The 57,671-nt window shown below is 56.5% G+C and carries 42 protein-coding genes, 2 tRNA genes and 10 pseudogenes (1 of these 54 running past the window's edge); 22 read left to right on the forward strand and 32 right to left on the reverse strand.

Features of this window, described 5'->3' with window-relative positions; all coding sequences use genetic code 11:
* The 4 genes and pseudogenes from plsX to AC0L7U_RS17915 all read left to right on the forward strand — a co-directional run.
* A pseudogene (gene plsX / locus AC0L7U_RS17900) lies at positions 1 to 695 on the forward strand (phosphate acyltransferase PlsX); it begins 366 nt to the left of the window's first position.
* Positions 696 to 698: 3 nt separating this feature from the next.
* Positions 699 to 1,676 carry a beta-ketoacyl-ACP synthase III gene (locus AC0L7U_RS17905; protein ID WP_473692642.1) on the forward strand — a complete coding sequence of 326 codons (978 nt, stop codon included), beginning with the start codon at positions 699 to 701 and terminating at the stop codon, positions 1,674 to 1,676.
* A 137-nt stretch (positions 1,677 to 1,813) separates the two neighbouring features.
* Entirely contained in the window at positions 1,814 to 2,119 is a 306-nt protein-coding gene (locus AC0L7U_RS17910) for an integration host factor subunit alpha (RefSeq protein ID WP_473692644.1), read from the forward strand.
* A gap of 28 nt (positions 2,120 to 2,147) precedes the next feature.
* Positions 2,148 to 2,888, forward strand: coding sequence for a MerR family transcriptional regulator (locus AC0L7U_RS17915; protein WP_473692646.1), 741 nt, complete (start codon positions 2,148 to 2,150; stop codon positions 2,886 to 2,888).
* A gap of 234 nt (positions 2,889 to 3,122) precedes the next feature.
* Here AC0L7U_RS17915 and AC0L7U_RS17920 read toward each other — a convergent pair.
* The 5 genes from AC0L7U_RS17920 to AC0L7U_RS17940 all read right to left on the reverse strand — a co-directional run bounded on the left by AC0L7U_RS17920 (position 3,123) and on the right by AC0L7U_RS17940 (position 8,115).
* Positions 3,123 to 3,199 (reverse strand) — tRNA-Pro (locus AC0L7U_RS17920).
* 11 nt (positions 3,200 to 3,210) lie between these two features.
* Positions 3,211 to 4,524, reverse strand: a complete 1,314-nt coding sequence (locus AC0L7U_RS17925) for an O-antigen ligase family protein (RefSeq protein WP_473692648.1) — start codon at positions 4,522 to 4,524, stop codon at positions 3,211 to 3,213.
* Positions 4,521 to 5,648 carry an undecaprenyl-phosphate glucose phosphotransferase gene (locus tag AC0L7U_RS17930; RefSeq protein ID WP_473692650.1) on the reverse strand — a complete coding sequence of 376 codons (1,128 nt, stop codon included), beginning with the start codon at positions 5,646 to 5,648 and terminating at the stop codon, positions 4,521 to 4,523. Before AC0L7U_RS17930 ends, AC0L7U_RS17925 begins: the two co-directional genes overlap by 4 nt.
* A gap of 573 nt (positions 5,649 to 6,221) precedes the next feature.
* Positions 6,222 to 7,355: a glycosyltransferase family 4 protein gene (locus tag AC0L7U_RS17935; RefSeq protein WP_473692652.1), complete on the reverse strand. Its 1,134-nt coding sequence runs from the start codon at positions 7,353 to 7,355 to the stop codon at positions 6,222 to 6,224.
* 199 nt (positions 7,356 to 7,554) lie between these two features.
* Positions 7,555 to 8,115, reverse strand: coding sequence for a polysaccharide biosynthesis/export family protein (locus AC0L7U_RS17940; protein ID WP_473692653.1), 561 nt, complete (start codon positions 8,113 to 8,115; stop codon positions 7,555 to 7,557).
* A gap of 200 nt (positions 8,116 to 8,315) precedes the next feature.
* Between AC0L7U_RS17940 and AC0L7U_RS17945 the strand changes: the two genes are divergently transcribed.
* The 3 genes from AC0L7U_RS17945 to AC0L7U_RS17955 are packed head-to-tail and all read left to right on the forward strand — an operon-like array spanning position 8,316 to position 10,909.
* Positions 8,316 to 8,570: a Wzz/FepE/Etk N-terminal domain-containing protein gene (locus AC0L7U_RS17945; protein ID WP_473692655.1), complete on the forward strand. Its 255-nt coding sequence runs from the start codon at positions 8,316 to 8,318 to the stop codon at positions 8,568 to 8,570.
* Positions 8,551 to 9,807 carry a GumC family protein gene (locus tag AC0L7U_RS17950; protein ID WP_473692657.1) on the forward strand — a complete coding sequence of 419 codons (1,257 nt, stop codon included), beginning with the start codon at positions 8,551 to 8,553 and terminating at the stop codon, positions 9,805 to 9,807. The genes AC0L7U_RS17945 and AC0L7U_RS17950 overlap by 20 nt, the downstream gene beginning before the upstream one ends.
* Complete coding sequence (locus AC0L7U_RS17955) at positions 9,758 to 10,909, forward strand: hypothetical protein (protein ID WP_473692659.1); 1,152 nt, start codon at positions 9,758 to 9,760, stop codon at positions 10,907 to 10,909. Before AC0L7U_RS17950 ends, AC0L7U_RS17955 begins: the two co-directional genes overlap by 50 nt.
* Positions 10,910 to 10,993: 84 nt before the next feature.
* Here the strand turns inward: AC0L7U_RS17955 and AC0L7U_RS17960 are convergent, their stop codons facing one another.
* The 3 genes and pseudogenes from AC0L7U_RS17960 to AC0L7U_RS17970 all read right to left on the reverse strand — a co-directional run bounded on the left by AC0L7U_RS17960 (position 10,994) and on the right by AC0L7U_RS17970 (position 12,803).
* Positions 10,994 to 11,383: a GNAT family N-acetyltransferase gene (locus AC0L7U_RS17960; RefSeq protein WP_473692661.1), complete on the reverse strand. Its 390-nt coding sequence runs from the start codon at positions 11,381 to 11,383 to the stop codon at positions 10,994 to 10,996.
* A 112-nt stretch (positions 11,384 to 11,495) separates the two neighbouring features.
* A pseudogene (locus tag AC0L7U_RS17965) lies at positions 11,496 to 12,122 on the reverse strand (GNAT family N-acetyltransferase); the annotation flags it as partial.
* Between the two features lie 411 nt (positions 12,123 to 12,533).
* Positions 12,534 to 12,803 (reverse strand): DUF2842 domain-containing protein, encoded by a 270-nt coding sequence (locus AC0L7U_RS17970; protein WP_473692662.1) that lies wholly within the window; start codon positions 12,801 to 12,803, stop codon positions 12,534 to 12,536.
* Positions 12,804 to 13,115: 312 nt separating this feature from the next.
* Here AC0L7U_RS17970 and AC0L7U_RS17975 point away from each other — a divergent pair.
* Positions 13,116 to 14,133: pseudogene (locus AC0L7U_RS17975) on the forward strand (COX15/CtaA family protein).
* Between the two features lie 156 nt (positions 14,134 to 14,289).
* Here the strand turns inward: AC0L7U_RS17975 and AC0L7U_RS17980 are convergent.
* The 4 genes and pseudogenes from AC0L7U_RS17980 to AC0L7U_RS17995 form a co-directional block, all read right to left on the reverse strand.
* Positions 14,290 to 15,532: pseudogene (locus AC0L7U_RS17980) on the reverse strand (saccharopine dehydrogenase family protein).
* 124 nt (positions 15,533 to 15,656) lie between these two features.
* Positions 15,657 to 16,752: pseudogene (gene nspC, locus AC0L7U_RS17985) on the reverse strand (carboxynorspermidine decarboxylase).
* Between the two features lie 207 nt (positions 16,753 to 16,959).
* Positions 16,960 to 17,367, reverse strand: coding sequence for an L-alanine exporter AlaE (gene alaE / locus AC0L7U_RS17990; protein WP_473692663.1), 408 nt, complete (start codon positions 17,365 to 17,367; stop codon positions 16,960 to 16,962).
* A gap of 55 nt (positions 17,368 to 17,422) precedes the next feature.
* Entirely contained in the window at positions 17,423 to 18,265 is an 843-nt protein-coding gene (locus AC0L7U_RS17995; RefSeq protein WP_473692664.1) for an urea carboxylase-associated family protein, read from the reverse strand.
* Between the two features lie 363 nt (positions 18,266 to 18,628).
* Here AC0L7U_RS17995 and AC0L7U_RS18000 point away from each other — a divergent pair, with 363 nt between their 5' ends.
* Complete coding sequence (locus AC0L7U_RS18000) at positions 18,629 to 18,838, forward strand: cold-shock protein (protein ID WP_473692665.1); 210 nt, start codon at positions 18,629 to 18,631, stop codon at positions 18,836 to 18,838.
* A gap of 119 nt (positions 18,839 to 18,957) precedes the next feature.
* On the opposite strand, the pseudogene AC0L7U_RS18005 reads toward AC0L7U_RS18000, so the two are convergent.
* The 5 genes and pseudogenes from AC0L7U_RS18005 to AC0L7U_RS18025 all read right to left on the reverse strand — a co-directional run bounded on the left by AC0L7U_RS18005 (position 18,958) and on the right by AC0L7U_RS18025 (position 24,159).
* Positions 18,958 to 19,976 (reverse strand): annotated as a pseudogene (locus AC0L7U_RS18005) (LLM class flavin-dependent oxidoreductase).
* Between the two features lie 440 nt (positions 19,977 to 20,416).
* Positions 20,417 to 22,009: a fumarate hydratase gene (locus tag AC0L7U_RS18010; protein WP_473695894.1), complete on the reverse strand. Its 1,593-nt coding sequence runs from the start codon at positions 22,007 to 22,009 to the stop codon at positions 20,417 to 20,419.
* A 288-nt stretch (positions 22,010 to 22,297) separates the two neighbouring features.
* Positions 22,298 to 22,783, reverse strand: a complete 486-nt coding sequence (locus AC0L7U_RS18015; RefSeq protein ID WP_473692666.1) for a YceI family protein — start codon at positions 22,781 to 22,783, stop codon at positions 22,298 to 22,300.
* A 115-nt stretch (positions 22,784 to 22,898) separates the two neighbouring features.
* Positions 22,899 to 23,427: pseudogene (locus AC0L7U_RS18020) on the reverse strand (cytochrome b).
* A gap of 171 nt (positions 23,428 to 23,598) precedes the next feature.
* A complete protein-coding gene (locus tag AC0L7U_RS18025; protein WP_473692667.1) occupies positions 23,599 to 24,159 on the reverse strand; it encodes a YceI family protein in 561 nt (186 codons plus the stop codon).
* A gap of 531 nt (positions 24,160 to 24,690) precedes the next feature.
* Here AC0L7U_RS18025 and AC0L7U_RS18030 point away from each other — a divergent pair.
* Positions 24,691 to 25,682, forward strand: a pseudogene (locus tag AC0L7U_RS18030) (Ldh family oxidoreductase).
* A 70-nt stretch (positions 25,683 to 25,752) separates the two neighbouring features.
* On the opposite strand, the gene AC0L7U_RS18035 reads toward AC0L7U_RS18030, so the two are convergent.
* The 8 genes from AC0L7U_RS18035 to folD form a co-directional block, all read right to left on the reverse strand.
* Positions 25,753 to 27,846 (reverse strand): methyl-accepting chemotaxis protein, encoded by a 2,094-nt coding sequence (locus tag AC0L7U_RS18035; protein ID WP_473692668.1) that lies wholly within the window; start codon positions 27,844 to 27,846, stop codon positions 25,753 to 25,755.
* 261 nt (positions 27,847 to 28,107) lie between these two features.
* Positions 28,108 to 28,413 (reverse strand): translocation/assembly module TamB domain-containing protein, encoded by a 306-nt coding sequence (locus AC0L7U_RS18040; protein WP_473692669.1) that lies wholly within the window; start codon positions 28,411 to 28,413, stop codon positions 28,108 to 28,110.
* Between the two features lie 16 nt (positions 28,414 to 28,429).
* The gene (locus tag AC0L7U_RS18045; protein ID WP_473692670.1) at positions 28,430 to 30,853 is read right to left on the reverse strand and encodes a translocation/assembly module TamB domain-containing protein; all 2,424 of its coding nucleotides are present in this window, start codon (positions 30,851 to 30,853) and stop codon (positions 28,430 to 28,432) included.
* A complete protein-coding gene (locus tag AC0L7U_RS18050) occupies positions 30,850 to 32,475 on the reverse strand; it encodes a translocation/assembly module TamB domain-containing protein (RefSeq protein WP_473692671.1) in 1,626 nt (541 codons plus the stop codon). Before AC0L7U_RS18050 ends, AC0L7U_RS18045 begins: the two co-directional genes overlap by 4 nt.
* Positions 32,476 to 32,604: 129 nt before the next feature.
* Complete coding sequence (locus tag AC0L7U_RS18055) at positions 32,605 to 33,573, reverse strand: autotransporter assembly complex protein TamA (RefSeq protein WP_473692672.1); 969 nt, start codon at positions 33,571 to 33,573, stop codon at positions 32,605 to 32,607.
* Complete coding sequence (locus tag AC0L7U_RS18060; protein ID WP_473692673.1) at positions 33,521 to 34,129, reverse strand: POTRA domain-containing protein; 609 nt, start codon at positions 34,127 to 34,129, stop codon at positions 33,521 to 33,523. Before AC0L7U_RS18060 ends, AC0L7U_RS18055 begins: the two co-directional genes overlap by 53 nt.
* On the reverse strand, positions 34,122 to 34,604 hold the full coding sequence (locus AC0L7U_RS18065; protein ID WP_473692674.1) for a hypothetical protein: 483 nt from the start codon (positions 34,602 to 34,604) through the stop codon (positions 34,122 to 34,124). Before AC0L7U_RS18065 ends, AC0L7U_RS18060 begins: the two co-directional genes overlap by 8 nt.
* A gap of 237 nt (positions 34,605 to 34,841) precedes the next feature.
* Positions 34,842 to 35,753: a bifunctional methylenetetrahydrofolate dehydrogenase/methenyltetrahydrofolate cyclohydrolase FolD gene (folD, locus tag AC0L7U_RS18070; protein WP_473692675.1), complete on the reverse strand. Its 912-nt coding sequence runs from the start codon at positions 35,751 to 35,753 to the stop codon at positions 34,842 to 34,844.
* Positions 35,754 to 36,284: 531 nt separating this feature from the next.
* Here folD and AC0L7U_RS18075 point away from each other — a divergent pair.
* The 3 genes from AC0L7U_RS18075 to AC0L7U_RS18085 all read left to right on the forward strand — a co-directional run bounded on the left by AC0L7U_RS18075 (position 36,285) and on the right by AC0L7U_RS18085 (position 39,089).
* Positions 36,285 to 37,097: a ferredoxin--NADP reductase gene (locus tag AC0L7U_RS18075; protein ID WP_473692676.1), complete on the forward strand. Its 813-nt coding sequence runs from the start codon at positions 36,285 to 36,287 to the stop codon at positions 37,095 to 37,097.
* Between the two features lie 373 nt (positions 37,098 to 37,470).
* Positions 37,471 to 38,325 (forward strand): N-acetylneuraminate synthase family protein, encoded by an 855-nt coding sequence (locus tag AC0L7U_RS18080; protein ID WP_473692677.1) that lies wholly within the window; start codon positions 37,471 to 37,473, stop codon positions 38,323 to 38,325.
* Positions 38,322 to 39,089 carry a class I SAM-dependent methyltransferase gene (locus AC0L7U_RS18085; protein ID WP_473692678.1) on the forward strand — a complete coding sequence of 256 codons (768 nt, stop codon included), beginning with the start codon at positions 38,322 to 38,324 and terminating at the stop codon, positions 39,087 to 39,089. The genes AC0L7U_RS18080 and AC0L7U_RS18085 overlap by 4 nt, the downstream gene beginning before the upstream one ends.
* A 96-nt stretch (positions 39,090 to 39,185) precedes the next feature.
* On the opposite strand, the gene AC0L7U_RS18090 is transcribed toward AC0L7U_RS18085, so the two are convergent.
* Positions 39,186 to 39,905: an acylneuraminate cytidylyltransferase family protein gene (locus AC0L7U_RS18090; protein WP_473692679.1), complete on the reverse strand. Its 720-nt coding sequence runs from the start codon at positions 39,903 to 39,905 to the stop codon at positions 39,186 to 39,188.
* Between the two features lie 524 nt (positions 39,906 to 40,429).
* Here AC0L7U_RS18090 and AC0L7U_RS18095 point away from each other — a divergent pair.
* From AC0L7U_RS18095 to AC0L7U_RS18120, 6 genes and pseudogenes are all read left to right on the forward strand, one after another.
* Positions 40,430 to 40,855, forward strand: a pseudogene (locus AC0L7U_RS18095) (HAD-IIIA family hydrolase); the annotation flags it as partial.
* 260 nt (positions 40,856 to 41,115) lie between these two features.
* Positions 41,116 to 42,057, forward strand: a complete 942-nt coding sequence (locus AC0L7U_RS18100) for an NAD-dependent epimerase/dehydratase family protein (RefSeq protein WP_473692680.1) — start codon at positions 41,116 to 41,118, stop codon at positions 42,055 to 42,057.
* Positions 42,054 to 42,665: an SIS domain-containing protein gene (locus tag AC0L7U_RS18105; RefSeq protein ID WP_473692681.1), complete on the forward strand. Its 612-nt coding sequence runs from the start codon at positions 42,054 to 42,056 to the stop codon at positions 42,663 to 42,665. Before AC0L7U_RS18100 ends, AC0L7U_RS18105 begins: the two co-directional genes overlap by 4 nt.
* Before the next feature lie 136 nt (positions 42,666 to 42,801).
* Positions 42,802 to 43,773, forward strand: coding sequence for a hypothetical protein (locus tag AC0L7U_RS18110; protein WP_473692682.1), 972 nt, complete (start codon positions 42,802 to 42,804; stop codon positions 43,771 to 43,773).
* A gap of 29 nt (positions 43,774 to 43,802) precedes the next feature.
* Positions 43,803 to 45,584 (forward strand): PfkB family carbohydrate kinase, encoded by a 1,782-nt coding sequence (locus tag AC0L7U_RS18115; RefSeq protein WP_473692683.1) that lies wholly within the window; start codon positions 43,803 to 43,805, stop codon positions 45,582 to 45,584.
* Positions 45,585 to 45,600: 16 nt separating this feature from the next.
* On the forward strand, positions 45,601 to 46,353 hold the full coding sequence (locus AC0L7U_RS18120; RefSeq protein ID WP_473692684.1) for a nucleotidyltransferase family protein: 753 nt from the start codon (positions 45,601 to 45,603) through the stop codon (positions 46,351 to 46,353).
* Here the strand turns inward: AC0L7U_RS18120 and AC0L7U_RS18125 are convergent.
* The 6 genes from AC0L7U_RS18125 to AC0L7U_RS18150 form a co-directional block, all read right to left on the reverse strand.
* Positions 46,332 to 48,221: a tetratricopeptide repeat protein gene (locus AC0L7U_RS18125; protein ID WP_473692685.1), complete on the reverse strand. Its 1,890-nt coding sequence runs from the start codon at positions 48,219 to 48,221 to the stop codon at positions 46,332 to 46,334. The two genes, AC0L7U_RS18120 and AC0L7U_RS18125, sit on opposite strands and share 22 nt — an antisense overlap.
* A gap of 346 nt (positions 48,222 to 48,567) precedes the next feature.
* Complete coding sequence (locus tag AC0L7U_RS18130; protein ID WP_473692686.1) at positions 48,568 to 50,853, reverse strand: AAA family ATPase; 2,286 nt, start codon at positions 50,851 to 50,853, stop codon at positions 48,568 to 48,570.
* Between the two features lie 813 nt (positions 50,854 to 51,666).
* Positions 51,667 to 51,741, reverse strand: a tRNA-Val gene (locus AC0L7U_RS18135).
* A 153-nt stretch (positions 51,742 to 51,894) separates the two neighbouring features.
* Complete coding sequence (locus tag AC0L7U_RS18140; RefSeq protein WP_473692687.1) at positions 51,895 to 53,526, reverse strand: MDR family MFS transporter; 1,632 nt, start codon at positions 53,524 to 53,526, stop codon at positions 51,895 to 51,897.
* A 424-nt stretch (positions 53,527 to 53,950) separates the two neighbouring features.
* Positions 53,951 to 54,130, reverse strand: coding sequence for an HAD hydrolase-like protein (locus AC0L7U_RS18145; RefSeq protein ID WP_473692688.1), 180 nt, complete (start codon positions 54,128 to 54,130; stop codon positions 53,951 to 53,953).
* Positions 54,131 to 54,156: 26 nt separating this feature from the next.
* A complete protein-coding gene (locus tag AC0L7U_RS18150; RefSeq protein WP_473692689.1) occupies positions 54,157 to 54,633 on the reverse strand; it encodes an HAD hydrolase-like protein in 477 nt (158 codons plus the stop codon).
* Positions 54,634 to 54,842: 209 nt separating this feature from the next.
* Between AC0L7U_RS18150 and rpiA the strand changes: the two genes are divergently transcribed.
* The 3 genes and pseudogenes from rpiA to gor all read left to right on the forward strand — a co-directional run bounded on the left by rpiA (position 54,843) and on the right by gor (position 57,647).
* Entirely contained in the window at positions 54,843 to 55,535 is a 693-nt protein-coding gene (rpiA, locus tag AC0L7U_RS18155; RefSeq protein ID WP_473692690.1) for a ribose-5-phosphate isomerase RpiA, read from the forward strand.
* 54 nt (positions 55,536 to 55,589) lie between these two features.
* Positions 55,590 to 56,141 carry a DUF2059 domain-containing protein gene (locus AC0L7U_RS18160; protein WP_473692691.1) on the forward strand — a complete coding sequence of 184 codons (552 nt, stop codon included), beginning with the start codon at positions 55,590 to 55,592 and terminating at the stop codon, positions 56,139 to 56,141.
* Between the two features lie 128 nt (positions 56,142 to 56,269).
* A pseudogene (gene gor / locus AC0L7U_RS18165) lies at positions 56,270 to 57,647 on the forward strand (glutathione-disulfide reductase).
* Positions 57,648 to 57,671 lie beyond the last annotated feature (24 nt).

Raw genomic sequence — 57,671 nt, forward strand, 5'->3', positions numbered from 1 at the left:
CGATTGCCAATATCGAGCGCCCCGCAATTGCGGCCATCTGGCCAACAGTGCGCGGTGAATCCGTTGTGCTTGATGTCGGCGCGACTATTGGCGCAGATGCGCAGCAGCTCATTGATTTTGCCATTCTGGGCGGGGCAATGGCGCGTGCGCTGTTTGGCACGGAACGCCCCAAGGTCGGGCTTCTTAATATCGGCGAAGAAGAAATCAAGGGGCAGGACGAGGTTCGCACGGCGGGACGTCTGCTGCGTGAATCCGACCTGCCGACGATTGAATATTGTGGCTTTGTCGAGGGCGATTCCATTGGCTAGGGCGAAGTCGACGTTGTGGTGACAGAAGGTTACGCCGGCAACATTGCCCTGAAGACGGCAGAAGGCACTGCCAAGCAGATTGGCGGCTATCTGCGCGCTGCCCTGAAGCGGACCTTCATGTCGCGTCTGGGTTATATTCTGGCGCGTGGTGCCTTTGAACGGTTGCGGGAGAAGCTGGATCCGAGCAAGGTCAATGGCGGCGTTTTCCTCGGCCTCAACGGGATCGTGATCAAGAGCCACGGCGGCACCGATGCAGAAGGCTTCGCCGCCGCCATCGATCTGGCCTATGACATGGCCAAGAACGAACTGAAGAAAAAGATCGCACATGATCTTGTCAATTATCATAGTGGTCAGCACGCCCCGGGTGTGACGACCTCGGAAGGGTGATTTGTGAGCGTGATTCGTTCGACTATTATCGGCTGCGGCGGCTATTTGCCGGCGAAATGCCTGACCAATGATGATCTTGCAAAGATCGTGGACACCTCCGACGAGTGGATTGTGCAGCGCACCGGCATTGAGCAGCGTCATATCGCCGCCGATGGCGAATTGACATCTGATCTGGCTTATGAAGCGGCCAAGGCCGCTCTCGAAAACGCCGGGATTGATGCTCAGGATATTGATCTGATCATCCTTGCGACCGCTACTCCGGACAATACGTTTCCAGCCACCGCTGTCACCGTTCAGGCCAAGCTTGGCATTCACCATGGTGCGGCATTCGACATGCAAGCCGTGTGTTCGGGGTTTGTCTATGCATTGACAACGGCCGATGCTTATCTGCGCGGTGGCCTGGCAAAACGCGCTCTGGTGATTGGCGCCGAGACGTTTTCCCGCATTCTTGACTGGGAAGATCGTACAACCTGCGTGCTGTTCGGTGATGGCGCCGGAGCGGTTGTTCTTGAAGCGCAGGAAGGCGAGGGGACCACGGCGGATCGCGGTGTCCTGACCTGTCATTTGCGCTCGGATGGCCAGCACCGCGACAAGCTTTATGTCGATGGTGGTCCGTCCTCAACGCAGACAGCCGGTCACGTGCGCATGGAAGGCCGAGAAGTCTTCAAGCATGCCGTTGGCATGATCACGGATGTGATCGTTGATGCTTTTGCGGCAACAGGCCTAAATGCGGACGATCTGGACTGGTTCGTTCCACATCAGGCCAACAAGCGAATTATCGATGCAAGCGCACGCAAGCTCAACATTCCCATGGAAAAAGTTGTGATGACGGTGCCCAAGCATGGCAACACCTCTGCGGCGTCCATCCCGCTTGCGTTGAACGAAGCTGTGCGGGATGGCCGCGTTAACAAGGGACAACTGGTCCTTCTGGAAGCCATGGGCGGAGGCTTCACTTGGGGGTCCGTGTTGGTACGAATGTAATGCCAGCAGGGAAACTGGAAAAGATTACGTGACGTAAGAGTAGGTGTTGACCCCTTTTCAAAGAGGCAATACCGTGCTTGTATATTTAAAGTTCTCTTGCATTTTCAGTCAGATCGCAGTGTCGGCGAGGAGAGATTATGGGAAACAAGACCGTTACGCGTGCAGATCTTTGTGAAGCCGTTTACCAAAAGGTTGGGCTGTCACGCACGGAATCGTCTGAATTGGTCGAACGGGTTCTCTCCGAGATCTCCGAATGTTTGCTGACAGGCGAGTCGGTCAAACTATCGTCCTTCGGTTCGTTTGTGGTCCGCTCCAAGGGCGAGCGCATTGGCCGTAACCCGAAAACGGGTGAGGAAGTGCCGATTTCCCCACGTCGTGTCATGGTTTTCAAGCCGAGCAACGTCCTCAAGCAGCACATCAATGACGCTCTCAGCGTCTCCTGATTGAAGCAAACGGATCAGGAGTGGTGCGATGAGTGGCCCGGACAAGAGCCCGGACGCTTTCAGAACGATCAGCGAGGTTGCGGAGGATCTGGATCTTCCGCAACACGTTCTTCGTTTCTGGGAAACGCGCTTTTCTCAGATCAAGCCGCTAAAACGCGGCGGCGGTCGTCGGTATTATCGCCCAGACGATGTTGAGTTGCTGCGCGGCATTCGTCATCTTCTCTACAGTGAAGGCTACACCATCAAAGGTGTGCAACGGATCCTGAAAGAGCAGGGGCCGCGCTTCGTCATGCAAATCTGGCGGGCAACGGATGGCGTGCCTGTGGCGTTGCTACAGCCTGACGGCGAGCTCCGCCGTGTGGGTGGTGCCTCGGATTCACGATCGCGCAGCAGTGAGGGACATCTCTCGGCGTCTCCGACACGACGCGAATCGCAGTCCCAATCGGCTGCGCATCCACAGCAATTGTCACCGGCACTTGTTACCTCGCCAGAGATGGCGCAAACAGCGGCGCGCCCCTCGGCCTTGGCCGATCAGGGGGCACCACTGGTTGAAGAAGCAGAACTTGCTGTCATCCCGCGCGACGTTTTGCCGGATGATGAGGCTGATGAGCGGCACACATCTGGTCCCTCTCGGTTTATCGAGCGCTTCTGGGCGGACAAAGACGGTGGTAAACCTGCGCCGAAACTGTCTCAGGAAGACCACGATCGGTTGCAGAACACGCTCTTCGAGCTGCTGGAATGCAAGCGCATTTTAGATCAGGTGAGCTAACGCGCAGGCGCGGCTTTTTGACGACGCTCTCAACAGATCAAGCTGACCTGGGACATGCCTTGTGGCAGAACAGTCAGGGCATGGCCTCTCATGCCAATGCGCCAGTATCGCATGGAATTGTTGTCTCGTTGGATACTGTCGCTTAAGCTGTTTCAAGATCAATGGCGCGTTGCAGGCGCCGGATCGTTTCTGAGCAACGCTGTCGGCTCAACCGATATAAATCTTTGAAATGATTGGTCGGGCAGGCCGGATTCGAACCGACGACCCCTTCACCCCCAGTGAAGTGCGCTACCAGACTGCGCTACTGCCCGTTGCCGCCTTCCTAGCGGTTTCCGGTTGAAAGTGCAAGCCGATCTGCGGGTCCTGTCGGCAAGTTCTTGTGGGTGATCCGGCGCTTTTGTTCAAGCCTGTTGGCAGCAATGAAGCCCTGGACGAGGCCAAAGATCATATAGTAATGTCGCCAGTGATCTGTGTCGATGATGCAGCTCAACAGGACGTGGGCAATCAGCACTGCGAACACCCCTTGTACGAAGGGCGTCCATGGTCGCTTTTGAAAGGTGAGAGGGAACAGACGGGCGACGGTCCAGCCCACCAGCAGCAGGTAGGTCAGTCCGCCCAGCCAGCCGTAGGTGGTGAAACCTTTCAGGTAGGTATTGTGCTCGTCTTCGCCGAAGATATGCGAGAACTCCCGCGGGCCAAGGCCCAGTGGCTTGTCCATCACCATTTCAAAGCCGATGGAATAGCGGGCGAACCGCCCAAGACGTGATCCATCGTAGGATTGCACCAGCTTGGCGCGTTGCTGGAACATCTGATCGACGCTACCGATGGACAGAATGCCGCCGATCAGCAGACAGATACTGAGGAAGCCGGCAAGTCCCAATCCCACCAGTCGCATGCGCTTCAGGCTGTGGCGTTCGTTCCAAAGTGTCAGCACGTAGACGACCAGCGCCGAGACGGTCAGCACCATCCATGCGCCGCGCGAGAAGCTCAGGAACAGCCCCAGAACGATGATGAAAAGCGGCAACCACAGCCGGAGGGTCTTGGCGATTGGGTTGGTCAGAATGCGCTTGATGATCAGAACGGCGGGAAGTGCCAGAAATGGTCCATAGACGTTGGGATCTTGAAACGTGCCCATCGCGCGGCCGTAGCGCGTCAGGGCGCCTGCGCCGGGGAAGAGATGGAAGTAGCCAGCAATTCCGGACAGCGCCACGATGACGGCTGTGACGATATAGGCTTTTTCGATAATGCGGCTGCGCTCGGGCTTGTCGGCGATGATGGCGGCAAAAAACACCGCCGTGATCGCAAGAAAGGCCGAGATGATTATGTATTGGATCGCCTCGCTCAAACCGCCTGCGCTGACTTGCGGGATGGAGGCGATGCCCCCGGCGATATAAAGCATCAGGCAAACGAGAAGCGGGCCGAACTCTGGTCTGATCTTGAGTCCGGCCATCAGCCAGACGGTCAGCAGTCCAGTCATAAAGAATTCATAAGGGGCGGGCTGATAGCGCACAAAGCCGGAGAGAAAGATGGCAAACCACAGGGCCGCATTCGCAAGGCTGGACACGCGGATCAGCTTGCGGGGCGGCTGCGCCTTGGCGCGGCTGTGCGATATGCTCTCCTCCAGACCAGCGTTCAATAGGCGTTCTCCGTGTTCAGCAGACAGAACGGCGTCATCAGCAGGATCTTGAGGTCGAACAGCACTGACCAGTTTTCGATATAATAGACGTCGAATTCCACCCGTTTCTGGATTTTCTCCGGCTTGTCGACCTCGCCGCGCCAGCCATTGACCTGTGCCCAGCCGGTGACGCCGGGGCGCACCTTGTGGCGGGCAAAGTAGCCATCTACCACCAGATCCCAGGTGTTGTTGTCCGTGTGGGCGTTGACGGCATGTGGGCGCGGTCCCACCAACGACAGAGACCCTTTCAGCACGTTGACGAGCTGGGGCAATTCGTCAATGGAGCTCTTACGGATGAATCGGCCAACACGGGTGACCCGGGGATCGCCTTTTGTCACCACCTTGGCAGCCGCGGCATCGGCCATGTCATGATACATCGAGCGGAATTTCAGAACATCGATGATTTCATTGTTGAAGCCATACCGCTTTTGGCGAAACAGCACAGGCCCCTTGCTGTCCATGCGGATGGCAAGGGCTGCTCCCAGCATGACTGGTGACAGCAGGACGAGGAACAGCGATGCGAAGATGATGTCGAAGCCGCGTTTCAGGACGGAGTCCCAGTCGGCAATCGGGCGCTCCTGAACATCGACGAAAGGCACTGTGCCATCGAAGGACGCGCCACGGTCACGAAACTGCGCGTTGCCGCTGTGGGCGGCCAGACGAATATCGACGGGCAGCACCCACAGGCGTTTCATCAACTGGGTCACACGGGTTTCGGCGCGCAAGGGAATGCAGACGAGCAGCATGTCGAGTCGCGCCTTGCGGCCAAACAACACAAGATCGGCGACAGTGCCAAGCTTGGGGTAGCCGGAGACAATTGCCGGAGACCGGTCATTGTTGCGGTCATCGAAAATGCCACAGATGCGGATGTCATTGTCGGGCTGACTGGTGATCTCTTCAATGAGATCGGCTGCGGCCTGACCTCCGCCAACGATGATTGCTCGCCGTTCCAGGCGGCCAATGCGCGTCCAGCGCCGTACCAGTAAATAGGTCAGGAACCGCGCGCCAATCAGGCAGACAAGCGTTGTCAGGAACCAATTGTCGGTCCATGCGCGTGGCAGGCCAGAGGCTATGTTCAGTGTCAAGTGCAATGTGATCACTGCGGCAAAGGCAATGGACCAAGGCAATGGCGATGCGCAGGAATTGGCCGATATTGCGTCGCATGACAGAGACATTATAGACATCGGCAGCCTGAAACAGGATGACGGCAAACACACTTGCCAGGACGAAGCTGACGAGTTGTGAGCTGTCGAAGGCGGTGCGGGCGACCAGATCCGAAGCAAAGCAGCCGAGTGCGATACAAAGAAGATCGACCAGCCGCAATGTCCCGGTGAGCACTGGTATGGAGACGCCGTTGTCGGACAGTGTTTCGGCTGCCTTCAACGCGGCATCAGACAGACGTGCCGACCCGGTTTCATGAGCAGGCGTCGTAGATGAAAAACGGGCGCCTTCTGTTGCGCCAGATGTGGGCCGTGCCTTGTCATTCAGCTTGCCAGAGGTCGGCGCATCCGATGACGCAGAACGGAGCGCCTCCTTTGCTTCTGAAGCAAGGAAAGTGCTGCGCTCGTTCAAATCTCCACGATCATCTAGAATTTCGGTCATCGCTCTTTTCAATAATTTGCGGCAAGCCTCAGACATCTCGTTTGAGGGATTACCATTTAGATACGGTTAGCTGCCCCGGATTTGCGACTGGAAAGCTGGTAGAGAGACAGAATGTTGTTTGACATGGTTACCGCCGAGAAGGCTTCCCGGAGGTGGGCTTGCAGTTCAAGCGTACGGGCTTGCGTTTGGGCTGGCTGGCTTACCGTTTCCCTCAGGGCGGTTGCCAGTGCTTCAACGTTGTCGGGGGGCACCAGCGCGGGGTGATGGTGCCCGAAGATTTCCGGTATCCCGCCAACCCGTGTGGCGATGACAGGCATCCCGGCGGCCAATCCTTCCAGCACGATATAGGGCAGGGACTCAGATCTGGAGGGCACGACGAGACATCTCCCAAGCGGAAAAGCTGTAAGCGCAGACAGAACCCCTTCGAAGGATATGATGTCATTCAGACCCAGTGTCTCGACCTGATCACGAAAGATCTGTTCGTCCGGGCCTTCTCCGACAATTCGCAGACGGGGCACGTCGGTGCGTGGCATTTGCCGGGTCAACAGATGAATGGCGTTGATCAGCACATCGACCCCTTTGAGCTTGCGCAATGTGCCAATGAACAAGAACTCCGTCGCTGTTGCATCTGGTGCCACGGGGGCAAACTCTGCTTCCTGCAAGCCGTTGTAAACGATCCTGTAGGGGGCTTTTGGTGTGCATACTTTGGCTTTGAATGTATCGGCCTCGTATTTGCAAACGAAGGCGAAACCGTCGGTCATGCGGGCCAGAAGCCGCTCAAGGGTGAAGTAGATTCTACCGGGCAGGCTGGCCGTGTCGTAATGCAGGCTGCCACCGTGCGGGCAATAGATGCGTGTCACCGCCGAGCCGCGCAGGCGCAGGAACGAGCCGATCGCGCGTGAAAAAGCACCACCCTTTGCCCCGTGGCCATGCAGTACGTCGGGTTTGAGGTCCCGAACATGGCGATACAGCGCCAGTCCGGCCTGAATATCGCGGGGGGTCAATCGACGTTGCATGGGAAAACGGGCGAGGCCCAACGCCAGATGAGGGCGCAGTTCATTCAGAATAGCTTCATCGAAGGAGGATCCGCTGGTGTTGTCACACACAAGCCCGACCAGATGGCCTGCGCAGGCCTGCTCAATAGCAAGATCCTTGATGTGCCGCATGGCGCCGCCAACGGGTGCACGCACACAATGAATTATCCTATAGGAACCTTGGGACACCTGCATTCTCCTGAGACGCAACGGAGCAAAACCGCCCTTCTGCGTAACTGACAGATGCCACTCTACCTCTGTTAAATGAGTCACCGGTTAATTCGACAATACTGCCTACGAACAAATACGTGTCACATGGCATTTTTGTCGATGTCGATTTGTCCCTTGGGCGGGATCAGAAATACCGTTCCTTGACGTAGATCGTGTCACCGGGCTGCACCGTTACGGACGTTGGCACCTGAGCGCTGACATCCTTGCCATGGATCTGGCGGGTGATCTGCACGCTGGTCTGACGAGCCCTGGTGCCAAAACCACCGGCGGTTGCAATGGCACTTTGTACGGTCATGCCTGCAACATAGGTATATTGACCGGCGCTTTGCACTTCGCCCATGACGAAGATGGGGCGATACTGAACCACCTCAACGGAAACATTGGGGTTTTTCAGGAAACCACGACGCAGCTTCGAGGCAATGACACGTGCCAGTTGTGGCGGGGTCTTGCCGCGAGCAGGAACGGTTCCGATCAGCGGGAAGGCAATGGAGCCAGCCTGATCAACAATATAGGTGTTCGACAAATCCTGTTGGCCGTAGACAATGATCCTCAGCTGATCATTTGAGTCCAGCGTGTAAGATTGGGTTGGTGTCTGATGAAAGCCCGCAGGAGGGCGAACCGAACTGCTGACGCAGGCGGACAGAATGAGGCAACTCAATGCGATTGTAAAAACACGACCAAACATGAACTTTCTCCGGCAACACAATGCAGAGATTGCCAAGTTATGGTTAAGCACTGATGAAGAGGTGCGGAATTGCTAAAGATTATCCTTGTCAAACCATGCATCCGAAAAAATGCCGCATTGGAGCACCTGATCGCGCGCTGCTTAACCCAACACTTACCATAGGTGGAGATAATAACGGCAAGCACAGTGGAGAGTACCGTATGAACGCCCGTCACACCGCAAACTATGATGAGGACATGGCTTTGGATCTGGCCGGTCTGATCAGGATATTGCTGCGCGCGATGGTCTGGCTCATTCCACTTACGGTTGTTGTCGGAATTGGCGTCTTCATTGCCCTGCAATTTGTGGCACCACAGTACAAGGGGTCTGCTCGGGTTCTGATTGAGACAAGTCAGGCGGATCTGCCAGGAGAGTTGCGGGGCGCGGAAGAAGAACGTGCCATTCTCGATTCCTGAAGGCGTTGGCTCGCAGGTGCAATTGCTCAAGTCGGCGGATCTCGGTTTGCGGGTCATTCACAAGCTGGGGCTTCAGGACGAGCCGGAATTCAACACGCCAGACACATCGCTGATGCGCAAGGTGCGTGGCTGGCTTGGCATCACCACTGATCTGGATGATGCGACGCCGGAAGATCGGGCACTGAAGCATTATTTCAAGAAGTTGCAGGTGTACCGGGTCGAGGGGTCGCGCGTTATCGCGGTCGATTACTCATCGTCAAACCCGAAGAAAGCGGCGTTGGTCGCCAACACGATCCTGAGCGAATATCTGGCCCTGCAATCGGGGGCCAAGCGCAATACGAATGAATTTGCCGCTACGGCCCTAGCTCCGCAGATCAAGCGGATGAAAAAGGAAGTCGCAGACGCCCGCAAGGCGGAAGAAGACTTCCGTGCCAAGGCTGATCTGCTTCTGGGATCCAACAACAGGCCATTGAACCAGCAGCAGCTATCCGAAATCAGCACCGAGTATTCCAGCGCTCAGGCTTCGGCAGCTGAGGCAGAGGCAAAGGCTGGATTGGTGCGCAAGCTTCTGGGCTCCGATGATGGGCTTGAAAGCGCCACCGACGTTCTGAATTCGCCTCTCATCCAGCGGCTGCGCGAGCGGGAGGCCGATGTGCAGACGCGAATCGCCGAGCTCTCGACTACGTTGCTGCCGTCTCATCCTCAGGTCAGGGCGCTGAAGTCCCAGTTGGCTGACTACCGACGCTTGATCCGCAATGAAGCACGTAAGGTTCTGGTCGGGCTGGAAAACGATGCGCAGCTTGCCCGGCAGCAGATGCAGGACGTCAAGGGTCGGCTTGATGCGACCAAGCAGGACGTCAGCAAGACCAATTCGGACCAGATTCGGCTTGAAGCGCTGCAGCGCGAGGCAACTGTCAAGGAACGTCAACTCGACGCGCTGATCAACAGCTACCGCGATGCAGAGACCCGACTGCGGGCCCGCACGCTGCCAGCCGATGCGCGGATCATCTCCAGCGCCAATGTGCCTGACGAACCCTATTCGCCGCGGATCCTGCCCATCACCATTATCGCGGCACTGGCCACGTTGATGCTTGGCAGTGCGATGGTCATCATGCGGGCTTTTCTGCGCGCTGATGTGCTGCATCCAGTCGCGCGTGCAGATACCCGGTCGGATTTTTCTGACGCTCATGAGCCTGAGTGCAGATTACGCCGCATTGGCGCCAGGGGGATGGCGTGAGCCGTCTCTTCCCGGTGGTCCGGATCCCTTTTCGGATCGCCGGATTGAACAGCGTCCGGATTTGTCGGATTCTCCGACTTTGACAGATCCACAGTCGGGCAATCTGCCTGAGCCAGAGACCGACCGTGCGCCTTTCGCATCTTGGAAAGAAGAGAATGCCGTCTATGAAAAGGCGGATACGCCAGTGCCTCTTGGACACGACGACGGAGATGTTGCGGCGCGTCAGTCGGTAGATGAAATGCCATCAGACCGCGATGTTGTCGAACCTGCGCAGGTCAAGGAGGTTGCTGGTGAGCAAGCACACGATCAGATACACGCCGAGGAAAACGGCACGCCCGCAGTGAACCTTTTCAATCTGGATGGGGATCGGCTGGAGGCTGGGGCGCTTGCTGCGGCACAGGCCGGGTCTGAGCATAAGGTCCGCACGTCCACCGGGGCGGGGCGCGCGCGCAAGGTCTCTATGCCACCGCTGTCTTTCAGCGATGAGGATGAGGCGGACGAGGCGAGGGAAACCGTCATCGTGCTCGGGGTGGATGAATCTGACCATCCGCACCGCAAGGCGCTGGAATTGGTGCGTCAGGCGGCGGATCAGGGCGCTAAAGCTCTGTTGCTGGAAGTCTATCCTGAGCGCAGCCAACCGGATGCGCCAGTCGGCTTTTCGGATCTTGTGGCGGGGCATACAACCTTTTCAAAGATCATCTCGCCAGACAGCAGCTCTGCCGCCCATCTCATACAAGCCGGTTCGGTGGCTTTGGGTGACAGTCTTGCCAGCAGTGAGCGCTTTACCATGGCGTTGGAAACGATCTCCGGCATCTATGATTTTCTGGTGGTGGATCTGGGCAATATTGATGGCACACAGGCCAGTGCCAATATGCTCAAAATCGCCGATACCATTTATCTGATGGCCGAGAACATGGATGATGATGTTGATCTGAAAAGCACAGCCGAGTTGCTTCAGGACAGCACGGGCGCCAAGGTGCAGATCGTTGGAGCCTTTGTCGCCGCACGCGCAATGCCGGCGGAAGAGCAGGTCGCACCGGACAAGGCGCGCGATAAAACCCGAACCACCGGGTCGCTGCTGCGCAAGATCCTCGGATCCTGAACTGCCTGCGTCGAACTCCGTTTCAATGCAAGATGGATGGTTGGAGGATCGCACGCGTCTTTCAGTGTGCGGCGCTCTCCACACTCAAAGCGAGCGCTGGCGGGCAACCCGTCGAGCACGGATTTTGCGGACCAACGGCCACAGTCGTTTCGAATTTCGAATGTTTTTCTTGAGACGCTGCTTGAGCTCCAGAAGAGCGAGATAGAAGTGCCCACGTAGCGACACGGCCACCATGCTGTCCCAAAGCGTCAAAGGACGGGACCAATGGTGCTTATAGCGCTCGTCGCCAATGCCGAGATCAACCTGGGTCAGGCGCGGATCGTCGCACGCCTGCTGGACCAGCGCCTTCAACAGGACAACGCCGGGGCTTTGGGCTGTCAAGTCGTCGTGAGAGATGCTGTTGGCATAGAGCGCCAGCGCGCCGGGCTGGCGGATCTTCAGGTAGGTCGCGCGGATCTGGCCGCCAATTTCCAAGGCATGAGATCGTCAGCAAGGGTTGGCTTTGTTGCGGATGAGCGTCATTTAGCCCCAGAAGAGTCTCCAGAAAGAGCCGACAGGACGGACCGGAGAAACCTGAGGGAATACCGGTCTGTTGTTGGCGCAGTTGGCGCTGTGCCAGCATGGCCTCAAAGGCGCGCCGTACATCGTCAGGTGTGCTGGCGTCCACGATCCGGAAGCCCTCAAGGGCTTGCAGCGCGTGTTCCTTGCGGTTGAGTTTCTTGCGTGAGTCCTTCTTGACCGACTGGCGGTAGTGCGCCTCGAAATCTGACGACAACGTACCAACCAGCAAGGGGTTGGGGCTAGGTACTCCGGATTTGTAAATGAGCGGGTTGGCCATGCCATCCAGCGCGGCAGGCAGGTTGGCCAAATGCATGACATCGGCGCCAAGGTCTGAGGCAACCTCTTTCAGCAAAGCCCGAAACAGACGACCATCAATCAGCGGTAGGCTGTTCTTACGCCAGATGCCGCCATTCATGTTGGTCATCGGCTGACCGCAAAATTGCAGAACAGTTGCGCCATGCGTCTTGTGCAAGGTCAGGGGCAGCAGCCCGGCCAGCTCTCCGCGCCAGTAAATGGCAAGCGGAAGAAAGCTGTCGCGCGTATTATCGCCCAGCACCTGAGTGCCATGTCTGACACCACTCGGGTTCCTGATAGGGCGAGACGAACAGGTCCTGAAATGCCAATGCATTGCGACAGTCTGCAAAGGCGTCATGAGTATCGCAGCGCTGGAGCGTCAATTCGCCACTGCGTGACGTCCATCGGGAATCCAGAGCGGAAGGCCGTATAGTATCGAGCAAAAGACCCTTAGAAGTTTCCTCAAGGGAATCTGCCACATTCGCCCCCAAAAACTTTGTAATCGTGCTCATTTAAAAAAGAACTCAGTAAACGACGTACCGATGACTGCGTCGATGAAAAACAAGGACCGTGAAATATACTAGGGTCAAAAAATGAAGGAAAAGTTCGAGACGGATTAATTCCGGACGACCTCAGACGCAATTGTAACAGCATCATGGGATGGGCAGAGAGCCATCGCAAGCCTTGATGTGTGGAGTTCCCCATGCTGCGAAACGAACTTCGGTCTTGTGGCGGGCAGGTTTTCAACTGTCGGAGAGGGGGATGGTCGTCAGCGGGGCAGGTCTTGCGCGTTTGCGCCACTCTCGGTCTCGAGGCGATTGCTCTTGCGTTTCAGCGACAGCCCGTGCTCGGTCCACCAGATGATCGCCCCAGCCGGTATCACCCAGACCAGCCCGGCCACGAGAAAGAAGCCGAAGCGGGTCGCACCAGAGGCCGATTGCAGGGTAATATCGCCAATCACCATGGCCACCAATGCATAGACAACGACAAAGCTGACCAGTGCGATCATCCCGATGAATTTGCGCATTGATCTCGACATGCTGAAACCTCTCTCAAGGTGCGACACTTTCGCACATCTGCTATTCTTCCAGATCGTTCACCCCACCCTATCTCAATATGAGTTGCGCTGGCGAGAGGGTCGGTCAAGCTTTCGGGGGCAGAGCATTTTCATGCAATGCTGCGGGGCGCTCGCCTGCCACGCACTTGTGCCTTGCACGGCAGCCCGTTAAATGCGTGGCAAGACGAAAACAAGAGAGACGCCATGTCCGACACATCACAGGTTCAGCCAACGACCACCGCCGCGCCGCCGTCCGCAGTGTCAGCCGAAGCGCGCATCTTGCGCAATCGGACGATGATCCGCTGGTGGCTGTATGTGATCTGCGCGATGATCATGGCCATGGTCGTCGTTGGCGGGGCTACCAGTACTGACGGAATCGGGCCTCTCGATCACAGAATGGAAGCCGATCCACGGTGTTATTCCACCTTTGAACCCTGCCGAGTGGCAGGAGGAGTTCGCCAAATACAAGCAGATCCCGCAGTATGAGGCGGTTCATGCCGGGATGACATTGCAGGGGTTCAAATACATCTTCTTCTGGGAGTGGAGCCACAGACTGCTGGGACGCCTTATCGGCGTGGTGTTCTTCGTGCCGTTGCTGGTGTTCTGGCTGCGCGGGCAGGTGGAACCCTGGTTGAAGCCGCGCCTTGCCGTCGGCCTTGTGCTTGGCGGCATTCAAGGTGGTATCGGGTGGTGGATGGTGGCCTCCGGTCTCGTCAACCGGACGGAAGTCAGCCAATACCGTCTGGCCATTCATCTGACATTCGCCTGTCTGATCTTCACTTATCTGTTCTGGCTGGCCCGTCGCCTGTCGCCGCGCGCTGCGCCGGACCTTCAAGAGGCTGCAAGACTGCGCCCACTTGCCTGGGGCTTCGTGATCCTGGTGCCATGCCAGATCTTTCTTGGCGGCTTGGTCGCCGGTTTGCGGGCAGGGTATACGTTTAATACCTTACCGTTGATGGACGGGCAGATCGTCCCGGATGGCTTGCTGGTGATGTCGCCACTGTGGCGAAACTTCTTTGAAAATCCGATGGAAGTGCAGTTTCAGCACCGGATGGTTGCCTATCTCATCTGCCTTGTGGCGCTTGTCGTCTTCTGGGCCTGCAATCAGGTCAGCCGGTCTCGCATCATTCTGATGCCGGCCTATCGCTTGCTGCTTTTGGTGATGGTGCAGGTGGTGCTGGGCATCAGCACGCTTTTAACGCACGTCCGGCTTGATCTGGCGCTGCTGCATCAGTTCGTCGCGGTTCTTGTGCTGGCTCAGGCGGTAGACTTCATCACCGCGCTTAAAGGTCCGTATTCGATCAGAACATGAAGAGTTTGAATCAGCCTTTCAGAGATTGGCCTCAAGCGATTCATTTGATTCAGAAAATTGTGGCAGTGCGCCCCCCCATGGCGGCGCTGCCCGGACAAGAAAAAAGCCTCGAAGCAGATGCTCCGAGGCTTTTGACTGAGATCGAGACGAGGGCTCTTACGAGAAGTGCAACTCTCGCTCGCCCTGTTCATCCTTGATGTAGGTCTGCAGACCGATGTTGTTGAGGATATGCAGGAAAGGCTTCGGGTTCAGCTCTTCGACATTGACCATTGTCTTTGCGTCCCATTCGCCTGAGGCCACCAGAATGGCAGCGGCAACCGGCGGAACGCCTGCGGTATAGGAAATGCCTTGCGAGCCGACTTCCTCAAACGCTTCCTTGTGGTCGGCAACGTTGTAAATGAAGACCTCTGCTGGTTCGTCGTTTTTGGTGCCCTTGACGAAATCACCAATGCAGGTCTTGCCAGTGTAGTTCGGGGCCAGAGACGAAGGATCCGGCAAGACAGCCTTGACCACCTTCAGCGGCACAACTTCTCCACCGTCAGCCAACTTGACGGGCTGCTCGGACAAGAGGCCGAGGTTCTTCAGCACGGTGAAGACGTTGATGTAATGCTCGCCGAAGCCCATCCAGAAGCGCACGTTGGGCGATCCCATGGTCTTTGACAGGGAGTGCACTTCATCATGGCCACTCATGTAGGCCATCTGCTTGCCGACGACCGGCAGATCGAACTCATGCCCGACCTCAAACATCTTGTTCTCTGTCCAGGCTGTTGTTCTGCCAGGCGTACACAGTGCCGGTGAACTCGCGGAAGTTGATTTCCGGGTCGAAGTTGGTGGCAAAATACTTGCCATGTGATCCGGCATTGATGTCGACGATGTCGATATCGGAGATGGTGTCGACGTAATCGTCCTTGGCAAGGCGCGCATAGGCATTGACGACGCCCGGATCAAAGCCTGCTCCCAGAATGGCGGTGACACCTTTTTCTGCGCATTCGGCGCGACGCTTCCATTCGTAGTTGGCATACCAGGGCGGCGTCTCGCAGATCTTCTCCGGCTCTTCATGGATGGCTGTGTCGATATAGGCCACGCCGGTTTGCAGGCAGGCCTCCAGCACCGACATGTTGAGAAAGGCCGTACCAACATTGATGACGATCTGGACGCCGGTTGTCTTGATCAGAGCCACGGTGTCTGCCACCTGCATGGCATCGAGCTGGTGCGCTTCCAGAACGCCGTCCTGCTTCAGGTTGCCCTTGTCGCGGATGGTTTCGATGATGTGGTCGCATTTCGACCGGGTGCGTGATGCAATGTGGATGTCGCCGAGCACATCATTGTTTTGAGCGCATTTGTGGGCGACCACCTGTGCGACGCCGCCAGCGCCGATGATCAGCACGTTCTTCTTCATGAGATGAAACCCTCCGGTTGGTGCAGCCTTGCGCAGTCATCTCGAGCGAGGCTTGCGCTATCTACAAGAAACAAAGGTAAAGGCATGGCCCACCGGGCCGCCGCCTTGGTGTATAAACAGAGGTTTACGACAGGCTGTTTACATAGTCGTTGTAATCGAAGTCGCGCACCTGCCGGATGCTGCCGTCTTCTTCACGAATGGCAATGGCCGGCATCTTGACGCCGTTGAACCAGTTCTTCTTGACCATCGTATAGCCTGCTGCGTCCTTGATGGACAAACGGTCGCCGACCTTGACGGGGGCCTCGAAGTGGAATTCCCCGAAAATATCGCCCGCCAGACAGCTCTTGCCACAGATCATCACCGGGTAGGCACCGGTGTTGGGTTCGATCTTGGCGCTCTCGCGGTAAATCAACAGATCCAGCATATGCGCTTCGATGGAGGAATCGACGATGGCCAGGTCCTTGCCGTTGTTCAGCGTGTCCAGCACGCTGACTTCCAGCGAGGCCGCGCCCGTGATCGCCGCTTCGCCCGGCTCCAGATAGACCTGAATGTCGTAGTCTTCGGCAAAGCTTTTCAGGCGTGCTGCAAGTTTTTCCAGCGGATAGCCTTCTCCGGTAAAATGGATGCCGCCGCCGAGGCTGACCCAACTCATCTGCCTGATGAGGGCGCCAAACCGGTCTTCGATCAGGGTCAGCATTTCATTGAAGCGGTCGAAATCGGCATTTTCACAATTGTTGTGAAACATGAAGCCGGAGACCTTGTCGAGCACTGTTTCGATGCGGCTGGGATCATGCTCGCCCAGACGCGAGAAAGGCCGTGCCGGGTCTGCCAGATCAAAGCCCGAGGTGGACACTTGCGGATTGACACGCAAGCCGCGTGTCTTGCCGTTGGACTGGGCTTCGAAACGGTCAAGCTGACTGATGGAATTGAAAATGACCTTGTCGCAATTGGCGAGCACATCGGCGATCTCGTCGTCGCCATAGGCCACCGAGTAGGCATGGGTTTCCTTGCCGAATTTCTCGTAGCCAAGCTTGACCTCATAGAGTGACGAGGATGTTGTGCCATCCATATACTCGCGCATCAGGTCAAAGACCGACCATGTGGCAAAGCATTTAAGCGCCAGAAGCGATTTGGCCCCGGAGTGCTCACGCAGCCAGGCTGATCTTTTCCATGTTGGCCTTGAGGCGAGACTTGTCGAGAAGATAGTAGGGCGTTTTCATGAAGCTCAAGCCTTTCAGCAAATCAACCAAGGCGAACCGGCAGGCAACAAGACATGCGCGCCGCGAACGGGTCTTCTAGCGTTTCCGCGATCCACGTCAAGAGTGCAATGGGTGCTCACAAGGAAGGTATGGTGGCAATGTGTCAGATCAAGGAACATTCAGGAATTGGCTGTGCGTGACATCTGAACCAACAGATGCGGCACCTCGTCACGCCGCGGGCAGGCGCGCAACGCGGCGCATTGCCTCCAGGCAGATGCCAAAGGGACGACTGATAACAACCATCAGCACGGCCGCAGACCCGACAGCCTTTATCATTTCTGCAAGAGAGGCGCCCGCAATCAGCAATGTCACGGCATAGACCGGCACCTGAAACGTGAGAAAGGCGGCAATGTCTGCCAGCGTGGCCTGTAACGCAGTGATTGGCTGCAGGCGGTGAAACAGCCACATGCGCCAGATCCCATAAGGCCGACCGGTGAGCACCATGATAGGGATCATCAGCCCGCGCGCCACCAGCACCTGTTGAACGCTCATGCCAGCAATTACAAGCTCGCTGACCCCGGCCAGCACTGTGAAAAAGACAATCGTCGTGAGCGTATCAACAAGAAAGGATTTCATTCTCTCAGGCTTATGAGACAATCCCGCTGATGTCGAGATCTTCGGGCGTCGTCTTTCAAAGACCGTGGCTGCGGTCGTAGGCGTTGCGGGCAGGCGTGGTCCAGCCGGTTAACGCGTCTGCGGTTGGCTTGAATACCTCCATCAGCATCGGGTGGCAGGCGGCCGTGTCGCTGGAATGTGCTGTGCTGCAATCGCCGCCGGGGCAAGCGCTCATTACCGCCAGAAGATCGATCTCTGCAAAGAGTTCGAGATAATCGCCCGGACGCACGGGGCTGGCTTTCATGAAGTACTGACCGGTCTCGCGGGTAAAGCCGGTGCACATGAAGACGTTCAGCACATCGTGGACAAGGGCTTCGGCCTCGGTGAGGGACAGATTTCTTGCCGAAGCGAGCGCGCGGGTCAGATTTGAATGACAACAGTGATGATAGTCGACGCCATTGAGCACACGACCGGTGTAGGGATCGCAGCGGGTGCCGATCACGTCATGCACAGAGCCGCCGAACTCATCGATGCCGTACCAGTTCAGCGTATCTTCAACCACGGTCGCGATCGGCCGCAGGCTTGGGAAATTTGACCAGAGCTGATCGCCGGTGGTGACATGCGTGCCATGCAGAGCGCGGGTCTTGCCGGAAAAGAAGCGTTCGCTGAGGTCTGCGCTGTTGAAGAGATTGAGATCGCCGACCTGGGGGCCGTCAATGCTGGTGATGCGCAGAAAATGACCGGCAGGCACGTCAATGGCGGCCGCTTCGCGCGGCGCGACAATGCATTCGTCCGTTTTTTCTGTCGTTTCGCGTGCCGCTGTGTATCGGGGCATGTCCGGCTTTGGCAACGTCTCGGTCGGATAACAGATCACCGGGACAACAGCGCGCCGGGCAGCGGCATCTTGGGGAGTGGACATGGCGGATCTCACGAATGGCAGGGTGGAAAAAGGAGCGGGAACACACTGGATGTAGCTAGAGCAGAGTGCCTTTGTTTCCCGTCCGGAGCAAGGGATCCGGCGGTGGCTTGGCGGCAGGATGCGAGAAACATATCCACCGATGAAAGGGCCGATGACGTGTTGGTGAACGGTTTCTGTCCGAGAAAGGTCTTGCTCTAACGCAGGGCAAGGTGTATCAGAACGACATCGATCTTGCTTGACGAACTTTGTTGCCGCGCGTCACAAACGCGCTCATATACGATCTTCCCTATCAATGTCGACCAAATCGCTTGTCGTGGCGTTCATGGCAAGCACTCTATAATGACCGATTGAAAGGGCATCGTTATGACCGTCGGAACAGTTAAGTTTTTCAACACCACCAAGGGCTTCGGCTTCATTCAGCCTGACAACGGCGACGACGACGTTTTCGTCCACATCTCCGCTGTTGAGCGCGCTGGCATGCACTCTCTGACCGAAGGTCAGAAGGTAAGCTTTGAAGTTGTTAAGGACCGCCGTTCGGGCAAGTCCGCTGCGGACAACCTTCAGGAAGCTTAAGGCTCTCCTTTTCGCTGAAGCGACAGGCTTTGCCTGACACCGCATCGCGAAACACGAATTTTAAAAGGCCGGGCATTGCCCGGCCTTTTTTGTGTTCGACCTGTGGGGGAAGCCTGTCCTCAGCGCCAGCCGAGAGCAGGGGCCACGTATTTCAAAATGCTTTCCAGCACATGCACGTTATAGTCAACGCCGAGCTGGTTTGGCACGGTCAACAGAAGTGTGTCGGCTTCTGCAATCGCTTCATCCTGTTGCAATTGTTCGATCAGACGATCGGGTTCATCTGCATAGGAGCGCCCGAAGATGGCTCGGGTATCTTCGATATAGCCGATGTTGTCATTGTCTTGCCCATGGCCGAAATACATGTGGTCCTTGTCGTTCACGAGTGCGAAAATCGACCGGCTGACGGACACGCGCGGTGTGCGGGCATGGCCTGCCTCTTTCCAGGCGGCACGATAGGCGTGGATCTGTCGGGCCTGCTGCACATGAAACGGCTCGCCGGTTTCATCATCTTTCAAGGTTGAACTTTGCAGGTTCATGCCGAGTTTGGCAGCCCATTCGGCCGTCTTGTTGGAGCCAGATCCCCACCAGATACGGTCTTTCAGCGTTGCCGAGTGCGGTTCCAGACGCAAAAGTCCAGGCATGGGTTCGGAAACATTGGATTGGGGTTGGGCTGCGCAAACCCGTCCCCGTCAAGCAGTTGGAAAAACACCTCACCGTGATGGCGTCCCATGTCCGCGTCGCTTTGGCCGTCCTGCGGCTGGTAGCCGAAATAGCGCCATCCTTCGACCACCTGTTCCGGCGAACCGCGCGACAGTCCCAGTTGCAGGCGCCCCTGCGAGATCAGATCCGCAGCACTGGCGTCTTCCACCATGTAGAATGGATTTTCATAACGCATGTCGATGACGCCGGTGCCAATCTCGATGCGATTGGTTCGCGCCCCGACGGCTGCCAGCAACGGAAAGGGCGAGGCGAGCTGGCGGGCAAAGTGATGCACCCGGAAATAGGCACCATCCACGCCCAACTCTTCGGCTGCCACGGCCAGATCAATGGATTGTAACAATGTATCCTGCGCAGAGCGAGTTCCTGACTGGCGCGACGACGACCAGTGCCCGAAGGACAAGAAGCCGATTTTCTTCATTTCAAGACCTGCTTTCAAAGGCGGTATAACCATTTGGCTCTCTTATAATGTGGGAACTCGTGATGGCGCAAACGAGGTCGGTGAACGGTGCGTTCAAGACCACGGACTTGCGGTTCTTCGATCCCGGGTCAGGCCCGGGATGGCGCAGGGGCGTGTGGAAGATCTCCCGGTTGCCTTCGCTTCCCTCATTGCAGGTGACAAACGTGGCGAATATCGGAGGCACAAGCCCGTGAAGAGACACTGCTCATGGGCGAGTTTGTTGTTTCACACGAGGTTTTTGTGAGAGGTGTAATTCCCCTCCAGAACACCACGCGGAGACCTGTTGCCTTGAAGGCTCGGGTCAAGTCTGGACCGGTGCGGTGGGGAGGCGGGTGTCGGACACAACAAAACCCGCCAGCGTTGCCACTGGCGGGTTTTGTTGTGTCCGACCTTGAGCGCATTTAGCTCAGGTTGAGTTCCTTGAAGAAGTCATTGCCTTTGTCGTCGACGACAATGAAGGCGGGGAAGTCTTCGACTTCGATCTTCCAGACGGCTTCCATGCCGAGTTCCTCGAACTCGACCACTTCGACCTTTTTGATGCAGTCCTGCGCCAGACGGGCGGCCGGGCCGCCGATGGAGCCAAGGTAGAAGCCGCCATGTGCCTGACAGGCACGGCGCACCTGGGCAGAACGGTTGCCTTTGGCCAGCATCACCATGGACCCGCCCGCTGCCTGCAACTGGTCCACATAGGCATCCATCCGCCCTGCGGTCGTGGGGCCGAAGGAGCCGGACGGCATGCCTTCCGGGGTCTTGGCCGGACCGGCGTAGTAAACCGGGTGGTTCTTGATGTAGTCGGGCAGGGGCTCGCCAGCTTCCAGACGGTCGCGCAGCTTGGAGTGTGCCAGATCACGCGCCACGATCAAAGGGCCAGTCAGCGACAGCCGGGTTTTGGTCGGATGACGCGACAGTTCGGCCAGAATGTCAGACATCGGCTGCGTCAGGTCAATCTTGACGACATTGTCCGAGAGGTGGTCGTCCGTGACTTCCGGCAGATATTTCTCCGGATGCATTTCCAGCTGTTCCAGAAAGACACCATCCTTGGTGATCTTGCCAAGAGCCTGACGGTCGGCGGAGCAGGATACAGCCAGACCGATGGGCAGAGACGCGCCATGGCGCGGCAGGCGGATGACGCGCACATCGTGGCAGAAATACTTGCCGCCGAACTGTGCCCCCACACCAGACGCCTGGGTCAGCTTGTGGATCTCGGCTTCCATATCCTTGTCGCGGAAGGCATGGCCCAACTCGGACCCTTCGCTCGGCAGTCCGTCGAGATAGCGCGCAGATGCAAGCTTCGCCGTCTTCAGGTTCATTTCGGCGGAGGTTCCGCCAATGACGATCGCCAGATGATACGGCGGGCAGGCGGCCGTGCCGAGCGTCAGGATCTTTTCCTTCAGAAACTCGATCATGCGGTCGTGCGTCAGCAGAGAAGGCGTTCCCTGAAACAGAAACGTCTTGTTGGCAGACCCGCCACCCTTGGCCATGAACAGGAACTTGTAGGCGTCTTCGCCTTCGGCATAGAGTTCAATCTGCGCCGGCATGTTGTTCTTGGTGTTCTTTTCCTCGAACATCGAGATCGGCGTCAGCTGCGAATAGCGCAGATTCTTCTTGAAATAGGCGTCGCGGGCCCCCTCGCCCAGTGCGGCCTCATCGCCGCCAGCAGTAAAGACGCGACGGCCCTTCTTGCCCATGATGATTGCCGTGCCGGTGTCCTGGCACATCGGCAGAATGCCATGCGAGGCAATATTGGCGTTTTTCAGCAGGTCGAAGGCTACAAACTTGTCGTTTGCGGTCGCTTCCGGATCTTCCAGGATCTTGGCCAATTGCGCCAGATGCCCCGGCCGCAGAAAATGGTTGATGTCCTTGAAGGCCTCTTCGGCCAGAAGGCGCAAGGCTTCAGGATCTACGACCAGCATCTCTTCGCCATTGAAGGTCTGGGTGGACACATGATCGGAGGTCAGTTTGCGATATTCGGTGGTGTCTTCTCCTGTCGGCAGGAGGGGGAATGGCGGTAGGCCGGAGGCGTTTGCAGAGCGTCCATTGGCTTTTGTCTCTTGTGTCTGGCTGAAGGTCGGCGCTTCAAAGCGGCCGAGACTCGCTGGATGATGGGCTTTTCATACGCGATAACCATTAAGAAGGCCAATGCCCCCAGGCTGAATTTTGCGCAAAAGAAGGCAGCAGGCTGTGTGCCTCACGTTCCGCAAACAAAGACCTGCCCGGCAAAAGAAGCGGGCAGGTCTTTGAGTCATGAGCCGGTCTGTCCAGAAACAGAACCGCCAACCGGGTTACTTGGTGCGGGTCGCCGTCAGGTCGAAGGTCACGGTGACATCTTCGCCGACTTGCGCAGAGCTCGTGTTCTCGCCCAGCCCATAAGAGGTTCGGTCGACGGTAGCGGTGCCGACGGCATGGGCTGTGTCACCACTGACGTCGAGAGTAAAATCCATCACAACCGGTTCTGAAATGCCGCGAATGTCCAGATCTCCCTTGGCCCGGTATTGATCCCCGGTCATATGCTCAACTTCGCGCGAGGTGAAGGTGGCCTGCGGATGGTCCTTGGCGGCAAACCAGTCGCCGCCGGGCAGCATTTCATCATATTGCGCGTTGCCGGTACGGGCGCTGGTCACATCAATCGTGGTCTTGATCTGGGCATTTTCAGGTGTCGACGGGTCAAAGTCGATGGAGGCCTGCCAGTTCTCGAAGATTCCCTTGATCTGGTCGCCGCCCTGGGAACCGTGAAGCCCAGAACAGATTTCTCGGGAATGACTCTCCACTGCGCTGCAAAGGCAGGGCTGGAGAGCATCAGGCTGGTGGCAAGCAGACAGGCAGCAGTGCCCGTGCGCGGAAGAGAGAAGAAAGACATAGGCTAAAATCCTTCGTTCAGATCGCTCAATGAGGGGACGTGTCACGCGACACGATGATCATGCGTTTCAAGGTTGTATCGCGTGCGATGAAGTGATGCTTGAGGGCGGCCGCAACATGAACCACCAGCAGGGCTATCAGGAACCACGCCGCACTTTCGTGAACTTCTTTCAGAATGCCTTCTGCCGCCGCCTTGTCACCAAGGACGGCGGGAACCGGCAAATGGGGAACCGGGATCACATTAAAAACAAGAGTTGGGATATTCCAAGGCGAGGCCGAGACCATTAACCAGCCCGACAGGGGCATGAGAAACAACAACAGGTAGAGCCCTGCGTGCCCAAGACCTGCCGCCAGTCGCTCCAGTCGTCCCATATGGTCGGGCAGGCGCGGCGATGGATTGACCAGTCGCCAGTACCAGCCGGGCGATCGCCAGGGTCAGCACGACAAAGCCGACGGACTTGTGAAGTTGATACAATGGAAAGGTCGCCGGAGCCGACAACGGCAGGCTGGCCATGTAAAGCCCCAGACCCAGCATGAAGAGGATCAGGGCCGCCATGGTCCAGTGAAACAGGATGGCGATCAGGCCGTAACCGGCAGAGCTGTTCTTGAACACGGGCTAAATCCGAAAAACGAGAAAATGAATATCTAGTCGGCAGGGATGGGCGGGACACGTCAGGCAGCGCGCGCGTCCATCGCCGTCCGCCCCTGAAAACGGGGCCAGTCAATCTCAGTCGGCGACCTTGGTTTCACCGTTAAAGTGGATCATCACCTCGTCGCCCACAGTTGGGGCATATTTGGCAATGCCGAATTCGGACCGTTTGATGGTCGTCGTGGCATTAAAACCAGCCTTGTCGCCGTCCATCTTGGAAACGGTGACCTGCAACACGGTTGGCTTGGTGACATCGCGGATGGTCAGATCGCCTGTAACATCAAGCGTGTTCTTGCCGGTCTTCTCGACCTTTGTGCTCTTGAAGGTGGCTTTCGGGAATTTTTCAGCGTCGAAGAAATCGGCGCCTTTCAAATGTTTGTCACGTGGTCCGAAATAGGTGTCCATGCTGTCGATGGTGATGCTCAGCGACAGGGAGGAATTTTCAGGCGCTTCCTCGTCAATCATCAAAGAGCCATCCCATTTGCGGAATTGCCCCTCAGTGCGCGAGAAGCCCATGTGATTATAGGAGAAAGCCAGAATGGAGTGGGATTTGTCGAAGCTATACGCCACAGGTTCGGCAAGTGCTGCGGTGGTCATGGCTGCAACAGCCAGGGCGGTGGTGGTCAAAAGGCGAAACATGGCAAACCTCATTCAATGGACGGGAGGAGACCGGTTATCCGGTTCGTACAAGAATAAGGAGGGGAGAATCGAGGCTGTTTCAAGGTGAACAGTGCGTCTCGCCGAATGATTTCAGTATCACAATTTTATCACGCAGTTTTGTTCTTGTTGTTATCGTTTCAAGGTTGTGGAATATATCGAATTTACAAGAATGACATGTGAAATACATCTCCTTGTGCAAGAAAAAAGCATTTTCGATTGGCGGTTGACCGGGGCGTTTCCGTGCGCTTGCGCTTCGGCATTGCTTTTCGATCTACGGGGGACCGTGCCGTAGACAGCACGAGCAATCGCGTTGCTCGCAATCAATTGGCTACCGTGTTAGGAGCTTGGCAAAAGACCCTCCATTGAGATTGCCGGGCTGGCGTAGTCTGCAGGGGTGTGCCGCTTCAGGTCTGAGACCCCAAACGTGCGGTGCAGTCGGCAGCGCAAGGCTTGGCAAGACGCCGTTCCAGATCCGAGTGACCAATCGCGATGACCAATATTTCTCTTTCCATGGATGATGCCCTGGGCTTGACCATTGCTGCCTTGACGGCCAGTAAGACCAGCGATGACAACGCCCTGTGCGTGGCCAAGGCGCTGGTGCAGGCTGAGGCTTCAGGGCAGGCTGGCCATGGTCTGTCGCGCGTTCCCTATTATGCGGCGCAGGCGCGCTCAGGACGGGTCAATGGTCATGCCATTCCGACGCTGGACAAGAAAACCCCGGCCTTGATCCATGTTGACGCGGCGGATGGCTTTGCGTTTCCCGCCATCGCAGTGGCCCAAAGCGCTTTGCCGGAAATGGCGGCCAAGAACGGTATTGCCATGGCGGCAATCCGCCGGTCGCATCATTTCGGACAAGGGGGATGCACTGCGAGGCGCTGGCAGAGCGCGGTCTCGTGGCGCTGGTCTTTGGCAATGCCGCCAAGGCTATCGCGCCCTGGGGAGCTGCAAAGCCTCTGTTCGGCACCAATCCGATTTGTATGGCAGCCCCGGTCGAGGGGCGTGAGCCGCTGGTAATTGATCTGTCGTTGTCCAAAGTCCCGCGCGGCAAGGTGATGCGCGCCAGAGATACTGGTCAGTCGATTCCGGAAGGCTGGGCGTTGGATGTCGAGGGCAATCCCACCACGGATCCGCAGGCCGCCATGGATGGGACGATGGTGCCCATCGGCGAGGCCAAAGGGTCCGCTCTTGCCATGATGGTTGAGGTGATGTCAGCGGCTCTTGTGGGCGCCAGCTTCGGGTTCGAACTGCAAAGTGCTTTCGCCGAAGAGGGCGATCCCTTCAATCTGGGTCAGGTCATTCTGGTGATTGACCCGAAACTCAGCGGTATCGGCTCCTTTGGCGAGCGCATGGTGACACTGGTCAAGACAATTGAGGAAACAGACGGCGCGCGTCTTCCCGGTACCCGTCGCATCGCGGCACGTGAAGCCGCACGGAAAGACGGTTTGCACATTCCCAAATCCCTCTTTGAGCAGATGACGGTCTTGTCGAACGCAAATGCCTGAGGACGCTGGCGCTCAAGCATCTTGAGTCATGTAACGGTGAGGGCGCGCAGCGCGTGACTGAAGCGCATCTTCAGACGTTTTGCTCCTTGTCCATGCTTTGCTTGTGGTCTTCAACGTAGTCGGTCATTTCATTGAGGAAATCCGTCAGGCTTTCGGAGAGAGATCGTGTGGCAATCTGGACATCCTTGGCCACCTGATCGACGGTACTGGCTTCATTTGCAGTTTGGCGAATGCTCTCATTGACCGATGAAGTGTTTTCAAGCGCCAGCTGAGTGCTTTGGGACGCCATGGAAACGCTTTGCGAAATTTCCTGTGTCGAGGCGGTTTGCCGGGACACTGAGGCGGTGATCGAATTGGTGACTTTTTCAATGCTGGCGATAGAGGTCGTGATCCGCCGAATTGCCTCGACAGCGTTTTCTGTCAGGCCTTGAACCGAGTTGATCTGCGTGGCGATCTCTTCGGTTGCTTTGGCCGTTTGCGTGGAGAGTTCCTTCACTTCGGCGGCGACTACTGCGAAGCCTCTTCCTGCTTCTCCTGCACGCGCCGCTTCAATGGTGGCGTTCAGGGCAAGAAGGTTGGTTTGTTCGGCGATATCACGGATAATCTCGACGACGGTCCCGATTTTATGGGCGGCTTCGGCCAGACTGGAGACATTTTCGTCCGTGCCGCGAGCCACCGCAGTTGCCTGCGAGATGATCTGTGACGCGCCTTCCGAATGTTCCATGATTTGCGAGATGGCATGGGACAACTCTTCCATTGCCTGCGTAACCTCCTCGACATTTTGCGAGGATGAGCCGGAGGCGTCGCTGGCGCTGGCCGCGGAGATGGTTGCGCGTTCGGCAATATTGGTAACGCGCTCTGCAACCCCTGCCATGCTACTGGTTTTGCTGTTCACGTCTGCCAGGAGCTGCGCAGCCATATCGCGGAAGGTGAGGATCATTGTTTCGATCTTGCTCTGGCGTTGGCGTTCTGTCTCACGCGAGCTCTGCCGGTCGTGTTCCAGAGACTGCCGTATCTTGGCATTGTCCTGAAAGATTGTTCCGGCGCGCGCCAGATCGCCAATCACATCCTTGCGCTCGGTGAAGGGCATCTTGAAATCCAGATCGCGCTTGGTAATGCGATAGAGTGCTTGCATGATAGCGCTCAAGGAGCGATCAATTGTGCGGACCTGAAGGCCGGTGCACATCAGGGTCAGGACAATGACCACGAGCGTTGCGGCTGACAGCGTATAGACCCTTGACCATGCTTGCGTGGCCAGTTGCTGTGCCCGCATCTGGCCCTGCTCAGCAAAGGTCAGGGAGACCTGTCGAATAAGATTCAGTCGATCTGTCGCGGCTGCAAACCATGTTGCTCCGTCGATACCCTGACCGTCGTTGGTGGCAGGCAGCGTACGCAAGACCTTTCGCCATTGCATAACCAGGTCGACCTTGGGTCCGGTGAGGCTGCGTTCGAAGAGTTTCGCCTGCTCGTCGTTTGCTTCGCCGAAGAAAGTGTTCAAAAAAGCCGTCTCCACGGACAGTCTATCAAAATAGCCCAGATAAAGGGGTTGCGGCACGGGTTCTCCACGTGCGGCGATCGCAAACAACCGTCCGCCGAGCGCGCGTTCCAGGCCACCAGCCTCCACGGCTGCGACCAATGTCGCAAACGGAGCCATCTGGCTGACATACTCGCGATCCGAACTCGCCGAAATAGCCATATTGATAATGCGGATAAGGGCTTGAACGCGGCCGGTGTAGAACGCGATTGTGTCGCTGCCTGAGAGTTGGCGCGCATCGACGGCATCGCGGGTTGCGGGAATTTCAGCCAGTCCGGAGATTGCCTGTCGGACCCGGTTGGCGACGAGCTGATTGGCAACGGCCAACGACTGGGCGGTCTGGCGGAACGATGCAATCACTGTGTCTGTCTGGCTGCGTTGCGTCGTCAGTAGTGCAAGCGACTTGGGTGCATAGTCTGAGGCAATGAGAACCGCGCTCATGCCACGTTCCTTTTGCAACTCATGAACGACAGCCTCTGTCGCCTCGGAAATGACCGCGATTGGCACCATATCGGACTTTGTCCGGGCATCGCCAATATCTTCCATCAGAAAGAAGGTACTGATGATGAGAAGCGCCAGCAGGGGGACAAGCCCCACCAACGTGATTTGAACTTTGATTGATTTCAGCATCACAAACCCCAGCACAAAGACAGACGCATGATTTGCTGATTTTGTTTAAAAACTACTTCAATGAAATTGTATTCAAAATTAAGAAAATAATATTGTAATTTATTTTAGTGTCCTAATTTCCAATTTGCCGAATAATTAATCAGTATAAATTAAGTATTGTAATTTATATCATTGGAGATAATACTAAGCGATGCGTTATAGGGCGCTCAGTTCGAGTGGTGAAGCGATGCCTTTTTGTCATTCGCAAGACGATTTGCCGAATCAATATTCCTTTTCGAAATAAAGACCGGCCTTGGAATCTCCTTCCGCGCTAACACTGCCGCGTACTTTCAGGCCTTTGTTCAGGTCGATGTCAACTTTCACGCGGCTGCTTTTGGATCCGGTTCCCTGCTCAACGCCCAGATAGATATTGTTATTGATGTATTTTCCAACGCCGACGGTTGGCCCATCTGTGCCGTTGGTGTTGACGTCGAGATTGTCTAGGCCCAGCGATTTGCGCAACTGCGACAGGGGGCCATTGTCAGTGCCGCCAGTCAGCGTTGCCAGGGAAGAGGCAAGCTGGGCCACCTGTGTGGGCGAAAGGTTACCGACGCTTTTTCCGAAAAGAAGCAGCGCCAGCGATTTCATCCTGTGCATTGGCAGGTGAGGAGGAAAGGTTGATCTGCGGATTGTCAGCCTGCCCGGTGATGGCAATGGTGATTGCCGTGCTCTCCACGGTGGTCGTGGCTTCAAATCCAAGCGTCGGCGTGAAGGACCCCGAGAACGTCACGTCGCCTTTCGAGAAGGTGAGGCGACGGGTCAGGAGATCCATCGTGCCGCGACGCAGATGAAAGGCGCCGCGTGCCTGCGGGTCATTCGTCGTGCCGATGATCTTCAGGTCGCCCTGCATTTCCGCATTCAGGCCGCGACCACGTACGAACATCTGTCCACGTGAGATCACGTCCACATCAAGGCGCGGCGGCAGGCTGGCGCTCTGGTCAGAAGTCTGCGCCTTGCCTTGTCCGAGACTGAGATCTGCCACCTGTTTGCGCACGGGCGCGGGCGCATTGAGATGCTTTACGGCAACAGCGGGCACGACGCCGGCCGAGCCTTCCGGAATGGAAATGTCTGCCTTGTCGATCACCACCTTGCCGGAGACGATTGCGGCTTGTGAGGAACTGCTCAGGGGACCTTTGACAGTGATGTCCGTCGTTACATGAGCTGTTACCAGGCCGGGATCGACGTACCGCAGCTTTTGACCGGTGATGGTGAGGTCAGCCTGATTGCCGCCGTCCATACCAACCGTGCCGTTGATCTTCAACGTTCCGCCGGTGGCAAGGGCTGCCGTCAGGTTCTGCACCTGAATGGACTGTTGCGTCACGGTGATCTGGCCTTTGAAATCCTTCAGCCGGGTGGCGCTGGAAAGCTCGGTGGCACTCAGTTTCTTGGGCACAGCGGTCAGATTATAGACCGGACTGGATGTGGTGCCGGTGACCTTGCCATTGATTGCCAGCGTGCCTTGTGCCCGTACGCTGGCCTGCAACAGACGGCGGCGCAGCGCTGACATAGGCAGATTGCCATCGACCGCAATATTCAGACCTGGTGTGCCTTTGAGGTCGACCGTGCCATCCAGATTGAGGGCGAGGGCGTCCGGTCCGAAGATCTTGGTTTGCTGCCTGACCTGTTGATTGGCAAACGTGCCCTCGCTCTTGACGCCCAGCACAGGCAAGCTGTTCTCGCGCAATTGGTTGGCGCTCAGGTTGGCAATACCGAGGGACCAGTCAACCTTGGGCGCGCTCGGAGTGCCCGTGGCCGTCACTGTGCCGGAGGCAACGCCGCCCAGACCAATGGTCGGGGCAAAGGCATTGGCCAGCGTCAACGGCAGATCCTTGATCCTGGCATTGACGTTGAGCTTCTGGTCAACCGTTCCGTCAATGGTCACAGACCCCTTGCCAAGCATCAGCGCAAAATCGTTCAGCGTGGTTTTGCCGTTTTCATAGGTGACATGCGCATCCTGGCTCAACTTGGTGGTGATGCCTTTATAAAGGCCGTTGAGCGCGGCCAGCGTCAGTTCATAGCCCTTGTCCGTTTGAACAAGCTTGCCCTTGGCCTCGGCATTGTCTGGTGTTTTGCCTGAACTGAGCAGAAGCCTGGTTTCGAATTCGGTCGTGTCGCCGGCATTTTGCGCCGTCAAATCGAAGGAGGGAAAGGCCGCGGCCCCGGCATCAATCTTCTGTGCCTTGATGTCAGCGTTGATCTTCGGCCCGTCAAAGGCGGACTGAACCTTCACCTGACCGTCCAGATCGGCAATCGTCAGTGTTGACGCCTTGACGTTAGTGCCTTTGAGCGACAGCGCCAGATTGGTTGTCTGCGTCTCCGATCCTGTTGCAGTCAGGTCAGCCTTCAATGTGCCGTCCAGATCTGTCATGGCAAGCGGCGACAATGTTTTCAGTTTCGGAGCATCTATAGACAGTTTGCCCGACAGGGTTTCCGGGAACCTGGCCAGATCAGCGACGGTGAATTTTCCGCTGATGTGGTTGCCGGCAAGGTTGGCCTTGAGATCGTCAAGAACGGCACGGCCGTCGCTTGAGGTCAGATTGGCAGACAGGGTCAGGGGCGCGTTTTTGAGGTTTGCGGATAGGTCGACATTGGCCTGCGGCGCACTTGCGTCTGCGGTGGCGGACATTTTCGCGTTCAAAGTGGTCAGTGGGCTGCCTGAGACAATCAGTTTGTCGGAGGTCACTTGTGCGTTGACCTTGGGGGCAGACAGATCGCCGGAAGCGGTTACCTTGAATGCCAGAGCACCGACAACCTTGGGGTTGATCCGCGCCATTTCGGGCAGCTTGCCGGACAGACTGGCGCTGATGGCCTTGTCTTTCAGATCGCCGGATCCGTTCAGAGATAGTCCCGCGCTGGCAACAGAGGCATTGAGCACCTTGAGGTCGGACAGGCCATTTGCCTGAAGCTTTGCCGTGACGGTCGTTGTTCCTGCAATCAGGGCATCAGCCTGCGCAATGCCACTTTTCACGCCGGTGCCGGTGAGGGCAAGCTGTACGCCGCCTTTAAGGGTCTGTGGGTTGAGATCAAAGGTGACATCCGTGTCGACCCCCCTGCCAGCGTGCGCCCGGCAAGCTTGGAAAACATCGACAAGTCAGCGGCCTTGATGTGGGCCTGGCCTTTTGCCGATGAGGGCGAAACCGTGGTGTTTGCCAGCGTCAGACTGGCCGCAGGTGTGACCAGATGCAGCACCTTGAGCTGTGCGAGCTGTTGGGCTGGCTTGGCAGTGCCGGTGCCATCCAGCTGGATCTGGCCATTCAGCGCGGCAAGGCTTGGATCCTTGGCATCAATGCCGGTCAATTGCGATTGCAGCGAAAAGGGCACAGTCTGATCGGTGACCGAAAGATCGGCGTTCTGCCCGGCCAACGTCAGTTTGGCCGATTGCACGGATCCTTCTGTGGTGCTCAGGTCTGTAGCATCAAGGCGTGTGGACCAGGCAAGATCTGTCAGCTTGCCCTTGGCAGTGAGGTGCAATTCAAGCGGCCCGAACGCCACCTGCCGGGTGCCGAGATCAAGCGAAATCGGCGTTGTGTCTTCTGGCGTAACGTCAAGATCAGCCGTACCGGTCAGGCTTTGATCTTCGGGCGAGAAGGCGCCCTTTGCCGTTAGCGCCACCGTCTTTGTCGACAGGGTCATGTCGCCGGACAGGGGTTTGAAGTCGGTGCCAAGGCGCGCCTGTCCCTTGAGGTTGGTTGTGCCGCTCAGGAAGGGCTTGGCAATGGTCGGGGTCAATTGTGCCAGTTGGCCGTCAAGATCCACATTGACCTGGCGTTGTTGGCCTTGTGTCGTTGTCAGTGTGGCGGTGCCTTTGGCGATCTTGCGGCCATCAAGGGCAAGATCCAGCTTGGCGCTCCAGTCTTGCGCCAGCGATCCGTCGCCCTGAAGCTTGAAGTCGATGGCCGGAAGATCTTCAAGTTGCGCCAGTCGCGCAATAAGGCCAGCCTTGGGTTCCTGAACACTCAGGTTGACGCCCAGCGTCTGCTGGTCCGGTGCAAAGGAAACCTTGGCCAGGACACGTCCGCCCGGGCCATCCAGACGGTCGGCCTGAATGTTGGCCCCGACTTGCAGTGGTGACGACTTGAGGTTCGCCGCTCCTTGCAGGTCGTAGGTAATCTGCTCGCCAAGCAAAGGCTTGCCCAGCACGATGGATTTGAGGGCGATCTTTTGCACCCGTGCGCTGAAACCATAAAGGTTGAGCGGGCCGCTGCTGGTGCTGGTCTCAGTCTGGGTGTCCGTGGAGGACGTTGGCAGAACGGGCTGGCGTTCAAGGTCGAGACGCGCGGCAGCAAGTTGCTGAATGTCAAGTTGACGCTGGAAGAGTTGAAGTGGCGACCAGTCCAGCGTCAGATCACTGGCCTTGAAGAAGACACCCTGGCGATCGGCAAGCGTGACATCTTGCACGTGGGCATCAAGCCCCCAGCCCAGATGCAGGTCGGTTAATGTGACCTTCATGTCATCGGAGGAGGCAAGAGAGCTGACCAGATTGGAAACGGCGGTGCGTCCGGCCTGAAATTGCAGCGCGGCAATGAAAACGACCGGCAGGGCGATCAAGATAACAAGAAGGGCCAGAAGGATTTTGCCAAGGCGTTTCAAGATCTGCCGATCCTCATATTGGTGCAATCGATAAAATGACGGGTTGGATTTTGAAACCTGCCTAACGACCGAGTCCTTTTTGAGACCCTGCGTCAAGCGGCTCACTCTTTTTGGAAGGTCATGCCAGCGTTAGAACGCTTGGCTCAAACCCACATAGAGTGCGTAACTGGGATCACCATCATCCGGGTTGAGCGGAATGGCGGCATCGATTCTCAGCGGACCGATAGCCGTATAGTAGCGTAGCCCGGCGCCAACACCAATCTTGAACGGCTCGCTGAAGTCCGGAATGGTGTTCTCATAGGCATTGCCCGCATCTGCGAAGCCGACAAGGCCCCACGTGTCCGTCAACTTGACGCGCAACTCGCCCGACAATTCCACCAGGCTGCGACCGCCGACGGTTTCGCCGTTCAATTCTGGTCCGACATCGCGGTAATCATAGCCGCGAATGGAGCCCCCACCGGCAAACAGGCGGCGGCTGGCGGGAACAGAGCGCAGCGACGGTGCAACAATGCTGGCAATGGTTGCACGCCCCGCCAGCACATAGCGCCCCTTGTCGTCGAGGGAATAATAGGTCGAGCCAGTGGCCTTCATGAACAACAGCGGATTGCCGGACAGGGCATCAAAGGCTGGTTCGACGCTGGCATTGGCATAAAAGCCCTTGGTCGGGTCCAGCTTGTTGTCGCGGTTGTCGAAAGTGGCCTCGACCGGAACACCCAGCAGCAAATAGTCATTGTCGCCGAAAGCATCTTCTTCGTTGGAGAAGGAGATTTCGCCACCGACCTTGCCACTCAGCGCCTTGGTGAATTGCTTCTCAACGAAACCGTTCAGCGTGATTGAGCGGCTGGTATACGCATCCGGTGTTTCCTGCTTGACACCCAGACTGGTCGTGAACTTGGTGCTTGGCCCAAAGAGGCCTGGCTGGGTCAGTGCCACACTTGCCGCGTAGTCGAGATCATTGACATCGGATTGCAGCAACCCGCCGACGGAGCCTTGCACAGACAGCAATTCGCCACGCCCAAACAGGTTGCGCCGTTTCCAGTAGCCTTCAATCCCTGCGCCTTCGGTCGTGGACCAAGGTGAGGCCGGTTCCAATGACATGCAGTTTGCTCTCACTCACCTCAATGGTGATGGGCATGGTGCCATCTTCTGGCGAGATCATGCCTTCTTCAATACGCACAGACGAGAAGATGCCCAGTTTGTCCAGCCGCTCACGAATCGCGTCGATCTCGGTGGCGGAGTAGGTCTGGCCGACAGGTACCTGTGCCTGTTTGCGCAAGAAATCCGCGTCGGTGATCTTGGTGCCTTTGATGGTGACAGCGCCGAATTTCGCTGCGCGACCGGCGTCAACGATCAGCTTCACATCAAGCTTCTTGGTCTTGTGATCAGCGACAATCGACTTGTCGATGATCTGAGCTTTCGGATAGCCCTTGTTCTTCAACGAGGTGACGATCCTGTTGGCCGCGATCAGGATCTTTCCTGACTGGGCGGGCGATCCTGCGTCCAGACCCCAGTGCGCCGGATCGCGCGTCAGGCTGCCATCTGGAACATTCTGCGCGTCGATAATCAACTGGCCAAACGTGAAAAGCGGGCCGGGCGTCAGGTGGACGACAACCTGCACAGGTCGTTTACCGGGAATGGTGCCGTTTTCAAACACCTTGTCCAGCGGCTGGTTGTTGAGTGTGATCTCCAGCGTACCGCCATACCGGGCCTGATTGTAGAGTTCGAGCCAGGATCTGCTTGCGGTCTGACAGCGCGCGCGCGATCAGTCCGGCTTCACCGGACGGCGCATCTTTCTGCTTTGAGATCAGGACGCTCTTGGCCTTGATGGCTTTCTCAAGATCGTCTTTTTCGTCTCCCGTAAGGCCGTCGATTTTCACCTCAGCCTTGTAGGCGAGTGGATCATAGACAGCATCCTCGTTGCTTTCCTTGGCACCGAACAGGTGGAAACCGAAAACATCGAGCGCATAGGCCGGAGCAGGGCATGTTGCCGTCATGCCGGCAAGCGTTGCCAGAACCACAGGCTTGCGCAAGGCGCGCGCAACCGTGGAGGGAAGTGAAGGGGTGGGCTTTTCAGGCGCTGGGCACACGCCTTTTGCGCCGGAGACTGTCTGGTCCTGCGTTTCATTCATGGATCGTTTGCGCGGTAGACACACCACTAACTGCCGCCTGCCATGTTGTCGGTCGGAATACAAAGCCCGAAGGTTGAACGGGCGGCGCTTTTAAAGCGTTCCGTCCGCCTGATATAAGTGCTGCACAAGACATCCCGGTCTTATCCCTGAGGGACGACCCTAGTTGATCTTGGTAACTGAAGCCTTGATTTTTTGAAGCACGAAAGGAAAACGAAGACAACCGCCTTTCCCCGGTATTCAGAACAGCGCCTCTTCCTCGGGCAGGTTTAACAGGCGTCTGGCTGCCGTCAGCGTGTTGGCCATCAGCATGGCAATTGTCATCGGGCCAACACCGTCAGGAACCGGTGTAATTGCTTTGACGCGCGGCAGCGCGCTGTCAAAATCCACGTCGCCCACAAGGTGTGTCTTACCTTCACCACGCTCTGGAGCGGGCAGGCGGTTGATGCCCACGTCAATGACAGTAGCGCCTTCCTTGAGCCACTCACCCTTGATCATTTCAGGGCGTCCGACCGCCGCGATCACAATGTCGGCACGACCGATCACATCGGGCAGGTTCTGTGTGCGACTGTGGGCAATCGTCACGGTGCAGCTTTCCTGAAGCAGCAGACTGGCAATCGGCTTGCCAACAATGTTGGAGCGCCCGACAACGACAGCATTGAGACCGGACAGTGCGCCGTCCAGCGTCTGTTTGAGCAGCACCATGCTGCCGGCAGGTGTGCAGGGCACAAGCGCCTTGTCCCGTTCGCCGGACGTCAGCAGGCCGACATTGATCGGGTGGAACCCATCGACGTCCTTTTCCGGCTTGATCAGCAACAGCACCTTGCTTTCATCAATATGTGCGGGCAGGGGCAATTGCACCAGAATGCCGTGGATGTCCGGATCAGTGTTCAGCGTTTCGACAATCTTGAGAAGATCCTCTTCCGAGGTGTCGGCGGGCAGGTCGTGCTTGACGGAATGAAAGCCGCATTCGGTGGCTGTCTTTTCCTTGTTGCGCACATAGATCTGACTTGCCGGGTCCTGCCCCACCAGTACGACCGCCAGACCGGGACGCTTGCCGCTTTCCGCAAGAAGCTTTGCGGATCGGCGGGTGATTTCGTCTCGGACGGATGCTGCAATCGCTTTGCCGTCGATGATCCGGGGGTCTGACATGTCTGCCCTCTCAAGTCGCTGGAAAGAAGTGCTCTTCTAAACCAACCCATCAGATGATGGAAATGATTTTCGCTTCAAGGTCACCGGAACTTTGGTCCGGAAGCAACGATGTGAGCAGGGGCGCAGAACTTGTCGCGTGGTCTGTGCCTCAGCCGGAAGCGACCACGCGCTTTGCCTTGCATTCACCACATAAACCGGGCAAAAGGCTGCCTGAAATGCAGTTTGTCAGGGTATGGCTTGTTCATCTCGCTTGTCAGATCGCCCAGCTGGACGCCAGTGGCTTGGATCTGCGGTGGAGACGTGGTGTGCGCAGGCGAGGTCAGGTTTTTGCAAGCGGGATCGTTCTGTGCTCGCTCTTGCGAAAATCGGAAAACCGCGCGCATTGAAAAATGATCTTTGCGAGATGCGTCGTTTCCGGTTGTTTTTTTCAGCCCGGCGCAAATCAACAGCGCGACGTTTCTTCTGACAAGCTGCCAGTCGATGCTAGTTTAACGCAAATCAATCCTGAAACAGACGGAAGTGCCGAACCAGATGAACGTCCTTGCAAAAGTTGCTGATGTTGAAGCTGCCGCTCCAGCCGGAGCCTATGTTCAGGAAGTCACGTCGGTCCAGCATTACACCGACCACCTGTTCAAATTCCGCATGACCCGTCCGGCCAGCTTCCGCTTCCGGTCCGGCGAATTTCTCATGATCGGCCTGATGATTGATGGCAAGCCGCTGTACCGCGCCTATTCCATCGCCAGCCCGTCCTGGGATGAGGAGCTGGAATTCTTCTCGATCAAGGTTCCCGATGGCCCCTTGACGCAGCATCTGCAAAAGATCCAGCCGGGCGATGCTGTGCTGATGAAGAAGAAGCCGACCGGCACACTGGTGAATGATGCCCTCATTCCCGGCAAGCGCGTTTATATGTTCTCGACCGGAACCGGACTTGCGCCTTTTGCAAGCCTGATCCGCGATCCGGAAACCTACGAAAAATTCGAGCAGGTCATCGTCACCCATACCTGTCGCGAAGTGGCGGAGTTGAAATACGGTCTCGATCTGGTGGAAGAAACCATCAATGATCCACTGATCGGTGATCTGGCCCGCGACAAGCTGGTGCATTACACCTCGGTGACCCGCGAAGACTATCCCTTTCAGGGGCGTATTACCGATTTGATCGAGAACGGCAAGCTGTTCTCGGATCTGGGTCTGCCCCCGATTGATCCGGCCACAGACCGTGGCATGATCTGTGGATCCATGGACATGATCAAGGACACCAAGGTGCTGCTGGAAAAGGCGGGCCTCAATGAAGGGGCGAACAACAAGCCGGCTGAATTTGTGGTCGAGCGCGCGTTCGTTGGCTGAGGCCACACCTGCGCATTAAGCGAATTAGAAAAGATCAGAAGGCGTCTGCATCCGGCAGACGCCTTTTTTCATGTTCGGGGTCCTGCGTCTGCTTTGCGACGTTGTGTGGTGCGAATCTAAGCTTAAATAACAATGATAAAAGAGCAAGTATCATGAGTGGATTCCTCTGCAATTTATTTGCCTTTCGGGTGCGTTCTGATAGCAAAAACGGCTCTGTCAAAAACGCGTGATGGGATTGGCGCGGAAACTTCCCCAAAGACAGGTGCGGTTGCTGGACAATTTCCGGTGCGGGTGTCACGAATTCATGTGTGTGAGGTGGTTTGAAAGTCTTTGCGGACGCCACAACACTTTCTGTTAGAAGAGAAACGGGCTCATGAAGACAGACCACTCGTGTTACGTCATCGCCGAAATCGGCATCAACCATAACGGCGATATTGATCGGGCACTGGAGATGATACGTGCCTCTCATGCCGCCGGGTGTGATGCGGTCAAATTCCAGAAGCGCTCAATTGAGGTGGTGTACAGCGAGGAAGAGCTGGCACGGCCTCGTGAAAGTGTTTTTGGCGCCACAAACGGCGATCTGAAGCGAGGACTGGAATTCGACGCCGCTGGCTATCGCAGGATCGACGCTCTGTGTCGTGACTTGGGGATCGACTGGTTCGCCTCGCCCTGGGATGAGGCTTCGGTCGATTTTCTCGCGCAATTCGAGACACGCTACCTCAAGATCGCGTCGGCCATGCTGACTGACCGGGATTTCCTGCGTTACTGTGCCGCGTCCGGGCATAAATTGCTGGTTTCGACCGGAATGTCGGACGTCTCTCTGATCACGCGGGCGGTGGAAACCATTCGTGCTGCTGGCGGCGACATCGCCTGCCTGTATCACTGCACCTCGACCTATCCAACGCGCGATGAGGAAATCAACCTGCGCGGCATCATGACACTCAAGACGTTGTTCCCTGATCTCAATATTGGCTATTCGGGGCATGAAGCCGGGATCTTGCCAACTCTTGCCGCTGTTGCGCTGGGCGCTGCGTCTGTCGAGCGACATGTGACGCTCAGTCGGCAGGATTGGGGGTCCGATCAGAAGGCCTCTCTTGAAATGTCGGAAGTGAGCGATCTGGTCGCGCAGATCCGACGTCTGGAAACCGTTTTGGGTGACGGCAGTATCCGCTTTTACGAGGATGAAAAGCCTATTGCAGAGAAACTGCGGCGAAAGGAAACGGTGTGAGCCATCTGACCGATCCGGACGAGGTGATTGCCGAGTGTCTGCGGTTATACGAAACGCTGGACTATTTCGTTCAATACCCGGCCAGACCTTGTCCGGACGACTATTGGGATCAGCGTAAGGATCCGGATGGGAAACTGCGCGACCCAAGCCGCGAGCGGGCATCACGCAAGGGCGATGTCGCTTATCTGGCCGAGGCGATCAATGCGCTGGAACCCGGGCTGGTGATGGACGTCGGCTGCGCCTTTGGCGAACTGCTGGAACAGGTAGACACAAAGCACCGGCGGGTCGGTGTCGAACCCTCCACCAGTGCGGCCAAGATTGCCGTTGAGCACACAGACGCGGAGATCATCAATCGCCTGTTTGATGGCTCGCTGGCCAAACGTGGAACGGTGGATTGTCTCGTCGCCAATCACGTCATCGAACATCTGCATGACCCTTTGAGCTTCGTCCAACAGGTGCACCGGGTTCTGCGCCCCGGGGGCATTTTCATGTGTGGCACGCCAAACTTTGCCAGTGCTGCTGCTCGGCGGTTCAAGGGGAGATTTCGCCTCCTGCATGATCCAACGCATGTCTCGCTTTTCACCGATGACTCCCTCATGCGGTTTTTGCGCGATACCGACTTCATTGTCGAAAAGGTGGAGTACCCTTTTTTTGGCACCCGCTTCGATACATCAGAGGCTTTTGAACGGATGCATTTCCCCGACGCGGGCATGTCACCTGCGTTCTGGGGGTCCTTCGTGACGGTGTTCGCGCGCCGTATCTAAGCTGTTGCCTGTCTCGCGAAGTTAAGCGAACTGAGCCCATAGGCGTCATGCATCACCATTTTTTTTGGGGGGGACAGAGACTTGCTCGCGTCCCCCTTATGCTTCCAGGCTGACATACCCTTTGTCGATCAGATATTGCGCAAAGAGGAAATCTTGCTGCGTGTCGATGTCGACGATGGGCACATCTTCCGGCACCACATATCCGACCGAGTTTTCCGAGAACAACTGTGCATTCAGCCGGTTGATTGCAGAGGCGCGTACCATCAGCGACCATGCCGAAAACTGGTAGTACTTGGGATAATCCTGACGGCGGAAATATGTGTTGACGTCATAGTCCATCACTGTGGTGATCGACTTGTCGTCATTCTGCACTGCGCAAAGATAGGGGTGCGTGTCGGGCGTTTTCAGACCGATCAAGCTGTCGCATGTCGGCTCGGAGAGAAAGTAATCAATAATGTCACTGAGATGCTGTGTCGTGCGAAATGGGTAGGTCGGGTAAAGCACCATGACGGCATCAATGTCACCAACAGTCCTGCGATAATGGGCGATGAAGTCCGCCAGCACGGGTTGCAGCGCAATGGCTGAGGTGCCGAGGTCTTTGGGGCGTTTGTAAGGCTTTGCGCCATAGCCTTCAGCCATGTCGAGATAGGCATCGCAATCCGAGTTGAGATAGGTCTCGCTCACCTTCGGGCAGGCCAATGCCGGGCGGACGCTATGATAGAACAGCGGCATCCCGTTCAAAAGCTTGACGTTCTTGTTCTGGAGTCCTTCGCTGCCTGCACGCGCTGGCACCATTGCGACAATCTTTTGCGTCATGAAATCATCCACCCGGAAATATCTCTGGCCCTCCGCAAGTGACGGAGAATCAAACACTTGTTTGTTTGAGCCTAGGGAAGTTTCGGCGGTGCTGGAATCATGGGATTTTTGCCGATAGTGCCGCCAAAAGCCTTGATCTCTGATGATCTCGGCGATTTTTTCTGGATCAGGTCTTGCAAGTGTCCGGTGGATGATCGGGCTTCGTGCCCAGTCTGCTTCGAACACGGCGCAGGCTCCGGGCGAGAGCGTTTTATGAGGCTTTGAAAGAGACGATTCGCGACGTTTGGGGCGATAATGCTGCTTGCTCGCGCGACTCCGCACACCCGACCTGCTGTTTGCGACGAGGCGAAATACACGAATATATCTATGATATTCAGAATAAAACGATTTTATAGCAAAATGAACATAGTAAAAATTGACAATAATATAAAAAACTCTGTCGGAAATTATGCGTAATTCTTGATTTGAACCTAGGGGAATGCCAGTCTTGTCAAAGAATTTATGATTCTTTCGAGGAGCGTTTCTTGTCGGACCTACAGATCTCCGACACCGTTTGGGTCGATTTACGTTGGACATCTCCCGGGGCTCGCGCCCTGTTTCTGGACCGCGACGGTGTTCTGAATCGTGATGATGGGTATATCGGCCAGCCGGAACGGGTTGCGCTGATCGAAGGTGTTGTGCCGCTGGTGCGAGCGGCCAACCTGCGGAATATCCCGGTCTTCGTTGTGACCAATCAGTCCGGTGTCGGGCGGGGATATTTCGGCTGGGATGCCTTTGAAGCCGTGACCCGGCGAGTGGAGACGCTGCTTGCCGATTTTGACGCGCATCTGGACGGAGTTCTGGCATGCGGAGCAGCCCCTGCTGCCGATGGGCGCGAGCATCCTTGCCGCAAACCCAATCCCGGATTGTTGCAGATCGTTGGCCGGGCGCTGTCGCTGGACATGCGCCGGTCTCTGATCGTTGGCGACCGGGACAGCGACATGCTGGCGGGCTATCGCGCAGATCTCGGGCTCGGAGTCCACGTTGGCCGCGACACACGCTTGAGTGCGTCGGAAACGCCGGGGTTTCAGGTGGTTCATGCCGATTTTGAAGCTCCTGATGGGCCGGAAATGGCGCTCAGGCATCTTCTCAAGTTTTTTCTGGCCACGACGCCGGACGGGTGCGGGGATACAGCGCGTCGGTCGTTGGCATGTACGTATGAGGATCGGCAATGCGAATATTGGTCACCGGAGCGTGCGGCTACAAGGGAACTGTTCTGGTGCCGAAATTGCTGGCGGCAGGACACGAAGTGCTGGCATTGGATACGCAGTGGTTCGGTAATTTTCTGGAAATCCATCCCGGTCTGCAAATGCTCAAAGGGGATGTTCGCCACGTCGATGCGCTGGATTTGACACGTACCGATGCGGTCATCCATCTGGCGTCGATCGCCAATGACCCTTGCGGGGATCTCGATCCCAAATTGACTTGGGAAATCAGCGCACTGGCTACCATGCAACTGGCAGATAAGGCGCGCCGGGAAGGGGTGAAGCAGTTCATCTACGCTTCCTCCGGCAGCGTTTACGGGGTCAAGGAAGAAGCGCAGGTGACTGAAGATCTGCCGTTGGACCCGATCTCGGAATACAACAAGACCAAGATGGTCTCAGAACGGGTTCTGCTCAGTTATGCCAAGGACATGCTGGTGCAGATTGTCCGTCCGGCCACCGTGTGTGGCTACTCGCCGCGTATGCGCTTTGATGTGTCGGTCAACATGTTGACCATGCAGGCCATCAAGAATGGTCGCATTACGGTGTTTGGTGGCGGGCAGACACGGCCGAATATCCACATGGACGACATCACCGACGTTTATCTGCATCTGCTGACTGCGGGCGACAAGGTTCAGGGCATCTATAATGCCGGGTTCGAAAACCTTTCGATCCTGGAGATTGCCGAGATGGTCTGCACACGTTGCAAGGCCGAGATTGTCGTCAGTCCATCCAACGACCCGCGCTCTTACCGCGTCAATTCCGACAAGCTTCTGGCCACCGGCTTTGTCCCGCGCAAGACGGTCTCAGATGCGATCGACGAGATTGTCGAGCGTTTCGGCAACGGATCGCTTGTCGATGAGCCTCGCTACCATAATCTGGCCTGGATGCAGGAGACCGTTCTGGCATGAGTGCTGTGTTCGCAAGGTACGCCACCCGCATGGCGCATGTCATCGGAACGTTTGATTGGTCGGCGCTGGATCCGCTCGCGCGCGAGATGCAGCGGGTCTGGGCCAATCGACAGCAGTTGTTCCTCTGTGGCAACGGTGGCAGTGCTGGCAATGCCATCCATCTGGCCAATGATTATACCTATGGCTGTGCGCTGGGCGTTGCCGATCAGGGGATGCGGGTACAGGCGCTGCCGGCCAATCAGGCAACACTGACCTGCCTCGCCAATGATGTCGGCTATCATCAGGTCTATGCCGGACAATTGCGGGCCTTCGCCGAGCCGGGTGATCTGCTGATCGTGCTGTCGGGCAGCGGCAATTCAGACAATATCATCTGCGCGTTGGAGCAGGCGCGCGCCATGGGGCTGGTCACGGCAGCAGTGCTCGGGTTCAGCGGCGGCAAAGCGGCGCAGCTGGCCGACATTGTGCTGCATTTTCCCATCGACGACATGCAAATTGCCGAGGATTGCCAGCTTATGGTGGGGCATATGCTCATGCAGTATTTGCAAGCCAACGGCCCAGGCGGTGTGCCGGGCGAGCCGGTGCAGGGGCGGGTGGAGTTGCAGGCCTGAGAAAACTGTCCCTAGTTAGAAAAGGCATGGTCTGGGGCTTTCCTGCGGAAAAGCCGGAAGCAGGATGCTTTGCTTTGGATTTGGCTCTCGTGCTCTTCATAAATAAAGGGTCGCACACGCAGCGGAAGAGGTCGGAATGTCGCGAATATTATATGCCTGCTACGATCTGAAAAAGTCGCCAGTGACCTTTGATATTTGCTGTTTCTTGTGTCTGGCGGAGACGTATCGGCTGGAGCGTGGCCTTGATGAAATTCACCTGATCGTGGTGCCCGGTCCCAATGGCGGCTTTCGCGATGCAGGCGCCGTGGATGACGCGGCAAAGATCTGGCGGCTGCGCAAAATCATTCAGGATTGCGCCGCCATTCTGCCATCCTGCTCTGCGGTGACGGCGTTTCAGTCACGCGATCAGGCTTATGACTTTTTGCGGGGCAAGGATCAGTTTCCGCAGGGCTATGACGTCAAGTTTCGCGCTGTGCCGTCCTACACGTTTCGGCGGTTCAATGAATTGGGAGCCGAGGGCGTCAAGCTGCAGCATCTGCGCGCAGGTGAGGAAGCCAACCGTCTGATTAGACAATGGCTGGACGAGGTTGCTGATGGCCGGTTGCCGGTCGTCGTCACCTTGCGGGAATCGACCTATGAGACCGCCCGCAACAGCAATCGTGCGGCGTGGATCCAATTTCTTCAGTCCTTGGACCGCACCCGGTATCTGCCGGTTCTGGTGCCCGATTTCGAGAGTGTCTTTCAAGATCCTGCCGACGTGCCGGATGGCATCACCTTCATGCCGCATGTCGTCTGGGACGTGGATCTTCGGACGGCGCTGTATGAGCAGGCTTATCTCAGCTTCATGGTCAACAATGGAACGTCGGCGCCTGCCATTTGCAATGCCAACGTTCGCTTTGTGTTGATGAAATGGATCACGGAAAGCGTTGGTGTGACATCGCGTCGGTTCTTGATAGAGGGTCTTTTGTTTGAGGATGGCAAAAGTCCGTCGTGGTTCCAGCCCTGCCAGAAGCTGTGTTGGGAAGATGACAGCTATGACGCCATTTGCCGCGAATTTGAGGCCATGACAGCCCTGATCGAGAATCAGACCACTGCACTTGCTGGATAGAGATGCAACGACGGAGAGGTGGTGGTGGTATGGGGCGCAAAATCAGCGAGGAACAGCAGCAAGACGCAGCTGATGGCCCCGCTACACAAGCTTTCCGGTTTCCTGAAAGCGCTGCCCTTGAGGCTTTACGTCAGATGTCGACGAGAAGTGTGCCTGCCGTTCTGGAGCAAGATGAGCCAGTGACCTCGAATCCAGACAACAAGACACCTCAGTCAGCAGAAGACGCCATATCTTCGTTGGAAGACCTGCACGCCTTCGAAGTCGAGGTGTTGCAAGCGCCTGCTCCTCGGTCTGCATCGTCCTCAGATGGTGCCAACCAGTCTCTGCACCAGAGGGGGGACGAGCCGTACAGCCTGGACCGGGCGGCGTATGCAGGTCAGCGAACAGTGCTGGTCACCGGGTACTTCAATGTTCTGCATCCGGGCTACATGCGCCTGTTTGAATATGCCGCGAGCCTTGGAACACATCTCATCGTCGGGGCCTACAGTGACGCCATGGTCGGCGACACACGGGTGCCGGAAGACAAACGGTTACAAGCCCTGATGGCCGTTGGATGCGTTGATGAAGTGGTGTTGATCCATGAAGGGGTTGTGGCCTTCGTTGAAGTGAATCAACCGGATATTGTGGTCAAGGGATGGGAGTACCGGGCAAGGGTCAATCCGGAAAGCGAGGCTCTGGCGCGGTATGGTGGCAAGCTTGTGTTCGGCGCAGGCGACGTCAAGCTGACGGCGCTGGAACTGGAACAACTGGAAGGTCCTGTGGGTGGGCCATCGACCATCCGCAAGCCGCGTGACTTTTGCTATCGCCATGGCTTTGACATGGTGCGTCTGCAACAGCTTGCCTTATCCTTGCGCGATGTGCGGGCTTGCGTGCTGGGCGACATTATCGTCGATTGTTACGAGACTTGCGAGGCCGTTGGCATGTCCCGTGAAGATCCGACCATCGTTGTTCGGCCCATCAAGACGGATTATTATCTTGGCGGCGCGGGCATTGTGGCGGCACACGCGCGGGGACTTGGGGCAAGTGTTGATTTTCTCTCGGTGCGGGGCAACGATCCGGCGGGAAGCTATGCCGAGGAAAAGCTCTCCGCCTATGGTGTGAGAGCCGAGCTGGTTGTGGACCCGGAACGACCGACCACGACCAAGACCCGCTATCGTGCCAACGAAAAAACCCTGCTGCGGGTCAACAGCTACACTGACGTGCCGGTGTCCGAGCAGATCCGCGAACGGTTGCAACGCAGGATCGAGAAGCACCTTGAGGGGTGCGATGTGCTGGTGTTTTCCGATTTCAGCTATGGCGCTTTGGCGCAAGAGATGGTGGATCATGTGATTCAGCATTGTCAGGCACATGATATTCGTGTGGTGGCTGACAGTCAGAGTTCGTCGCAAATGGGCGATATTGCCCGATTCAAGGGCGTCGATCTGATCACGCCAACGGAATATGAGGCGCGTCTGGCCAGCCACAATTATCAGGATGGGCTGGCAGCACTTGCCCGCAGGCTGATTGATCAGCTTGGCGTTCGCAATGTGTTCGTGACACTGGGCGGCGAGGGGATGCTGGTGCAGACCAGTGAGGGGGCGGCCCTGCCGCATGGCGATACGCTGGTGGACCGTCTGCCCGCGCTGCAAACCAGCGTGCGTGATCCTGCCGGGGCGGGAGATGCACTGCTCGTCACCAGTGCGCTTGCGCTGGCGGCGGGGGGCAGTATCTGGGAAGCGGCCTATCTTGGTTCTCTGGCGGCCGCGTGTCAGGTGGGACGTGTCGGCAATCGTCCCTTGCAACTGGCCACGCTGATGGCCGAGTTGCAGTAGACGGCGGCCGATGAAAATGCAACAGACCATAGACCCGGGCCGCGCGCACAAGACAGCCCTGTTGCTGGCTGGGGGACGTGGCGAGCGGTTACGCCCTCTGACCGACCAGATCCCCAAGTGTCTGGTGCCGATTGGCGGCAGGCCGCTCCTGGACATCTGGCTGGAGCGCCTCATCGCCGCGGGCTACGAGCACATCCTGCTCAACACCTGCTATTTGGCCCCCGTTGTGGAAGACTATCTTGCTGCAAGGCATCCGGTGCGACCGTATCTTTCCATCATTCATGAAAAGGTATTGCGGGGAACCGGCGGCACTTTCCGGGCCTGCGCGGACGTCTTGTCAAACGGCCCGTTTCTGTTGGCGCATGCGGACAATTTGTGTCTGGCGGATCTGAAGGCTTTTGAGGCTGCGCATCGGGCAAGGCCGGAGAATTGTCTTCTGACGATGATGAGTTTTCGCACTCCGACACCATCGAGTTGCGGCATTCTGGAACTGGATGAGCTGGGACGGGTGGTCGGGTTTCACGAGAAGGTTGCCACTCCGCCGGGGAACCTCGCAAACGGTGCTGTCTTTCTCATGCAGCCGGAAGTGGCGCGTATGGCATTGTCTCTCGAAGGGGAGAGCCCCGACATCAGCCGGGATTTGCTGCCGCTGCTTCTGGGCCGCTGCCACACTTTTGAAAACACCGTGTGTCATATTGATGTGGGTACGCCGCAAAGCCATGCGGCCGCGCAAGATGCATGGCTCGCCTATGAAGCCACGCGCCTGTAAAATCGTTCAAAGCCCGAGGCGGGCATTGCGCTGCTCGGGCGAGAAGGTCGATAGCCAGGTCTCAAAACAGGTCTTGAGTTCCGGCACGATGTGGACGGCATCCTGCGTCTCGTCGATGGTGAAAAAGCGCATGGCCGGATACCATGGCGGGTTTTCCTGTCCGAGTAGCAGCGGGGCTTCCGGGGGCCAAAGCGCCAGCAGGGGATGCCATAGGCGCCCGCCATATCTGCGGTGCTGACATTGGCCGAGATCACCAGATCACAGCAGGCGGCTAGGGCTGCCGAGCTGTCGAGATCATCGAACAGGTCGACATCCTCGAAGTGCAGGAAGTTGGCCTTGCGGCCTTCGATGAAATAGCGCCGCTCCCGTTCTAGGCTTTGGTATTGCAGGTTGACGTAGATCACATCTGGAAATTCGAGAAGCGGAGCAATCTGCGGGGCGGACAAATAGTAGCGTGCGCGGGAGGCGAGCAGCACACGCGAGCGCCAGCCGATGCCGACCACGGGCTTGGTTGAAGCCCCCTTGATGCGCTCCAGATAGCCGCGGGCCTTGGCCTGATCAAATGTGTAGCGGGGCGGTTCGCTGATGGTGGGGAATGTCTCGAATGACCGGCGAAAGAACCGCGCCAGATCAGCGATAGCGATGTGGTAATCATAGTCTGAAAGCCGTGCATCCAGCGTCTCCGGATCGTAGGCGGCAACGCGCACCTCGATGTCTGGAAAGCTGCGTTTGTAAGGCGCCAGCAATTTGTTCGGAACTTCCAGGATCACCTTGTCGGCCAGTCTTGTCAGATCTGGCAGCATGGTGCCTGTGCGCCAGGCATCGCCCACCCCCTGATCAAGCCAGACGAGAATGGTTTTTTCCGTGATGTCCTGCCCTGTCCACTCCGGTCGTGGAAAGATACGCCGCAAGGTGCTGGTGAAACGGCTTTGAAAGCGGCTGGGATAGGCGTCCCATCCGGTTTCAAGGTCGCCCATCCCCAAATAGCAATGCGCCATGTTCCAGACTGCGGTGGGCAATTTGCCGTCACACTTCTGCAGGGCGCGTCCAAGGTGCTGGATTGCTTCACGGTAGTGTCCCAAAGCCTGCAGGGTAACGCCCAGGGTCACCATGCGGTGTTCGTCGTTGGGGTCCAGCGCCAGCGCCTTTTGGGCGTAGGGCAAGCCCTCAACCGTTCGGCTGAGGCGGAACTTCGTACGTGCCAATTCGTGCAGCAGATCGCCATTGTCGGGGAAGCGTTCGACCGCTTCTTCCAGTTCGGCTTCCGATTGCTTGTGTTGATCGCATTCAGCGCGGCACTGTGCCAGTTGCAGATAGTTTTCTGTTCCCAACGGATCCAGCCAGGTTGCCTTCTTGAAGAAGGCGATGGCTTTGTCATAGTCCTTGTTGTCGCGCAGGATCAGACCATAGTTTCGATAAGCCTCCGCATAGTCAGGGGCCCTGACGATCAGTTGTTGCAAGATCTCTTCGGCCTTGCGTGGCTCTCCCATCTTGGCTAGCGCAATGGCGCGCATGTTTTGCGCTTCCAGCAGGTCGGGACTGAAGCGCAATGCCTGTTCGGCTGCTTCCAACAGTCCTTCAGGATCTGTGTCTGGCATGTCCATCATGGTGCGTGCCAGATTGGCGTAGAACGGCCCCTTGTCAGGGGCCAGCGAGATGGCCTTCTGTATGTATTCGAAGGCGCGAAACGGATCACCAGCCTGCCGGTAGCACACCCCCATCAGGTGATTGGCATCGGGATAGTCCGGGTGTTTCTTGAGCACCAGTTTGTAGATGCGCTGGGCGCGTTCGATATCGCCCTGCTTTTGAAAGGCAAGTGCCTTTTTCATCTTGTCAATGGGGGGACGGACGGCGGTCTTTGTCGTCATCTCTTGCTCGAATCACGCAACCGAAAAAGGATGCTGTGAGCATACATTCCGCTGCGTCAGAGATCTCTTGGCAGAAATGACAGTTCCGGAAGAAACACCCTAGGTCGTATCCCGGTAGCCGAGGCTCGGTCCCGGTCCGGCGCATGACAACAATGAGTGGGAAGGGGACTTTGGTTAAAGTCGAAATGAATGACAGGAAGAAGGGCTAGAGCGAACTGAAGGGTTTTAGATTTCCATTAACAAAGCGGACTTTCGACTTGGTAGGTAGATAGTTATTTGGAGCCTGAGCGGACGTTCGAGTGAAGCGCAGCTTTTCCGAACCGGTCATTCGGGCCGGCATGCCGAATTACAATGCCGCCGCGTTTGAGCTAGCCATGTCACCAGCCCCCGCCGATGCAACAAGCGTCTTTTGGGTTTCTTCAGCGGGCAGTTCCACATAGTCATCAGCCATCATCATCCTGAAGTGACCACCGTGATCGGAGTTCTCGAAAATTCTCTGGAACACGTTCAGGTAACGATCAACTTGACTTGGATCGCACGTCATATAGAGGTCATCGGCGGCGAAGTGCGATCCGTCATTCACCCAAGACAGTAGGGTGCTACAGATCATTTTGTCCTTGCCTTCGAATTTTTCGATAATGTCCTCTGGCGTTATGCCACCGTAGAATTTGAAATAATGTTCGAGAATTCTGCGCATGACGTTCTGAATTGCAGTATCTGACGGCGGCTTTTGTCTGACCTCTCGCCAAAGAAGTTCATAGCTCGACTTGATCGGGTTTTCGGCAAAAGGCATTAGCTCTGATCGCTGCGATGTCTTGCGCACGATCCAAAACGTCTCGTCGCTTCTAGCCGTAGCGGCGCTACGCTTCTTGTCGAAGGTCACTTCCTTGTGGAAATAAATATTGTGCGTGAGAACAAATACCTGCTTTATCGCACTTGTGCCCGTTCGCATCTCGGCAATGATTGATTTTATCAGATTGCAGACTATGAAGAGAATGTCTGCATCAAGGCTCGAAATGGGGTCATCGAACACTACAACCTTGTCAGCCGTGCCGCCGAACGAACTGAATGATCCGCCAACCAGATAATAAAAATATAGAAATGTTATGAAGGACTTCTCTCCTTCGCTTAGGGTTCTCTTGGCATCACTTCCGTCTGCGCGTTTGACTTCATAATATCCGCCCCCCGAGCTTTCAACGAGGTGGAAGTTGGTGAACCCAAATGACTTCAGGAGCTTGTTGATGGCATCAATCGTTGGCTTGATGCTGGTGATCTTCCGCTCGTTATCTTCTATCTCTTCCTGCTTGTCATCTAAGTTCTTTTTTTCTGTTTCAATCTGGGTTTCTAACGATGTGATGGCCTTGTCCAGCCCACCAGTTTCAGATTTGAACTTGTCGTAAACCGCCTTTGTGTCTTCGAGCAGCCTTTTCCAAATATGCGAAGTCAGCTCTTTCTTTCTGGCTGCAAGATTGTTGATGGTGTCATTGTTGACTTTGACCTTCTTGTTGGCCGTTGCGATGTGGGTATTCACCGCCGCGAGCAGCTGGGCTGTATCAATCAGCGTTGATGGGGCGCTAGGCTCTTTCCGCTTCGCCGTGACGTGCTTAACGTTGCTATCGAGTGCCAAGCGAAGAGCTGCGACATCCTTGTCGAAAGCCTCGCGATCAAGGTAGGGCGATTCAACAATGTCGGACATGCTGTAAGCGGTCAGTAGCTCTCTTGCCGCATCGGTATAGTCGGCGAGCAGCTTGTCGATAGCCGCGAGATCGGAGATGTAACTTTCGTCAAAATACGCCTCTAGGCTCTGTCTGAAGGCTTCGTCTGTCTTTTGCTGGCAGAAAGGGCACTGGTCTTCCAGCTGATCGAAATACTGCCGACCTTGTTGCACCCAGTCGCTATTGCCGAGCTTTTCGATCAGCGCCGCGATATCCACGTCTTCTTTGCCGATGATCCTCTTTTCGAGGATGGCCGAGTTCTCCAACGCCGAAACCTTTGAGCTGTCCTGATTGGGTAAAAGCTTTGCCTCTGACAGCGAAACCGAGAACACGGTCGCAGCGTCTTCGCGAAGCTCTGCAATATCCCTAACTATAGCTACGTTGCTTGAGGCCTCGGTCAGATACCGGTCGCGGAACCTCTTCTTGTCGCTGTTTAGCCCGGTGAAAGCATCTTTTAAATCACTGAAATTTCTCTTGGCATCCCATGCATCTTTTAAGAACTGTGCTGCGAGATCTTCTCGCTCTTTCTTCTTCCCGCCAGTGCCATCCTCACCGCTAAGGGTCTTTCGGAGGTCACTAAGCTTTGCTTTCATTGCATCGGCTTCGCTTTTGAGCGTCTTAATCTTCTCAGCGACCTCAACGTTTCCACCAAACGTGTATATGCCCTTGATGCCGATTTCTGCGTCGAAGTGCTTCTCAACAAAGTCTTTATTGTATACAATGGTATCCATTGGGCTGCCGCCTGCCCATGTTATTTGGCAGTCAGGGAAATTTCCCGAGCCCTCGATAACGCGAGAAATTGTTGTCTTGCCTGATCCGTTCGAGCCGAAGATGAAGTTGAGCTTTTTCAAACCTTCGAGCTTAGTGCCGGCCGCATCGTATGCACCTTCATTGGCTAAATGGATACTTTCGATCAATTGCTCACCTCGATGGCGACTGCTTAAATGCATAAAAAATTGGCTCTACCCCTGATATTGGGAAAGCTTTCCACTGCCGTCAAGGTTGCGCAACTTAGACTGGGCAATCTTCAATGAAGACTGATCTAATCGAAAGCGAGTGAAAGCGCCTTTTCTTGCGGCATTACGAATGGCTGCTTTCAGGACAAGGGCAGGAGAGAGCAAGCGTCTGAAATGGGCGCGCGAAGCCGTGATTGATTGAGATCATGATTTAAGGCGGCACCGGCTCGGAAGCGATTGTGTGCGACCGAGCCACGGTCGTATGCTTTTCCCAAATCTGACCGCATTCTGACGGTCCGTTTATGGCCTGGACGTTTTCATAATCCTGCAGTCAAACCGTCTAATGGCACTCGGAAGGGGCTATGAGATCGCCAGATCTGCGGCATGGCTAGGCGACGTTGTATGATCCATATATCCTGCAAGTCAGCTTGGCGCCCGGATCGGTCAATGGTGTGTATCTGAACTTAAGGTGTAAGCGGCTGCCATCAAGTTCAACCACGTTGTGGTTTGATATCTATGGCACTCGGTTCGAGCGCATGTTCTAGACGTGAGATAGTTCCAGCAGTGCATGAATAGCAATGCTATCTGGTTCAATTGAACCAGAGGGAACTCCGGAAACATGAACGTGTCAGGAACAAAGTTGTGCGGGTTTTGTACGAGCCTACCTGCATGTTCATGGCACATTCTTGCTTTGTTCTGCAAGTAATTACGATATAGAGAACAAAAAGGGCTTCCTAAAAATAGCTTAAGTCTATGTAGTTAAAGGGAAAAATATGGTGGGCGATACTGGGATTGAACCAGTGACCCCTCCCGTGTGAAGGGAGTGCTCTCCCGCTGAGCTAATCGCCCGCAGCCTGTCGGCGCGTGGCGGTTATCTAAAGGACATTCTGGCGCAGTGCAAGTCTGCTCTTGTGGAAAAAGCCAAGGCTTAAGGGCCGTTTGGGGACCCGTGATGCTCAGGAAAAGCCCTCATCCGTACGACGGGCAGCGCCTTGCCGAAAATCAACGACAAACGGGGGATGGCCTCCGTTTGTCTCGTCTTGAGACCTGATCAGGCCTTTTGGGCTGTCGACTGGGGGCTGCCGGTGGTCCTCCGCGGGCAGGGTCTGCGGAGCTGGTGTCCTCTCTGCCGGGAAGCTGAACATTCTTCAGGCACAGCGCGCAAAGGAACCCCAGAAACGCCAGTCCCGCAGCGGTTACGAACATCGGGTGACAGGCCTCGATATACAGCTTGCCGATGGCATCCTGTGTCGCCTGAGGCAGATTGGCGATCTGTTTCGGCGTTAACTTCTCGACATTGTTGATGCCGGGGAAGGTGTGGGTCGAGGCATCGAAGAAATGCGAGATGATCGCGCCATACAACGAGATGGCGATAGATGCTCCTCCCATGCGGGTCAGAGTGACGGAGCTGGAGGCCACGCCCGTGTCGCGGCGCGGGGCTGCGTTCTGGATGCCGAGCATGGGCACTTGCTGCCCCAGGCCGACGCCGATGCCTTGCAGCAGGAAGATTGGCAGCATGACGTATACGGGTGTTGTGGTGTCCACCAGCGTGAAGCAGGCAAGGGCAATGGTACTGAGGCCCATGCTCATGATGGAGAATTTCTTGTAGTGGCCGGACCGCGACATCAAGTGGCCAGAGGTCAGCGAGCCGATGGCAATGCCACCAGTGACCGGAATGAAGAACAGTCCTGCGATCAGCGGGGTCATTCCCAGTCCAGACTGAATGAACAGCGCATAATAATTCGACATGGCAATGCCGACCGAGCCGCTGAGGATCGAGATGACCCAAAGCAACGGGATCGTCGGGTTCTTGAAGAGATGCAGCGGCATCACCGGTTCAATCGCCCGTTTTTCCACCTGGACCCAGAAAACGGCCGCAAGAACGCCAAAAACAAGGATGCCGGCGCTCTTGAGATTGAACAGTGATCCGAACAATTCCGAGCTGTCCGTCCAGATGACGATGCTGGCGATGGTACACGTCAGCAAGATGATGCCCATATAGTCGATTTTCGGCGTGCGGGCGGGGCGCTTGTAGGGGATCAGATAGGCAAGGCCAATCAGGACCAGAACGCCGACGGGCACATTGATGTAAAAGATGGACCGCCAACCGAACAGCGACGTCATCGTGCCGCCCAGTGTTGGCCCGATGGTGCCCGACAGCACCAGCACAAGACTGGTGAAGCTCTGGTATTTGGCCCGCTCGCGCGGCGCAAAGAGATCGGCGTTGATCGCGAACAACGACACCATGATGCCACCACCGCCAAGCGCCTGAAGGACGCGGGCCGCGATCAGGAAGTTCATCGAGGTAGAGAGGCCGCAAACCATTGATCCAACGGTGAAAATGGTAATTGCTGCCATGATGATGTATTTGCGGCCGAACAGATCTCCAAGCTTGCCATAGAGCGGCATCACACAACTTGTGGTCAACAGATAGGCCGACCCGACCCAGCTGAAGCGCTCCAGATGTCCAAACTCGCCAACGATTGTCGGCAGGGCCGTGGACACAATCTGATTGTCCATGGTCGCCATGAACATCGCCAGCAAGAGAATGAGAAACGCCAGCAGGCGCTCTTTCTTGTTCTCGATCAGCGGCGTGAAACTTGAAGACGCGGCTGCGTCTGCGGAAGAAGTCATGAAGGTGTCCTTTGTTTCGCATCCGCAAGGAGCGAAACGATGCGCGGGCGGGGCTGGGTTGGCAGCACTGAAGCACCTGCCGGATCACGCTGTCCCCGCGTGGTTGGATGGGGTAACTTGAGGCGCTGATGAAGCGGATCTCGGAGGAGGCACAATAAAGGAAGTCCAGGCTCGCAATGTCGCAGAGCAGGTGCCCGCCCGCGCTTTCTGCCAGTGCGGCAGACGCTAACTGAAATTCGTTTATGGGGCCTGACTCGAAAGACCGCTTCTTGACGCGGTACGGAGCAAGGTCAGTGGATTGGCAGGTCAATTGAAATGATGAATGTGCAGTCCTTCGACCTGTTATGCCGATGGTGATTGGAATGAGAGAGCTGATCCCGCTGGAGCCATGCAACGGCGGAATGGCCCTCTCTTTCCCATGATTTTAATTCTGTTTGGTGACAGTAAGGCTGTCAACTGCCGCAAGAAGCTCGTTGAAGTGAGAAATCACGACGTCTGGCCCCAATTCAGTGACGGGAATGGGGGTATATCCGAAATCAACAGCGATGACGGGCAACCCGGCATGACGCGCAGCATCGATGTCTGTGATGGAATCACCCACCATGATTGAGCCATCCTTGAGGCCGCCAGTCAGGGCTGAATGGCTTCCAGCAGCGGCGCACCATCGGGCTTGGAGACATCCAGCGTATCGCCGGACACGACCGCATCGAAATGACGGCGCAGATCAATGGCATCCACCAGCGGATTGGTAAAGCGCTTGGCCTTGTTGGTGCAGATCGCCAGCTTGTAGCCCTTGGCGCGCAGTCCATCCAGCGCATCCAGAACGCCGGGGAAGGGGCGAGTCTGATCGGCCAGATGCTCTGCATAATAGACAAGAAAGTCGGCCATAATCGGGGCATGGGCGTCTTCGTCCCAAGTCACCCCCTCTGCGGCCATGCCTTTTTGCAAAAGTTTCTTGGCTCCCTGACCAATCATGGATTTTACCGATGCCGGGTCAAGCTGCGCCATGCCGTTCTTGGCAAGGGTCGCATTGAGCGCCTGGGCGAGATCTTCCGCTGAAGACACAAGCGTACCGTCGAGATCGAAGATGAGAACTGGCTGGGTCATGCAGTACCTTGGTGCGTTGGAGACTGTTGTTTTCTTGAACTAGAGCTTCTTCGCTGGTGTCTCAAGGGCTGGTATGCCGGGAAATGTCCGTTTTCGAACTTCAATTCTTGAAACCTTGCCATGCCGCTTTGCGCTCGCAAGATTTGCGTGTTAATCGATCTTGCAGAGCGACTGATATAAGGTCGCCTGCCGGGAGAGGATGTAATCGCATGAGCGCTGAAGGCAAGCGTCTGGCTGCAGAGCGGGCCCTGAATGATGTGAAAGACGGAATGAAGATCGGGATCGGAACTGGATCCACGGCGGCATTCCTCATCAAGGGGCTTGGTCAAAGGGTGCGTGAGGGGTTGTCCATCGTGGGTGTGCCGACGTCCGATCAGACCCGCGATCTGGCACTGGCAGAAGGGATCCCCCTGACATCGCTCGATGTTGAATCCCGACTTGATCTGACAATCGATGGCGCTGACGAGATCAGTCCCGACCTGGGCCTGATCAAAGGCGGCGGCGGTGCTTTGCTGCGCGAGAAAATCGTCGCGGCAGCCTCGGATCGCATGATCGTGATTGCCGACAAGAGCAAACTTGTCGATCACCTCGGTGCCTTTCCTTTACCGATCGAAGTGGTTCCCTTCGGTCTGGAAGCCACACGCAGTCACATCCGCAATGTGCTTGAGACAAACGGTTTGTCTGGAAAACTCACGCTGCGGGGTGACGACCATCCTTTTGTCACAGATGGTGGGCACTACATTCTGGATGCGCATTTGACCTGCATCATGGACCCGGAAGCGCTGGCTATCGACTTGAGTGATCTCCCAGGTGTTGTGGAGCACGGGTTGTTTCTTGGGCTGGCAGAGCGCGCCTATGTGGCAGATGCAGATAATGTCGTGGTTGTAACCCCGGCGCGGTAAAACGGAATTTGAGGCGGGAACAAAAGCTTCCAAGCCAGCGATGGAGTTCTAGAAATGAAATTCAAATCCATGTTGTCGGTAGGCTCGCTCGTTGGTGTTGCCATGATGGCGTCCAGCCTGGCCCCGATGAACGCCTATGCTGCCGGCGATAAAGCGCCGGAAAAGATCAGCAAGAGCCATCTTGAGGCTGCCAAGGAAGTAATCATGGCGACCAACTCGCTGGATTCTTTCGATGACATCCTGCCGCTTCTGGCAGAACAGACCCGGACTCTGTTCATTCAGTCCGATCCTTCGCGGACGCAGGATGTTATCAAGGCGACAAATGATGTGGCCCTGAAACTTGCCAAGGAACGTCCTGATCTGAACAAGGTCATTTACCAAGTCTGGGCACGCCGGTTCTCGGAAGATGAATTGCACCAGCTTGCCAAGTTCTATAAGTCGCCGCTGGGTGCCAAGCTCGCCAAGGAAGGCCCGACCATGACGGCACTCGCCATCGGTGCCGCGCGTCAGTGGCAGAACAAGATGTCGACCGAAATGGTCGCCATGGTCCGCGATGAGCTGAAGACCGACGAGCAGGGCTCTGGCGACGCTGCCAAGAAGAACTGATCTGGCATTTTTTGCCTGAAGACTTATGTAGGAAGGCGGCCCCGGGCCGCCTTCTTTTTAGATTTGGACCCTGAAGACAGGGAAGAAAGCCGCCAATCGGCTTGCGACAAGATGAAGTGAGAACGCGCATGAGCGACTATGACTATGACCTTTTTGTAATCGGCGGTGGTTCCGGTGGCGTGCGTGCGGCGCGGATCGCAGCAACTCACGGTGCCAAAGTGGCCCTTAGCCGAAGAATATCGCTTTGGCGGCACTTGCGTGATCCGTGGCTGCGTTCCCAAGAAACTCTTCGTCTATGCCTCGAAGTTCTCTGAGGAATTTGAGGATGCAGAAGGTTTCGGCTGGTCCGTTGGCGAGCGCTCTTTCGACTGGAAGGCGCTGGTTGCGGCCAAGGATCAGGAGATCAACCGCCTTGAAAAGATCTATCAAACCAACCTGGAAAAGGCTGGTGTGACGACTTACGAGAGCCGGGCGGTTGTCGAAGACGCTCACACCATCCGACTGCTGGCCAACCATGAAACGGTGACGGCGCGCACTATTCTTGTGGCGGTTGGGGCCAAGCCGAATCTGGATCCGGCGGTTAAGGGCATCGAACATGTCATCACGTCCAATGAAGCGTTCCATCTGGATGAACTGCCGAACAGTGTCCTCGTCGTTGGTGGTGGCTACATCGCGGTGGAATTTGCCGGGATCTTCAATGGTATGGGCGTTGACACCACGCTGATGTATCGGGGGGACAAGATCCTGCGCGGCTTTGACGGCGATGTCCGGGACATGATCCAGGATGAAATGGTCAAGAAGGGCGTTGCGGTTCGCACCAACGAGACCCCCTCCCAGATCGTGCAACTGGACGATGGTCGCTTTGAAGTGACCTGTGCAAGCGGTACGCAACTGGTGGTCGACAAGGTGATGTACGCAATCGGCCGCGATCCGAACACCGAAGATCTGGGGCTGGAAAAGGCGGGTGTTGAGCTTGGCCGCAAGGGCGAAGTTAAGGTGAACGAAGGCTCGCAGAGTTCCGTTCCCTCGATCTATGCAGTGGGCGATGTAACCGACCGCGCAGCTCTTACGCCGGTGGCCATCCGCGAAGGACATGCGCTTGCCGATACGCTTTTTGGTGACAATCCCTGGACGGTAAACCACGATCTGATCGCGACCGCAGTGTTCTCGCAGCCGGAACTTGGCACGGTTGGTCTGACGCAGGAGCAGGCTCTGGAAAAGACGCCGAACCTGGACATCTATCTGGCGCGGTTCCGGCCGATGAAACACACCCTGTCAGGGCGCGATGAACGCATGATGATGAAAGTCATTGTCAATGCAGACAATGATCGTGTTCTAGGGGTGCATGTCATTGGACCGGATGCGGGGGAAATGGCGCAGGTTCTTGGCATTACCTTGCAGATGGGCGCGACCAAGGCCGATTTCGATGCGACCATCGCGGTTCACCCAACGGCGGCCGAAGAGTTGGTGACCATGCGCACGCCAACGGCACGGTTGCGCGGCTGATCTCGTCAGCGACGCCTCACTATG

The organism is Roseibium sp. 10G30-5 (assembly GCF_055809635.1).

Excerpts from the sequence above, each read along its gene's own strand:
- AC0L7U_RS17910 (WP_473692644.1), top strand. The coding sequence starts at position 1,814 with ATGGGAAACAAGACCGTTACGCGTGCAGATCTTTGTGAAGCCGTTTAC.
- AC0L7U_RS17915 (WP_473692646.1), top strand. The coding sequence starts at position 2,148 with ATGAGTGGCCCGGACAAGAGCCCGGACGCTTTCAGAACGATCAGCGAG.
- AC0L7U_RS17940 (WP_473692653.1), bottom strand. The coding sequence starts at position 8,115 with ATGTTTGGTCGTGTTTTTACAATCGCATTGAGTTGCCTCATTCTGTCC.
- AC0L7U_RS17945 (WP_473692655.1), top strand. The coding sequence starts at position 8,316 with ATGAACGCCCGTCACACCGCAAACTATGATGAGGACATGGCTTTGGAT.
- AC0L7U_RS17955 (WP_473692659.1), top strand. The coding sequence starts at position 9,758 with ATGAGCCTGAGTGCAGATTACGCCGCATTGGCGCCAGGGGGATGGCGT.
- AC0L7U_RS17970 (WP_473692662.1), bottom strand. The coding sequence starts at position 12,803 with ATGTCGAGATCAATGCGCAAATTCATCGGGATGATCGCACTGGTCAGC.
- alaE (WP_473692663.1), bottom strand. The coding sequence starts at position 17,367 with ATGAAATCCTTTCTTGTTGATACGCTCACGACGATTGTCTTTTTCACA.
- AC0L7U_RS17995 (WP_473692664.1), bottom strand. The coding sequence starts at position 18,265 with ATGTCCACTCCCCAAGATGCCGCTGCCCGGCGCGCTGTTGTCCCGGTG.
- AC0L7U_RS18000 (WP_473692665.1), top strand. The coding sequence starts at position 18,629 with ATGACCGTCGGAACAGTTAAGTTTTTCAACACCACCAAGGGCTTCGGC.
- AC0L7U_RS18025 (WP_473692667.1), bottom strand. The coding sequence starts at position 24,159 with ATGTTTCGCCTTTTGACCACCACCGCCCTGGCTGTTGCAGCCATGACC.
- AC0L7U_RS18035 (WP_473692668.1), bottom strand. The coding sequence starts at position 27,846 with ATGCTGAAATCAATCAAAGTTCAAATCACGTTGGTGGGGCTTGTCCCC.
- AC0L7U_RS18055 (WP_473692672.1), bottom strand. The coding sequence starts at position 33,573 with ATGTCATTGGAACCGGCCTCACCTTGGTCCACGACCGAAGGCGCAGGG.
- AC0L7U_RS18065 (WP_473692674.1), bottom strand. The coding sequence starts at position 34,604 with ATGAATGAAACGCAGGACCAGACAGTCTCCGGCGCAAAAGGCGTGTGC.
- folD (WP_473692675.1), bottom strand. The coding sequence starts at position 35,753 with ATGTCAGACCCCCGGATCATCGACGGCAAAGCGATTGCAGCATCCGTC.
- AC0L7U_RS18075 (WP_473692676.1), top strand. The coding sequence starts at position 36,285 with ATGAACGTCCTTGCAAAAGTTGCTGATGTTGAAGCTGCCGCTCCAGCC.
- AC0L7U_RS18080 (WP_473692677.1), top strand. The coding sequence starts at position 37,471 with ATGAAGACAGACCACTCGTGTTACGTCATCGCCGAAATCGGCATCAAC.
- AC0L7U_RS18090 (WP_473692679.1), bottom strand. The coding sequence starts at position 39,905 with ATGACGCAAAAGATTGTCGCAATGGTGCCAGCGCGTGCAGGCAGCGAA.
- AC0L7U_RS18100 (WP_473692680.1), top strand. The coding sequence starts at position 41,116 with ATGCGAATATTGGTCACCGGAGCGTGCGGCTACAAGGGAACTGTTCTG.
- AC0L7U_RS18105 (WP_473692681.1), top strand. The coding sequence starts at position 42,054 with ATGAGTGCTGTGTTCGCAAGGTACGCCACCCGCATGGCGCATGTCATC.
- AC0L7U_RS18110 (WP_473692682.1), top strand. The coding sequence starts at position 42,802 with ATGTCGCGAATATTATATGCCTGCTACGATCTGAAAAAGTCGCCAGTG.
- AC0L7U_RS18115 (WP_473692683.1), top strand. The coding sequence starts at position 43,803 with ATGGGGCGCAAAATCAGCGAGGAACAGCAGCAAGACGCAGCTGATGGC.
- AC0L7U_RS18120 (WP_473692684.1), top strand. The coding sequence starts at position 45,601 with ATGCAACAGACCATAGACCCGGGCCGCGCGCACAAGACAGCCCTGTTG.
- AC0L7U_RS18125 (WP_473692685.1), bottom strand. The coding sequence starts at position 48,221 with ATGACGACAAAGACCGCCGTCCGTCCCCCCATTGACAAGATGAAAAAG.
- AC0L7U_RS18140 (WP_473692687.1), bottom strand. The coding sequence starts at position 53,526 with ATGACTTCTTCCGCAGACGCAGCCGCGTCTTCAAGTTTCACGCCGCTG.
- AC0L7U_RS18145 (WP_473692688.1), bottom strand. The coding sequence starts at position 54,130 with ATGGTGGGTGATTCCATCACAGACATCGATGCTGCGCGTCATGCCGGG.
- AC0L7U_RS18150 (WP_473692689.1), bottom strand. The coding sequence starts at position 54,633 with ATGACCCAGCCAGTTCTCATCTTCGATCTCGACGGTACGCTTGTGTCT.
- rpiA (WP_473692690.1), top strand. The coding sequence starts at position 54,843 with ATGAGCGCTGAAGGCAAGCGTCTGGCTGCAGAGCGGGCCCTGAATGAT.
- AC0L7U_RS18160 (WP_473692691.1), top strand. The coding sequence starts at position 55,590 with ATGAAATTCAAATCCATGTTGTCGGTAGGCTCGCTCGTTGGTGTTGCC.